A 57,671-nucleotide genomic window follows, 5' to 3' on the forward strand; every position below is an offset into this window, starting at 1 on the left:
TAAGGCAGGCGATCCTGTTTTCTTTCAATTCTCATCGAATCATGCCATGGTCACTGCCTTTTGGGCATGTGTATTAGGCGGATTTGTTCCAACGCTTGTGTCGGCTGCCCCAACCTATCGGGAGATGAATGCTGCAGTGAAGAAGCTTCATCACGCTTGGAAGCTGCTCGAGCATCCGCTCATCCTAACAGATGACTCACTGATCGAGGAGGTGCAAGGGTTAGCCTTCCTGTGGCATACAGACCAATTACGTGTCGCAGCAGTTGAGCCGATGCTGACATTAGAAAGAGATACAGCCGCTCACCCTGCCGCGCCGGATGATTCCGTCTTCTTTATCTTAACGTCTGGAAGTACAGGGATGCCAAAGTGTGTAGAGCATTCCCATAGAAGTGTGCTGGCGAACGTCAAAGGAACAGTGGCAGCGAATCAATTTACACAAGAGGATGTCTCGTTAGACTGGATGCCTTTAGATCATATTGGTGGCATCGTGATGTTCCACCTTGTCAATGTGTACACAGGCTGCGAGCAGATTCGGGCAAGAACAGATGACTTTATCGCTCAGCCGCTGCGGTGGCTTGACTGGATGGACCGCTACCGTGCAACGAAGACATGGGCACCTAACTTTGCATTTGCGATGATCAATGATTATGAGAAAGAGATTTCATCAGGGTCTTGGGATCTGTCGGCGATGACCTGCATGATCAATGGGGCAGAGGCGGTCGTTCCAAAAACCATCCACCGATTTCTACACCTGCTTGCTCCGCACGGCTTAAAGGGAGATGTGATCAGACCGGCTTTCGGCATGTCTGAAATCTCATCAGCGGTTGTGTTTTCCTTTGCGATTGAGCGTGGAGATGAAAACAGCGGGGTTCTGACCTTTGAGGAAACGTCGCTGACAGAGCAGCTAAGACCAGCAGAAGCACGTGAGACGGGAACCGTCAGCTTTACTGAGTTGGGCAAACCGATTCCAGGTATCACGATACGCATCGTCAATCATCAGCATGAGCTTCTTCCAGAAGATCATATTGGCCGTGTGCAAATAAAAGGTCCAACCACCATGAAGGGTTATTACCGGAATGACGAAGCGAATCAAGAAGTATTTCAAGCGGATGGCTGGTTTCACACGGGTGATTTAGGTTTCCTGCACGAAGGAAGGCTGACACTAACCGGTAGAGAAAAAGACATGATTATCATCAACGGGAAAAACTATCACAACTATGAAATTGAAGCCATAGCAGAAGAAGTACCGGGAGTAGAAACGAGCTTTGTGGCTGCTTGTTCTGTCCGAATGGAGGCTTCTGCATCCGATGAACTGATTCTCTTTTTTACACCGAAGCTGTATGAGCCAGCTTATATTATGAGGGCAAGTCAACACATTAAATCCCATATTGCAACAAAAATGGGCTTGTCTGCATCTCGCATCATTCCTGTCCAGAAGCATGCATTTCCCAAAACAAGCTCTGGAAAAATAGAAAGGGCACAGCTCAAGACAAGATGGCAAGAAGGCGAATTTGATGAAATGATCATGGAAATGGACATGAGACTTGAAAATGAACATACCTTGCCTGATTGGAGTTATCAAAAGAAGTGGATACCTGCTCCACTTGATGTAGCTGACAAGCAGATCATAGGGGACGTTGTGATCTTTGCAGATCCATTAGGACTGGCAGATCAATTGAAATCTTTTGCAAACAGTGAACAAACATACATTACGGTTGAACCGGGTCAAGCGTTCAAACAACTCACACACACTCACTTCATCATCCACCCGAATCGGCCGTCTGACTACGAACAACTCTTTGAGACGCTCCGTTCGTATGGCGTTTCGGTGAAACACATCATTCACCTTTGGAACTATACAAACCAAGAAGACAAGCTTTATGTGGACAAGGCAAAACAAGCGCAGAAAACGGGCAGCATGAGTGCATTATTTTTAACAAAAGCCATTTCCGTCTATGAGGAGCAGGTGGCCATCACTTTTGTCTCAGCCCATGCGATGAATGTGCCGGAGGATCAAATCCACGATGTAGAAAAAGCAACGACAGTAGGACTGATGACAGCAATTCAGCATGAATGGCCGCTTATCAAGGTGCAATGTCTTGATTTTTCTCTAGCAGAATCGGTATCTAGTCATTCCCATGCAATGGCGATAATGGCAGAACTCACACATGACCAAGATCGTCATGTTGCTGCGTATCGTCAAGGCGTTCGTTATATTCCCTTTTTAGCACCTCTTCATTTGGAAAAGGAACAGAAAAGGAAAGAGCCGCCATTTGAATCATCTGGGCTTTATGTCATAACAGGCGGGCTAGGCGGAATTGGACGTTTAGTCAGTGAACACCTACTGACATCTTATCAAGCACATCTCGTATTGCTTGGAAGGAAAGAAAGAGAGGCACTTTCTAGTGACCAGCAAGAGACATTGGCTTTCCTAGAGAAGCAGGCAAAAGTGCATGGCGGCAATGTTCTGTATGAGAAAGCAGACATCACGGCTGAAAAAGAGGTGGAAGCGATCATCTCTAGACATGAGGTCGCTGGAAATCGAAGGCTGGATGGCATCATTCATTTCGCAGGTATCATTCAAGAAGAACTGCTTGCTGATATGACATCTGTGTCTCTGAATGACATGTACGAAGCGAAGGTATATGGAACGATTGCGCTTCATGAAGCTGCCTCCAAACGCAGGAATGTTTTATTTCTTTCCAGCTCGTCAGCCCGAACGCTAAAGGGCGGTATGACTGTCGGCGCCTATTGCGCTGCCAATGAGTTCGTGGAACAATTTGCTCATTATCAGAAGCTGACATCTACAGTGAAGCCATATTGCTTTAGTTTCAGCATGTGGGACGAGATTGGAATGAGTGAAGGCTCCATGATAAAAGGCATTTTAAAAGAAAGAGGTTATCTCCCAATTTCAAAGCAGGCAGGCTTCCAAACGATGCTCGCATGTCTGATGACAGATGCTCCGCTCATTTATACGGGATTGGATCGATCGAAGAAAGAGATTCACGAGATGGTCCATGCGGATGCGGAGATGCAAACAGAGCAGACCTTTTACGTCTTTTTCAAAACTGATCAAACAAAGGCGGTTGAAGAGCGGCTTTATCAATCGATTCATACATGTTTACAGTCCCGTCTATCTGGTGAATATGCCGTGCATTTGTTTCCTGAGGAATATTGGAAAGAAACAGAAGATGGATCGCCAGACGAGGCATATTTTCATGAATTAATAGAGGAAAGCGGAATGGATGCAGACAACAGAGCACCTCACACAGAAACGGAGAAACTGCTCGCACACATTTGGTCAGAGCTGCTCGGTGTCTCAGATGTCAACTGCGGCGATCATTTCTTTTTACTAGGAGGTCATTCGCTGAAGGCGACGCAAATGCTGTCTGCGGTTAGACAAAAAACAGGGTTTGACGTACCGCTTGCTGTGTTGTTTGAACATACGAGACTCGGAGAATTAGCAGACTGGATCGATTCAAATGCCAAAGCAGATGAAGTGATTCCGATGAGAAAAATGGAGAAGGGTCAGGAAATTCCGATGTCTTATGCCCAGCAAAGACAGTGGTTCCTCTATCAATTAGAGCCGGATCTGCCATTTTACAATAATACGATTTCTTTTCGGATGAACGGGCCTTTAGATATCAAGGTGCTTCAGGAAAGTCTACATCATATGGTGGAAAGACATGAATCGCTCAGAACGTCCTTTACGATGAGCGGGGATGAACCGATACAGGTCATTCATGAACAGATGGCCCTTCCAGAGCTTGAGGTGATGGACCTTTCAGGCATAGCGTCACAGGAAGAGAAAGAACAAAAAGCGGCTGAATGGGCGAAAGAAGAGGCATCCACACCTTTTCAATTAGAACACGAAGCGCTCTTTCGAGTAAAGCTGATTCGACTTTCACCCGCAGAGCATATCTTGCTTATGTCCATTCACCACATCGTGTCAGATGGCTGGTCGATCGGCATTGTTGCAAGAGAATTATCCGAGTGGTATACAGCGGCGATCGAAGGGCGGGAGCCTCACTTGCCGGCACTGCCAATTCAATATGCGGATTACGCACTGTGGCAGAAGGAGTATTTGACAGGAGAACCACTAGGTAAGCAGCTTGCCTATTGGAAGGAGCAATTTGCGGCACCTGTTGAAGATTTGGTATTGCCGTATGATCATCCGCGGCCGGCCGTTCAATCCTACAAAGGGAAGACGAAAACATATCAGCTGTCGAAGTCACTGTCTAAAAAGATTGCGGCGCTATCCAAGAAAACAGACAGCACACTGTATATGACCTTGCTGTCGGCTTTCTCTACTCTATTACATCGATTGTCTTCACAGGACGAGTTTGTCATTGGCTCGGTCATTGCTGGGAGAAATCGAACGGAAATGGAGCATTTAATCGGCTTTTTCGTGAATACATTGGCGCTTCGGATCGACCATAGCGGGAATCCAGCCTTTACGGAATTATTAGAGCGAGTGAAGGAGACAACCGTCGGTGCTTATGCACATCAGGATGTGCCGTTTGAGATGGTGGTCGATGAATTGAATATTGTGCGTGATGCCAGTAAGCAGCCGCTGTTTCAGGTCATGTTTGTTCTGCAAAACCTACCGCTTGAAGCTTCTCCAATGGGAGAGGCGACGTCGGTTTTAGCCATTGAAGATAATGATACAGCGAAATTTGATCTCTCCCTGTTTGTGTTTGAAGGAGCTGAAGGTCTTCAGTTAAAACTTGAGTATCATGCGGATTTGTTTTCTGATGACACAATGGAGCGATTCCTCGCATACTACGAGCACCTGCTTGAAGGAATTTGTGAAAATCCAGCGCAGCCGATCAGACAAGTGAATTTCCTGCCAGAGAAAGAAAAGCATCAATTGCTCTATGAATGGAGCGGAAAGACTGATCAACCAAAAGGTCCGCTACTCATGACGGAACGATTTGAAGCGCAAGTGAAAAAGACACCTCATGCAGTGGCGCTTGAGTTTCAAGGAGATGAGTGGACGTACCAGGAGTTACACGAGAAAGTCAATCGTCTAGCAGGCTATTTGCAGCAGCGAGGCGTGACGCCGCATGAACCAGTTGGACTGCTCATCGACAGATCGCCTGAAATGATTCTTGGGGTGCTGGCCATTGTGAAAGCAGGCGGGGCTTATGTGCCAATTGATCCTGAATATCCAGATGCCCGCATTGATTATATGCTGAGAGATACAGGTATTCAGCTTTTACTGACAAAAAATGAATGGCTGAAAAAAGTATCCATCCATCAAACGGAACTCATTTGTCTTGATCAAGGGTATGAAGAATTTTTACCAGAAGCAGAAGTCATGCCCGCTGCACTAAGACCTGATGGACTTGCTTATATCAACTACACATCGGGGTCAACTGGACAGCCAAAAGGAGTACTGATCCCGCATCAAGCGGTCGTCCGGCTTGTGTGTGAAACAGACTATGTCACCCTTAATGAACAAACGCGCATTTTACAAATCGCCAGCTTCTCTTTTGATGCTTTTACGTATGAAATATGGGGTGCCCTTTTAAACGGGGGAAGGCTCATACTGACGGATCGAAATACCATTTTATCAATGGATACATTAGCGGAAGCACTAAAAACTTATCAGATTACAACAGGGTTCCTGACTGTGCCGCTGTTCAACCGTTTAACAGAAGAACATCCAGAAGCTTTATCTGGACTTCATGCATTATTGGTCGGCGGAGATGCCTTATCAGCCGCTCATATCCGAAAAGCACTACCGTATTTGCCTGAAGGGCTTTTAAATGGTTATGGACCAACAGAGAATACAACATTCTCCTGTGTGCATCACATTCGGGCACTGGAAGAAGATCAGGCGACGGTCCCGATTGGACAGCCTATTGCTTATTCACAAGCTTATGTATTAGATGACCAAATGCAGCCAGTTCCGCAAGGCGTCATCGGCGAAATTTATGTTGGCGGCACAGGGCTAGCACTTGGTTACCTTGGAGATGAAGAAAAAACAGCATCATCATTTATCCCGCATCCTTTCCAAGAAGGAGCGCGTTTATATAAAACAGGCGATATGGGCCGCTGGCTGTCAAATGGCATCATTGACTGTCTTGGAAGAATCGATCATCAAGTGAAAATTCGTGGACACCGCGTGGAATGTGGAGAAATTGAAGCCGCTATGCTGACATTTGATGACATCAAAGAATGTGCCGTTATCCCGTATCAGCATGAGAGTGGTCATAAGCGATTGATCGGTTATTTTGTCCAAAAAGGCGGCATGACCACGCAAGACATTCGCCATAACTTAAAAGACATTCTGCCAGATTATATGGTACCAAGCCTATTAATAGAGCTGGATGAATTACCGCTCACGCCAAATGGCAAGGTAGACCAAAAGCGTCTTCCGCCGCCAGAGTGGAGACAAGAAGAAGTAGAAACAGCCATTGACAAAGCAGCTACTGAGGAAGAACGTGTGTTAGAAAAAGTGTGGTCTCAGCTGCTAGGCGTTCCTTCTATTGGCGTCCATGATAACTACTTTGAGCTTGGCGGAGATTCCATTATTGTCATACAAATGGTGGCACGCTTAGCACAGGAAGGCTACGTCATCCAGCCGAGAGATGTATTTGAAAAACAGACCATCTCACAACTCGCACAAGTGATGAGAAAGGCAGAGGTCTCTACGGTCTATGATCAATCACCTGTGACAGGAGAGGTTCGTCTTCTCCCGATTCAATCTTGGTTCTTTGAGCAATCGATGACCAATCAAGATTATTGGAATCTATCGGCGCATATTGAAATGAAGCGATCTGTTCCACATGAACAGTTAACACAGGTTCTTTCAAAACTGGTCGATCATCACGATATGCTGAGAGCTATCTATACAAAAGAGGCAGATGGCACATGGATTCAAACCATTCGTGAGCCTGGTGTCACACCATGTGTCACATTCTTTGATGTGACGGATGTATCTCAGGAGGAAGCACGGGAACAAATCCGCTTGGAGACAAGTGCCTGTCAAGGAACATTGTCATTAGAGCGCGGAGAAGTGATCAAAGCGATTCTTTTTCATACAGGTGAAGACACGTCTGAGCTCTTTATTGCTGCACACCATCTCGTCATGGATGGCATATCATGGCGCATGATACAAGAAGATGTACTAAATGGATTGAAACAGCTTGCTACGGGGCAGGACATCATATTTGCGAAAAAAACCGCCTCCTATAAGCAGTGGGCAGATGCCTTATATGAATATGCACAAACAGATCAATTACAAGCGCAGGCCTCTTTTTGGCAAAAAATCAAGGATCAAGAGGAAGAAGGTTCTCCTTTCCAACTGCCTGCGCTTTCTAATATAGAAGAACATGCAGAGATCCTGTCGGTTCAGCTCACAAAGGAACAAACAGATATGTTACTTAGACAGGCCTCACAAGCATACCGAACAGAGATTAACGATTTACTGTTATCAGGCCTCACGCAAGCCATTGGAAAGCCAATGCTCATCACGTTAGAAGGGCATGGACGCGAGGATTTATTTGAACAGATGGATTTGTCACGGACAGTCGGCTGGTTTACAAGCTCTTATCCTATTTTTATTCCTTTTATACAAACCGATGTTGCAAGACAAATCAAAGACGTCAAAGAAACCTTACGAGCTGTGCCGCAAAAGGGAATCGGCTATGGTTTGCTTCAATACATGACAGAACCTCGTTTACTCAAAACGGTAACGCCGCAGATGAGCTTTAATTACCTCGGTCAGTTAGATCAGGCAGATGGCGAAGCCAAGCTTTATATAGCAGACGAACGAAATGGACATGTTCACGATCCGAAAGCAGAAAGACAGCATTTGATCGATGTGTATGGATATGTTACAGATGGTCAGTTGCAGATGAACTTTATGATCAATCGTGAACTGCTGCAAGATCAAGAGGTGCGGTTGTTACCTGAACGTTTTAAAGAAAAAATGGAGATCATCTTGGCGCATTGTGTTGAAACGAGCGGCGGCTTTACACCATCTGATTTTCCGATGGTTCAGCTTACGCAAAAGCAAATAGATGAACTTCCAGACAATGTAGTCGATGTGTATCCGCTGTCTCCAATGCAGCAAGGAATGCTGTTTCATGCACTGCTAGATCAAGCCTCACAAGCTTATTTTGGTCAGGTGCATATGACGCTCCAAGGCTTAACAAACGGTGATGCCTATGAACAAGCTTGGAACCTTCTTGTAGAACGTCATTCGATTTTGAGAACAAAATTCGCTTGGGAAGGGCTGAAGGAGCCTGTTCAGTTCATTCAATCAGAAGGAAGCATCCACCTCACTCAGCACGATGTGCGCCACCTGAGTGATGCGGAGCAAGAAGAGACAATCGAACACTTTTTAGTATCTGATCGTTCAAAGGATTTCAATTTAGACCATATAGATGAACCGCTGATTCGGATTGCTTTATTCCGTTGTGATGAGGAAAGATGCACGTTTGTCTTTAGTTTTCATCACATTTTAATCGATGGCTGGAGTTTGTTCAGTTTTATTCAGGAATCTTTTGCGCTGTATCGCTCTCTTGTGGATGAACGAGAGATCAGTCTTTCTACAGTCCGTCCATATAAAGATTTTATCGAATGGCTGCAAAAGCAGGATCAAGAGAAGGCGCAAGAATTCTGGCAGCGTTATATGTCAGGCGTAGAGGAAGCGACACCGCTTCCAGGAGACGGCGAAGAACATGCTTCAGACCAAGAAGCAAGCATGGCGCAGTCCAGCGTCAAACTGACGCCAGAGATGCAGCAGAGACTGGAGAAGATGACTGGCAAGCAGAAGGTCACGATGAGCACACTGATTCAATCAGCGTGGGGACTGCTCTTGCACCTTCATTCGGGCGCAGAGGATGTCATATTTGGGGTGACCGTATCTGGCCGGCCAGCCGACTTACCAGAAGTGGAAAGCATGACAGGGCTCTTTATTAACACATTGCCGCTTCGTCTACCGATCCATTCGGACTGGACGATTGCGCGTTTGCTCGCCCATACACAGGAAACCGTTTTTCAGATGAGAGAATACGAGTATACCGTATTGCCAGATATTCAGCAGATGACGGAAATTCCAAATGGAGAGGCATTGTTTCACAGCATTGTCGTGTTTGAAAACTATCCGATTGAATCCATTGAGCCGTATGGCGTACGCATTTTAGACATCGCCAGTCATGAAGAAACAAATTATGACTTAACCCTTGTCGCAGTGCCGGGAGATACGCTGGAGCTTCGGATCACATACAACTTAAATCAATATACAGAAAAGCAAATACAAACGCTGATGCAGCAGCTGATTCACACACTTGAAGCCATGACAGAACAAGTGGATACGCCGCTATCTTCCTTCACCATTGTGACAAGTGAGGAAAAAGAGCGGATGATCAGTGATTGGGCGAAAAACGCACATGTCAGCGTGCTATACCCAGACCAAGAAGAAGTTTATGCAGGCGTACATGATCCTGCCTATGAAACGGAAATATATGTCCTGAATGAAGAACATCAGCTCATGCCGATTGGATTTCCTGGAGATATTTTTATCGGCGCCAAAGAGATCAAAGCACTTTTTGGAGAGCTAGCCGATTGGATGGAGGCGCATAAAATTCCGCATCCATTCAAACATCAAACAGGCGAATATCTTTATCCGACAGGGGATGTCGGCGTTTGGACGGAAGAAAGCAAGATTCAGATTTTGGATTGGATGTAGGAGGAGAAGAAGAATGCTAGTTAGTAGACGAAAAGGAAATGCAGCAAATCATATTGTCAGGATCAATGGAAAACGAATCGATCTCAAAGCATTAGAGAAAGTCTTCATGCTTCACTTTCCACTAAAGGAATGTGCGCTCATCCCGAAGAAAAATCAAGAAGGAGGCCTATCGCTTGTGCTGTTTGCACAGGCGAAGGACCCTTCCCTGACAAGAGAGGATATGATGAAAGGCCCGCTTCATCCTGATGAAGTGCCAGCCGCACTCGTCCTCGTCCCTTCCTTGCCGCGAAAAGAAAATGGAGCGGTCGATACCGAGGCGCTGCTTGCCATTGACGTACTAGATGAAGAGGAACGAAGAAAGATAGAAGAGCGCACGAAAGCCATAGATGGAGTAGAGGAAGCAGCCGTTTTGATAGAGAGTCAGACAGAAAAACAAACACCCTATCATTTAGATGACCTCTTCCCAGATAGACAGCGTACAAATGGAAACGAATCGTTTTCAAAAGATGAAGTCAGCCAAACCATACAATCCTCCGTACAAGAAAAACCACCAGCCCTTGTTTATGGAGGTGATGTGATCAGAAAACCAGGTACACCAGTCACATTGACAGAGGTACTGATCCGAGCCGCCTTTATGTCACCAAATCGCGGAGTCACGTATCTCAAAGAAGGCGGTCATGAGGTGATCCAGACTTACCCGGAATTACTCACAGGAGCGGAACGTGTCCTATCTGGATTAAGGGCAGCCGGACTTTCAAACGGCGATCAAGTGCTGCTTCAATTGAAAGACCATCAAGATTTTATCACGGTATTCTGGGGCTGTATTCTCGGTGGAATCATTCCAACCCCAGTCTCTGTACCGCCTGTGTATGATGAAATGAATCAAGGTGTGAACAAGCTCAAGGGCGTGTTTCAGCTGCAAAATGAACCATTCATTATTACAAACGAAGCGAGTGCTGAGGACATTGCAGGGCTACGTAAAACGTTTGAATCAAAAGCGATTCCGATTTTAACAATCGAAACATTACTTGCCTGTGACCCAGATGAACAGCATTATGAGCCAGAGCCAGATGAGCCTGTGCTTCAGCTGCTGTCCTCAGGCAGTACGGGTGTGCCAAAGTGTATCCGGCACAACCATCAAAGCATTTTATCTAGAATCATTTCCTTTGAGCAGGCAAATGGTTTCACGCATGAGGATGTATCAATGAACTGGATGCCGCTTGATCATGTAGGGGGCATTGTCATGTTTCATGTCCATGATGTCTACCTCGGCTGCCAGCAAATTAGTCCATCCATTGATCAATTTATCGAACGGCCGATGGTGTGGCTGGATTGGGTAGAAAGATACGGTGTCACAAGGACATGGGCGCCAAACTTTGCCTTTGCGATGATGAATGAATATGAAGACGACATTCGCAAAGGGAGCTGGGATCTCTCCACCTTGACCTATATCATGAACGCCGCCGAAGCAGTTGTTCCTAAAGTGACGCAGCGTTTCATGCACATCATGGGTGAGCACGGATTAAGCCGCCATACGATGGTGCCGGCTTATGGCATGTCAGAAACATCATCAGCCATTGTCCAGTCAAAAGAATTCATGCGTCATGATGATCAGGGTGGACAACTGACCATTGATCAGACCACATTAACAAGTGAGATTCAATATGTGACGCACGATCATCCGCACAAGATGACTTTTACAGAAGTCGGTGCACCAATCCCTTCTGTATGGATTCGGATTGTAGACGAGCATCACCAAGTGTTGCCAGAAGATCAAGTCGGCCGCTTGCAGGTGAAGAGTCCAACGATTATGATGGGCTACTATCAAAATGAGGCAGCCAATGAAGAAGTATTTGCGGAAAACGGCTGGTTTCATACAGGAGATTTAGGATTTATTCATGAAGGGCGCCTAGTCCTCACAGGACGGGAAAAGGATATCATCGTCATCAACGGAGCGAACTATTTGAATTACGAAATTGAAGCCGTTGTGGAAGAAGTTGAGGGGGTTGAAGTCACCTTTGCCGCTGCGTACGGCATTTACAATCCCGAATCAAGTAATGACACACTCGCTGTCTTTTTTGTCACGCAGAAGGATTCGATAGAGGATCAAATCACAATGATTCAGCAGATTAGAGAGAGCATCATTCGCAAAATGGGAATCGAACCTGACCATATCATTCCGGTGAAAAAAGACCAATTTCCGAAAACAGAAAGCGGAAAAATCCAACGTGCCCAACTAGGTGCGGCACTGAAAGATGGGGTATTTCATGACATTGAACGTGCACTTGATCTTGCTTCGGAAAATGAACAAACCCTCCCAGATTGGTTCTTTAAACGTATTTGGGTAAAAGAGAATATCGGTCCATCTCAGCCAGTCTCCACTGATCATGTACTCGTATTTGAGGATGAAAAAGGGCTTTATCAATCGCTTTATACACAATTTGAACAAATGAACCTGCCTTATGTTTCTGTGAAAAAGGGTTATGAATTTTTACGCCTGTCAAAAGGGATGTATCAGATGAACCCTCGAATCAAGGGGGATTACGTCAGGCTTGTGGCGGCGCTTGAAGCCGATGAATTAAAAATTGACCGTATGCTCCACTTGTGGAATGTATCAGACAAGGAGATGATTGCGAGCCCTGCGCAGTTCAAAGAACTGAATGCAAGCACTAGCCAATCCATTTTGTATTTGTATCAAGCATTGAGACAAGAAAATAAAGAGCCGATGCGTCTCGTTGTTGTCACAAAAGGTGGTCAATTGGTAAAACCGCAAGATGAGCTTCATGTGGAGAAAACGTCTCTTGCCGGATTATTAAAAACCATCCCGCAAGAATGGGAAGGGGCAGAAGTGTCTCACCTTGATATTGAAGCGGAGAATGTGGAACAGGATGCCAAGCATATTACGGACGAACTAGGTGCGATTCATTTGAAAGCAGAAGTGTCTTACCGGCATGGCCAGCGTCTCGTACCAAAGCTGGAAAAAGTGAATATGATGACGGCACCTCAGACAGAAGGGTTTTTAGAATATGAAAGCTTGTACTTGCTGACTGGCGGGCTTGGCGGTATTGGATTTGAACTGTCTAAGCAAATGCTCCAATTTGGCTTGAAGCTCGTGTTAATTGGACGGACATCCCTTGAAGAAGACAGAGAAAAAGAGGCGTCATTCTCACAACTTAAAGATCTGGGAGACGTCCTTTATGTACAAGCCGATGTGACGAATTTATGTGACGTCGAGCGGGCGATTTATGAAGCAGAAAAGCATTTCGGACAGTCAATCCGAGGAGCGCTTCATTTAGCCGGTGCTGGCAATGTATCTGAGCACTTTCAGCATGTGGATACGTACACACTGGCTCATACAACAGAAGAAGATTTCGTCAAAGAACTTTCAGGGAAGGCAGATGGTGCTTGGGTGCTGCAGGAAGCTTTCAAGCATGACCCGTCAGTTCCACTCGTCTTTTTTGGATCAGTAAATGGCTTTTTTGGCGGCACCACATTTGGCGCATATTCTGCGGCGAACAGCTTTTTAGATGGACTCGCACATGCCCTTACTTATCATGAGGGAAGAAGAGCGATTTCGTTGAATTTCAGCATGTGGGATAATCTTGGTTTGTCTAAGGGACATACTGGGGCCGCGCTAACCGTTCGCAAGGGCTTTCAATTGATTGGAAAAAAACAAGGACTCCATTCATTATGTCTAGGTGTTCGGCTGAATGAAGCGCATCTATTTATCGGCCTAGATGGGGCGAATCAAGAAATCGCTGAACATCTTCAACCAGCACCAATCCCGCATTTTGAAAAGAAACTGTACTATACGGTGCAATCAGGCAAAGAAGTGGATGCTGACAAGATCACAGACATCATAGAGGGGAAATGGGACATCAGGCAAGTGGAAGATATACCGAAAAAACAAGATGGCTCTATTGATCATGAAGCCCTCAAACAGTTCCATTACAAACACGCACAGCCGTTTGAAAAGCAATTGCCAGAAACGAAGACAGAGCAGGTGCTTGCGGCCGTATGGGAGGATATTTTAGAAGTCGATCGTGTGTACAAAGAGGATCAATTCTTTGACCTTGGTGGACATTCATTAAAGGCCACTCAAACGATTTCTCGTATTAATCATGAGTTTTCAATAAAGGCACCGCTAAAAATATTATTTGAAAGCAAGAATCTGGCACACTTGGCACAAATGGTCGATGACATCAATGGAGCACCAGCCATTCAGGAAGTCGGCATTCCAAAGCTGGAAAAACGAACAAGCTATGAGCTGTCACACGCTCAAAAGCGAATTTGGTTCTTATCTACATTAGAAAAGAGCCATCATTACAATATATTAGGTGCTTGGAAGCTGATGGGCCAATTACACATCCAAACGTTAACAAAGGCGATCGGTCTCTTAACAAAACGTCATGAAGCACTGCGCGCAACATTTCAAACCATTGGCGGCAAGCCGGTTCAAGTCATCCGTGAAGACCTTCCGCCATCAGTAACCGTTGCGAATTTCTCATTATTTAATGAAAAAACAAGAGCGAGAAGATTGGAACAACTGATTCAGCAAGAGGCGAACCGCATCTATGACTTAGAACGGGGGCCGCTTGCACAATGGACAATTGTTGATATGGGGAAAGAGGAATATTACTTGCTTTGTGCGCAGCATCATATCATTTCCGATGCATGGTCGCTCAGCCTGCTTATTCAAGAATTAGAAGTCGTGTATGGTGCGCTATTATCAGAGAAAACGCCTGAGCTACCTGCACTTGAGATTGAATGGACCGATTATGTTCATTGGGAGAATGAGCAATTAAATAACCACCATGAGGCTCAGAGCTATTGGCTAGAAACGTTACAAGGAGAGTTGCCGGTATTAGAGCTCCCGTTTGACCGTCCTCGTCCGCCGGTTCAAACATTTAATGGGGCTACAGAGCAAATCGTGATAGATGAACCGCTTGTTCGGCGTTTACATGCCTTGTCGAGGCAGCAGGGGACAACACTATTTATGACGATGTTGTCAGCCTATTATGTCCTGCTTCACAAGTTGTCTGGACAAACAGATGTCATTGTTGGATCGCCGATCGCTGGCCGTGATGTCGAACAATCAGAGAAGCTCGTCGGCATGTTTGTCAATACATTGGCGCTGAGACAGGACGTTTCAAAAGCCGATACCTTTGCCGATTTACTGGCAAAGGTGAAAGAAATGACGTTAAAAGCCTTTGAACATCAGCATTATCCATTCGACAAGCTTGTGGATGACCTTTCAATGGATAGAGACCTAAGTCGTTCACCGATCTTCCAAGTCGCCATGGGGTATGTCACTGATTCGCTGGATATCAACCTAAAAGGACTGACATCGGAACAAGTGATGGTCCATCATACCGTCTCTAAATTTGATCTCACCTTGCATGTATTTGAGCAGGAGGACAAGCTGTCTATCCATGTGGAATATAATACGGATTTATTTGAGCAAGAAACGATCCACCGTATGATGAATTATTATCTCAATTTGTTAGATGGCATGACGGCTCAGCCTGAACGGACATTTGCTGACTTTTGCGTCATGGACAAAACAGAACAGGATGCCATGATCATAGGGAAAAATCAAACTGACACGCCTTATCCAAAGCGTACGCTGCAAGAATTATTTGAAGAACAAGTGCAGCGTGACCCGCACCGGATTGCTGTATCCTATATGGAAGAGCATATGACGTATCAAGATTTAGACGAGAAGTCGACAAAACTGGCTGCCTATTTACAGTCAAAAGGCGTTGGACCAGGTTCACTTGTCCCGATGCTGTTTGATCGTTCGTTTGACATGATGGTCTCAGTTCTAGGGATCGTCAAGTCGGGTGCTGCTTATGTACCGATGTCACCTGAGTATCCAGATGCCCGCATTGGTCTGATCGTTCGCGATACACAAAGCGATATCATCTTAACCCAGTCGCATCTGATCAATCGTTTAGACGATCTGAGCGGCACAAAGATTGAAATGGACAAGCCGTTACCAGAAACAGGCGCAGTGTATCAAAGGGAAAAATCGATTGTAGGAGAAGACCAGCTTGCCTATGTTAACTACACTTCAGGCTCAACAGGCACACCAAAAGGCGTGATGCTTCCTCATGCAGGAGTGGTCCGCTTAGTGAAAGAAACAAACTATATTGAGCTTGGTTCAGAAGATAAAATGCTTCAGCTGTCTAACTATGCATTTGATGCCTTTACCTTTGAATTATGGGGAATGCTGCTCAATGGCGGTCAGCTGGTTCTGATCCCGAAATATGCTGCTCTGAATATGGACGAATTAACTCGTTTAATCAAAATGCATCAAGTCACAGCCAACTGTTTGCCAACTGCATTATTCAACCGGCTGATTGAGCATGATCCAAAAAGTGTGGCTGGATACCGTACATTACTCGTTGGCGGAGAAGCCATGTCTAGTGAGCATGCACGAAAGGCATTGCCACATATGAAGGGTGTGCTGATCAATGCTTACGGTCCAACAGAAAACACAACATTAGCGACCACTTATCAAGTCACACACGTACCCGAGGATGCAAGATCAGTGCCAATCGGTGTGCCAGTCGCCAACTCAACGGTTGTCATACTAGATGATCATCTCAATCCAGTACCTACAGGCGTCAAAGGAGAAATCTATATCGGCGGAACAGGGCTGGCAAAAGGATATCTGCATGACCCAGAGCGTACGCAGGAGCGGTTTATTGACAATCCATTCCCGGCATTAAAAGGGGACAAACTGTATCGTTCCGGTGACCTAGGGAAATGGCGGTCTGATGGCAGTATTGAATACCTTGGCCGAAAAGACAACTTGGTCAAAATTAGAGGCTACCGAATTGAATGTGGAGAAATTGAGACAGCCCTGCTCAAACACCCACAAGTAAAAGAATGTACCGTCATTGCTAAAACGTACGGCAGCTCAAACCGGCTGGCAGCCTACCTTGTCACAGATGGGGGAGAGCCTGTTCCCGGATGGAAAGCATTTTTACAGGAAAGCCTGCCAGGCTATATGATTCCAAGTTACTTTATCGTACTTGACGCAATTCCTGTCACAACAAATGGGAAGGTCGATCAAAAAGCATTGCCGGAGCCGACAGACGCAGTCTCTTCCTCGCATGAAGACGATCAACCGGCAACAGAAACACAGCAGCTGATTGTGACAGCTTTCAGTGAAGTGCTTGGTGTCAAACGAGTAGGAATTCATGATTCATTCTTTGATTTAGGTGGAGATTCCATTATGAGTATTCAAGCCGTTGCCAAATTAAAAGAAAAAGGTGTCCGTGTTGATCCGAAATGGATTTTCATGCACCCAGCGCCAGCGCAGTTAGCGGCATATTTGGACACAGTGCCAGAAACAGGCGAGTCTGTCGAAAGAGCGCCGAAAGACTATGTGATCGAGTTGAAAAAAGGGGATCCGGCTGAACCGAGAATTTTCTTTGCACCGCCTGCTGGTGGAACGGTGATGGGTTATATCGATGTGGCCAAGCTCATGACACATGAAGGAGCTGTTTACGCCTTGCAGTCTCCAGGCTTGTATGAGGATGAAGAACCACAATTCCTTCATTATACAGAGCTTGTCACCATTTTTATTGAAGCCATTGAGACATTCTATCGACCAGGCATTGATTATTTGGCAGGGCATTCCATGGGCGGACATCTTGCTTACGGAATGAATCAGAGACTCTGTCATGCAGGAAAAGCGCCAAAAGGATTGATCATTTTAGATACGGTTCCGGTATTAAGAGATGAGGCAGATCAAGCGCTTCATGCCGATATGAACGAAGAAGAAGTGAAAATGCTGGCCCTCGTCCTAGGTATGGGGAACCTCGTCGGCATCAAACCAGAAGCATTACAAGGGCTCAGCTTCCAAGAAGTGAAGCAGAAAATCCTTAAAGAAGCAGAAAAGGATGAAGTCGTTCATCAATTTATGAATGATCACTATTTAGATAAATACTTGCAAATGCAGACTCATAATACCATCATGTCACAAGCCATTGAATTAGAAAAAGACCCATTCTCTGTGCCGTTTTATATTATACAAAGCAGCGATCACGCCACAGATTTCCAGAAGAAATTTGCCGATTGGGAAGCTTACACGAGAGAAACGTGCTCGTATTATCAAATAAAAGGCGACCATGTGACCATGATGAAAAGACCGCAGGCAGATCAACTTGCGCAGATTCTTGAAACGATCGTAAAGGGGTAAGGACGTATGAACCAATTATTTAAAACCTTTGAAAAAAAATCAGATCTCATTCAGCTTATTTGTTTTCCTTTTGCAGGCGGATATTCCGCCTCTTACCGTCCGCTCTTTGAACAGCTGAAGGACACGGCCGAAGTGACAGCAGCAGAACCTCCGGGTCATGGAACGAACCTCATGCCGCTTGAAACAAGCATTGACCGGCTGGCTGAATTGTATAAAGAAGGACTGACAGGCAAATTAAACCGTCCATTTATTTTGTTCGGACATTCCATGGGCGGACTTGTGGTGTACAGGCTGACTCAGTTGCTAGAAAGGGAAGGCATCGATCCGGCAGCAGTTGTCATTTCTGCCATTCAGCCGCCGCAAACAAAAAGACAAATATTGACCCATTTATCGAATGAAGCATTTGTTCAGCATATTGCTGAAATGGGCGGGATTCCAAAAGAATTGTTAGAGAACAAGCCAATGATGGATTACTTTACACCATCCTTACGTGCCGACTATCAAGCATTAGAATCCTTCCAGCACACAGACAAAACAATCATTGAATCACCCGTTTATTTATTGAACGGAAAGCAAGATAAGAAATGTATTGAAGACGCAGACGGCTGGCTAACATGGGCAAACGCCATCGAACGCACTGATTTCGAAGGAGGCCACATGTATATCAACACACACCTCGAGCAGTTCGCAGAACATATGAGGCATGTCATTGAGCAGACAACAAAAAGGCAATTCATCAGCCAATAAAAGAAAACAACGGCCCCGTCAAACGAGGGCCGTTGTTTTCTATAGCTGAATATCATTTTAAACGCAGAGAAACTGCTATTTAGGATAACGTTTCAAAGAATCTTTTTTCAAGCTGACCTTCATCAAATATTTCTTCGGAAGTTTTTTTTTCTGAATGAACGATTTGTCCTTCATTTATAAAAAGGATCTCGTCACATAAGTTAGCGGCAAATTGCAGGATGTGTGTAGAAAGAATGATCGTTTTATTTTGAGCCTTAAATTCTCTTAGATGTCTTTTCATAAGTGTCATATTTGCTGGGTCTAGACCGGTAAATGGTTCATCTAATAAGATAATAGATGGATTGTGTAAGGTGGTTAATATAAAAGAAATTCTCTGCCTCATCCCTCGGGATAGAGAAGAAGAGCGAATATGGGCTTGTTTTTCAAGCCCATATTTTTCTAATAAATGTTGAATCTGTTTTTTATTTAACGGTTGTTCAACTAACATGGATTGATATTTAATCAATTCGAAGCATGTTAAGTTTTCAAAAAGTGTTGGATCATCTTCCATGTAACCGACAGTTGAAAAACCATTTGCTATATCCTTTTGTATGATCAATTCACCTTTATCTGGTGTGATCAACCCTGCGATTATTTCAAGAATGGTTGTTTTTCCAGCACCATTTTTGCCTAATAATCCAACAATTGAGCCTTTATGAAAATGTAATTCATGAATTGATATTTTGAAGTTGGACTCTGTATATTCCTTGATTAGATCATGAATTGAAAGCATACAATCCCTCACTCGAATAATGTTTTAACTGATTTGCAGTTTTTGTTAATCGTTTTATCCCAAAATAAAAACATGATGACGATGATGATCACTGTACAAACAATCATGATCGTATTTGCCGCAATAAAAGAGGCTAGGTTATATGAGGACATAACGGATAAGCCTAAAATGAAACTGAAGCAAAGGTTTAATGTTAATTTGCTCAGTGTGCTAGGAACTTGATACACATACTCCCATTTAAAATAAGGAAATAGAACAGTAGAACCAACTGTGCATACGCCTATTAAAACGCTACTAACTAACAAAGTAAATATCACATAAAAGGGGTGATCTACATTTATTGTAAAAGTAGAAAAGATAGCATATACAATACAAAAAAACATATGTAATAAAACGGATAATATCAACTTAGAGTTTATTTTGTTCTTTATAAAGTGAGGTAACCTATGTTTTAAAGGAATAATGGGACCATCAACATCAAAAGAGACATAAGATTGAAGGGCGTTAGAAATAAAAATCATAGGGAATATCACACTAAAGATAAACAAAAAATCATTTTCTATATTCAGTGTTTCGATTTGGTTTGTATGAACACCATACAGAATGAGAGTAAATAGACCACCAGATATTGAGAATATAAATAGTAAAACCGACCATTGTATTGGAGGGTTTCTCAAAAGAAGGATGATTTCAAAAAATAAAATATGATCGAAAGATCTTGATGTTGTGTTTTGATGATGTCTATTCTTCTCCTCTGAATGGAAGATAGGCGTATATCTAAGGTTCTTTTTCCAATTGATTAACAAAATAAGACTAGTAAGAAAGATCAAAGCAGCAAGCGTAAGCACCAATTGGTTAGAAAAAGGAATAGAAAATAATTCGAATTTAAAAACAAAAAACATCCAAGAAGCAATGATCCCAGTGGTGATGTATGGAATCATGGGTGTGATTGAAAAGAATCTAGGTCTAGTAAGAAGTAATAATAATTTCAATCTAAGTAAATATCCGAATAATAACGAGCTAATGCCTAAGGCTCCAAGAATAAAAGAATGATACAAAGCATGTGTGTTTAAAATCATGCAGAAAGAACCTAAAAAAAAGCATATAAAACCAATCATGACACCGAAAAATTTACTCATATCTTTCCCAAAAATATATTGATCCATATTCAATTTCAGGATGGCCATCTGTTTTTTATCTGAAGAAAATAAGATTCGCATAAGACTTTTATCAAGGTGAATCGTTGTTAAAAAAATGAAAAATGAGATGTAGATGATTGATACGTTTTTGATAAAAAACGCAAGCAGTCCACCTAGGAAGAGTGGTGCTAGTATGTAGTTCATAGCAAATAACACATATAAATAAGGTCTGTTACGTTGATAGCCTCTTAACTCGTTGAGGATCAATATCTTTGTAAATACTATAAATATATGCACTCATAACACGTCCATTTTAGTTTGTATAATAAGGAAAGGTTCTCTCTCCTTATTATACAAAAAAATACAAGACAATAAATGGTTTTGTTGTTAGTTTTGTCTAGTTCTTCTGTGTTGAATTCCCCTTCCTCACCACATTCCCGCCAATTACTCCGCCAATGACGAGCACAGCTCCGATGAGGTGAACCATATCAATCGTTTCATGTAAAATAAGCACGCCAGCGGCAATGGTAATGAAAGCAGAAAGATTGTTAAAGATACTCACCTTTGCTGCTTCAAGGTGGGAAAGAGCATAGTTTGATAAATACGCTGTGAGCAGTGATGAGAGAATGCCTAAAAAGAGCATAGACCATACAAAGGATGGCTGCGTAAACGGACTGAAAAACTGCGGTAGTGTAGCATGTACCGAGTGCCGAATGAGAGCAGCAGCATTAAAGAAGACAAATCCAAAGAATGTCATCACGAAAGTCAGTTCAATGACATGGAATCGCTGTGTCATCACCCTGGCAAATACGCTATAGGCACTGGATGATAAGGCTGAAAGTAAGATCAGCACATAACCAATGAGATGAGAATGTTTCACATCAATTCCCTTCACCACAAAGAGGAGCATCACCCCGGACACAGAAAGAATGGTAAACAGCACCTGAATCGAGGTAGGACGTTCCTTTAAACACCATGCTGCAAGCACCATTGTCAAAATAGGGATGGTCGCCTGAATAATGCCGGCCTCTGATGAAGAGGTGAACATCAGCCCCCACACTTGAAATGCAAAAAACAACACAGGATAAAGCAAGGAAAATGGCACAATGTAAATGAGATCACGCCATTGAATGGAAAAACGGTACTTTTTTCGTAAAAATGGAAATAGCAAAAGAGCCGCTGCGAAAGAAACAGTAAATCGGTGTGCCAATACATCAATCGGATTCGCTGATGCTAAGGCTACTTTGACAAACAAGAATGAAAAACCAATAATACAGGCGTATGCGATCGAAGCAGCATACGCTTTTTGTTTTGACATATCCATCAGAATTCTCCTTACACGAGCATGCATGCTTCAGTTGAATTGACCGGTTCTGTCTTTTTATCGTAAACGGATCAAGTAAAGTGTACAATAAGAGTTATTGATATCTGTACCGGTACAAGGAGGGTAGTACTGTGAGGAAATATGATCAGCTTGTGTTGAATATAAAAAACAAAATCGAGAGCGGTGAATACAATGCTGGAATGAAAATCCCATCCATTCGTCACTTAGCGGCTCAATATGCTGTGAGCAAAAGCACTGTCATAAAAGCACTAGACACATTAGAGCGTGAACACTTGCTGTACTCTGTAGAAAGAAGTGGCTATTTTGTCGTGAAAACCAATCAGTCAGCCGTTAAGAAGGGCGGCACATGGATTGATTTTGCTTCCTCTGCGCCTGATCCCATTGTATTTCCATATGTCGATTTTCAGCACTGCATCAATCAAGCGATTGATCTGTATCAAAATGATTTATTTATCTATGGCACCACCAATGGATTACCATCTTTACTGCCAATCATTTCAAAGCGTTTAACGGATTATCAAGTGTTTGCCTCTCCAGAACAGATCGTTATGACTTCTGGTATTCAGCTGGCTTTATCGATTTTAAGCACCATCCCGTTTCCAAATGGAAAACAGACCATATTGGTCGAACAGCCAGGCTATCACCTATTCCTCCAATACTTAGAGAAAAACCAGCTGCCTGTCCGGGGAATCCAGCGGACGGAAAACGGACTCGATCTTCAGGAATTGGAGCGTATCTTCCGAGAGGAGGATATTCGCTTTTTCTATACGATGCCAAGGTTTCAAAACCCGCTTGGAACGAGTCTGTCGAAACAAGAAAAAATAGCGATTGCAGCCCTTGCCGAAGCATATGATGTCTACATCGTTGAAGACGATTATTTGGCTGATTTAGAATTCGATACAAAAAGAGACCCGATCTATTCATATGATCAGGCGGGGAAGGTCATTTATTTAAAAAGCTTCTCAAAAATCATTTTTCCGGGGCTTAGAACAGGTGCTGTCGTCTTACCAAACGAGCTGATTGGCCCCTTTAGTGAACATAAACGGCTTATTGATATCGACAGCTCGATGCTCTCGCAGGCTGCTTTAGAAATTTATTTGAAAAGCGGGATGTTTGAGCGTCATAGAGAAAGGATGCAGGCGACCTATAGAGCTCGATCCAAACAACTTGTGGCCTGTTTGAAAAATGATCAAGGCGCTTATGCGCTGGGAGAAGAGGAGCCAGCTACCCATACCCACGTTCGTGTCGACCGGTCCATTCCGATGAATCAGCTCATTCAGCAGCTAAAAAAGGCTTCTGTGATGGTTCAGCCGATCGACCGCCATTTTATTTCTACTTATCAAAAGGAGCCTATACTTCAACTGAACATTTGGCATGTAAAAGAAGAGGAAATCGCACGAGGCGTCGATTTGCTAAAGTCATCACTTCAACAAATCACACGTTATTAAGGCGAGACAGCATGTTCTCACAAGTGAGTATCTCGACGTGCTCAGCCGCAGCGGGTTTTCTTGTACAAACCGCCATTTGGTAGGCAGGATCAAGTGAATATGTTTGGACAACGCAAGGGGCTTCGTGATCAGGTAATCTCAAAGTAGCCTGTCCATCCTTTGACAAGCGAGCGGTAAAGGATGAGAGACCATAGGATATTCCCTTCCCTGTCAGCTTGATAAAAGCCTCCTTCATGGACCATAAATGAAAGAAATAGGCTTCCTGCTGTTCTGCCGGTTGTGAGAGTAAATCTTGATATTCGTCAGCTGAAAAAAATCGTTTGGCAATGGCTAAATCAATCGGTTTAATCTCTTCAATATCAATGCCAACAGGCGCATCATCTACTGCGCCCACGACCCAATCACCAGAGTGAGAAAGATTAAAATGAAAAGAAGGAATTTGCCGGACAACAGGCTTTCCATTCCCTTCTGTTTCAAAAATGATCTGTTCCATAGGCAGTGCGTACATCTCATGAATGATGTGACGAATCAGTACCTCACCTAAAAGCGTTCTTCTTGCATCGATCAAAAAACGAAAGCGCTCAGCGGCGGCGCGTTTTTCAAATGACACAAAAGGCTTCAGCTGTTCTATTTGTTTTCGTGCATTTTTATCATCTAAAGGTTGTAATTGAATAGCGAAAATCTTCATAACGGACCTCAATTTTTTACATTTATTGTACCATTGGATGAACCCATGCAAAAGAGAAACAGACATCCTGTTCAATGAAAGCACAAAATGACAGGAAGGTGCGGGCGGTTCTCGATATAGTGGAAAAGGAAGGAGAGGGAAAAATGATTCACTTGATCATGGATAGTATCAATTATATGGAAGAGAGGCTGGATCAGCCTTTGCAGATCGAAGAAGTGGCAAAGGCCGCCTGTATGTCTAAATTTCATTATCAGCGGCTATTCCATATGCTGACGGGAATTGCAGTAGCAGAATATATTCGCAAAAGACGATTAACCCTTGCGGCAGAAGAATTCATGACCAAGCAAGTGAAAGTCATTGATGCGGCGGTGAAGTATGGCTATGAAACCCCAGAGTCGTTTGCGAAAGCCTTCAAGCGGCATCACGGATATACACCGGCAGCAGTGAAAACAGGCGAGTATACAGTGAAAGCCTACCCCCGTCTCTCCTTCGAACTTCAAATAAAAGGAGTCGAACCGATGCATTATCGAATTGTGGAAAAGGATTCATTTTCAATCATGGGCAGAAGACTAAAGACAACAACAAAGAATAGCCAAAACAAACAGGATATTCCCGCCTTTTGGAAGCGTGTCAATCAAGAAGGATGGATCGATTCACTGGCTCATGCAGCTGGAGAACTCGGATATATCGGTGTATGTGCGCATTTTGATGAAACGCTTGAAACATTTGACTATATCATTGGGATTGAGCAAGGTGAGGAAGAACCAGATTCGACCATGACAGTCGAGCAGATTCCGGCCAGTACGTGGGCTGTATTTCAGGCAAAGGGGCCTGTCGAAACCGCTGTGCATTCAACATGGACACGTATTTTCACAGAATGGTTTCCTGCCTCAGGATATGAGCATGCTGGGGGAATGGAGATGGAAACGTATCCTTTAGATGGAGAGATACATTCTCCAGATCATGTAACATTGATTTGGATTCCAATCCGTAAACAATCATAAAAAAGGCAGCGTATCTCGCTGCTTTTTATCCTTGTTTGAGGACGTGAACACCGTTTGGATCGGTCGTATTCATCCTATGAGAATCCATCATCTTCACTTCAAGTAAAGAGAGACGTTCTCCCTTTTTCCAATGAATAGGTTGTATCAAACCGTCCAGCAACTGATCGACCGCAGGTGTATGAGTCAAATCAGGTACTGCGATCGTCATCTCGGCAATTGCTTCTTCTCCAGTTTCAATCACGTCTGTCCGCCGTTGCAATTCAAGCCTTAAGCGCATTGGTGTAGAAAGAAACGTTCTTCGCTCCCCGGTCTGGATTGCCCATTTTCTCTTTTGCGCTTGTACCAGCAGCTGATCATATTCATCATCAGTCACTAGAAAGCCGATGTGATCAAAAAGGACTTTTTTACTATAACCAAATGTGATATTGATCTGTCCCTTTCTCATCTCAATGATTCGGAAAGAGGGCTTCTTCTCTCTAAAATCATCCCATGTCTGCGGAGGAGGAAAAGAACCTTCCTTTGCGAAACGACCCTTTACTTCAAAGCCTAATGAGGTGTACGCCTTCTCCGTCTCCTCAACAAATGGTGTCCAGTAATGATAATGGAAAAGCTGCATCAGGGGATCATCTCCTGTTTTAAGAATATTGCGTCTATTTAGTTTAGCACAAAACAAGCCATTCTTTTAGTAGAATGGCTTGTTCTTATCGGGTAAGGGTTTGAACAGGTTTCTCCGCTGTTTTTGTAATGAGCAGCTGCAAGAGCCGTGTCGATTGTGGCAATGAAAAACGAAGGACGAGTCCAGTAAAGATGGCCGTCAGAATCGTTCCAATGCCAATCGGGCCGCCGAGCATCCATGCAAATAGAAGCACGGTTAACTCAATACCATTTCGAACCCACTGTACGTTCAGCCCCGTTTTTGCTGAGATGAGCAGCATTAATGAATCTCTTGGCCCAGCGCCAAGATTAGCTGAGACATAAATGCCAACGCCATACCCAGACACAATCACGCCCGTAATAAACACATATAAAGCAGGTAAATACCCATGTGGTGCAGGTAATACTGCATTAAAGAAATCAATAAACACGCCAATCAGCACCATATTGAGAAGGGCGCCGATCTTTGGAAAAGATTTCGTGAAAACAGATGTCAGTGTCACAATGAGTGCACCAATAATGATCGACCATTGTCCAATGGTTAAACCAAAATGCTGAAACAGTCCATAATGAAAAGCGTCCCACGGCCCAATGCCAAGGATCTTTCCCTTCACTGTCAGCGATAGTCCAAAAGCAAGTACAATCAATCCAACAAAATAAAAAAACCAACGTAAAAGATGTTCCCGCTTCAAAAGCTTTCCCTTCTTTCTTAAACACTCGATTTCAATCGTAACATACTCGCATGCCCCTTTAAATGGCTTTGCTCAATTGTAATCGTTTACTTAAAAAAAGAGTTTTCTCCGTAAAAAAAGCGAAAAACATCAAATCCTGAAGCAAGACTTTTGAATTGTTTTTTTTAACAAAGCTAACCAATAATTAACAATTTTTATGAAAATAAGAAAAAAATTCAATATAAATTGACAAAAATCCAACCTTTATCCAATTAAAGAATATTTCAAATAAAATAGAATAGATTGTATGTAAATTGCGTCGTTAGGCCTGTTTTTATTGATAGATAAAATATTTGATACACGATAAAAAAACTTGTTTTATTGGAAAAAACATAGATGGATCAAATGTCGAAAGTTGTATATGTCCAAATGACTATTTTTGTCGAAAATAGTCATTTGGTCCTGTTGAGGCTGTTGGAATCTTACTGATATTATTTACCAAAGTGTGGGAGGTGAACTGGTACATACCATTATGATCTGAAGCATGGAAAAGGGGATGTCAAAAAATGAACATATTAAAAAGAACGAGTCAATTATTTCTAATATTGGTGCTGATTGCTGGAAATTTATTAACAGTTTCGCCACCTGTTACGAAAGCCGCTGGGACGGTGGTCGTCAATAACGCAGATTCCTACATGATTGGAAATGGGAAGTTAGTTCTTTATCAGCTTGATGGGCAAAATCCAACAAACGTAAAGGCTAGTGTACAGGTGAAGGGAATTAATTCGACTGTAGTGAACGGTGTTGCTGTGAATGATCAAGAAAACACTGTGTATGCAACTACGACAGCAAGTGGAGAGCCAGTTCTTTATAAAATAAATGCGACCACTGGACAAGCAGAGCGTGTAGGTGTTTTAGGCGGAAGAGCGCCTAATGCCGTTGTTTATAACGGTAAATATATTCATTCGTATGCGGTTGATGGAGAACCCTACCTTGCAACGTACGACTTAGCAACTGGTCAAAAAACGGCCAAGAAAATTGTCGGTTATGACGTTGGTCCTGGCATTGGCGGAGACATTGGCGGAGACCTTGTCGTCGATAAGGATGGCTATCTTTGGTTCGCATCTAATACCAGTGGGTCCATTGCGCAAATGAATCCTGAAACAGCTGAAGTCATTCGAGTGATTCCAATCACAAATGCAGATGGTAAACCGATTGAGGGAGGAGTACGAGGAATTAGCTTTTTGCCAAATGGACAAATGCTATTACAATCAGGAAAAGATGACTCTATTGGTCATTCTACTCTTTTTACACTTGATGCGAAAACATTAAGTACAACATATATGGGCACTGTAGGTGATTCATTATCTTACGACTTAGCTTCAAGGGTGAAGCCTGAATTCGATCCATATCCCCCTAACCTTGAATCAGAAAAATCGGTTGCTTTACAGAAAAAAGCAGAAGGCAACACAGATGAAAAGAATCCAGAAGTAGGCGACACTTTGCTTTATACAATTAGAGCAAAAAATACGGTGCAATACGGCGTTCTTAAGAATCTGACCATATCAGATAATCTTCCGAGTAGTTTAACCTATGTTTCTGGATCTCTTAAGGTAGACGGTACAAGCGTAACTGATGCCAAAGATCAAGACAAAGGTGATTATACAAACGGCACTGTGACAGGTCAAATAGGTGATGTGAAAGACACTGATTGGCACACCGTGACATTTGAAGCGAAAGTAGCAAAAGGTCAAGCTGGCAAGGATATTCAAAATACAGCGAATGTCGAAGGGGATAATACACCACCAGACAAACCAACAACAAATATAGAAATTTATCCTCGTGATCCAAAGCTTGAATCAGAAAAATCAGCGGTCTTACAGAAAAAAGCAGATGGTAATACAGATGAGAAGCATCCAGAAGTAGGCGACACATTGCTGTATACCATTCAAGCCCGTAACGCTGTTGAAGATAGCGTGATTGAAGATCTTGTGATTTCTGATAAGTTACCTCAAGGGTTATCATATGTACCAAATTCACTTCAGGTAGATGGAAATCCAGTCACAGATGTAAAAGATGACGACAACGGTGATATGACAGACGGAACTGTCACTGGAACGTTCGGTGAAGTGAAAGATGTGAAATGGCATACCGTGACGTTTGAAGTCACAGTTGAAAAAGGTCAGGCAGGCAAAGACATTCAAAATACAGCCAATGTCACAACCGGCAATACACCGCCAGACAAGCCGACAACGAATATAGAAATCTATCCTCGTGACCCGAAGCTGACTTCTGAAAAATCAGCCGTCTTGCAGAAAAAAGCAGATGGCAATACAGATGAGAAGCATCCAGAGGTCGGTGATACCCTTCTTTATACGATTAAAACAAAGAATACGATAGAAGACAGTCTCGTTGAAAATTTAGTGATCTCAGACGAACTGCCGGAAGGATTAGCGTATGTGCCGAATTCCCTTGAGGTAGACGGACAAGCGGTCACAGATGAGAAAGATCAAGATAATGGTGATGTCACAAACAGAACCGTCTCAGGACAATTCGGTGACATTAAAGATACAGACTGGCATACAGTGACCTTTGAGGTCACGGTTGAAAAAGGACAATCTGGTAAAGATATTCAAAATACAGCCAGTGTCACAGGTGACAACACACCTCCAGACGATCCGACAACAAAAACAGAAATCTATCCTCGTGATCCTAAGCTCGATTCAGAAAAAACAGCTGTTTTACAGAAAAAAGCAGAAGGTAACAAAGATGAGAAGCATCCAGAAGTGGGAGATACCCTGCTTTATACAATTAAAACAAAGAACACGATAGAAGACAGCCTTGTGGAAAATCTAGTGATCTCAGATCAATTACCAAAAGGGCTGACGTATGTCGCTGGGTCTCTTGAAATTGATGGAGAATCTGTCACAGATGTGAAAGACGACGATAGCGGAGACTACACAGATGGAAAGGTCACAGGTTATTTTGGTAATGTGAAGGACACAGACTGGCATACCGTGACGTTTGAAGTCACAGTTGAAAAGGGACAGGCTGGTCAAGACATTCAAAACACTGCCGAAGTAACAGGTGAAAACACACCACCAGATGATCCAACAACGAAAACAGAAATTTATCCTCGTGAACCAAAACTAGCATCAGAAAAGACAGCGAGCATTCAGAAAAAAGCAGAAGGGAACACAGATGAAAAAACACCACAGGTAGGAGATACCCTTCTTTATACGATCAAAACAAAGAATCTTGAAGAGGACAGCATCGTCGAAAATCTCGTGATTTCAGATCAACTACCAAAAGGTCTTGAATACGTCGAAGGGTCATTAAAAGTAGATGACCAAGCCGTCACAGATGCAAAAGATGACGATAACGGAGATTACACAAAAGGCGCAGTCACCGGACAATTTGGCGATATCAAAGACACGGACTGGCATACTGTGACGTTTGAGGCGAAAGTAGCCAAAGGACAAGCAGGTAAAACCATTCAAAATACAGCAAAAGTAACAGGCGAAAACACGCCGCCAGATGAGCCGACAACCGAAACAAACATTGATCCAAGAGATCCAAAGCTTGAATCAGAAAAAACATCTGAGATCTCTCAAAAAGCAGAAGGCAATACAAATGAAAAACAAGTTCAGGTAGGCGACACCCTTCTTTACACCATCAAAACAAAAAATAGTGTAGAAGACAGTATCATCAAAGATTTAGTCATCGCAGATCAACTGCCAGAAGGTCTTGAATATGTCGAAGGATCATTAAAAGTAGATGACCAAGCCGTCACAGATGCAAAAGATGACGACAACGGAGACTACACAGAAGGCACAGTCACCGGTCAATTTGGTGATATCAAAGACACAGACTGGCATACTGTTACTTTCGAAGCGAAGGTTGCTAAAGGCCAAGCGGATAAAACCATTCAAAACACAGCAAAAGTAACAGGCGAAAACACGCCGCCAGATGAGCCGACAACCGAAACAAACATTGATCCAAGAGATCCAAAGCTTGAATCAGAAAAAACATCTGAGATTGCTCAAAAAGCAGAAGGCAATACAAATGAAAAAGAAGTACAAGTAGGCGACACTCTCCTTTACACCATCAAAACAAAAAATAGTGTAGAAGACAGTATCATCAAAGATCTAGTCATTGCAGATCAACTGCCAAAAGGTCTTGAATATGTCGAAGGGTCATTAAAAGTAGATGGACAAGCTGTCACAGATGCAAAAGATGACGACAACGGAGACTACACAAAAGGCAAAGTGACCGGTCAATTTGGCGATATCAAAGACACAGACTGGCATACGGTTACTTTTGAAGCGAAGGTTGCTAAAGGCCAATCAGGTAAAAGCATTCAAAACACAGCGAAAGTAACAGGCGAAAACACACCACCAGATGAGCCGACAACGGAAACAAACATTGATCCAAGAGATCCAAAGCTTGAATCAGAAAAAACATCTGAGATCTCTCAAAAAGCAAAAGGCAATAAAGATGAAAAACAAGTTCAAGTAGGCGACACCCTTCTTTACACCATCAAAACAAAAAATAGTGTAGAAGACAGTATCATCAAAGATCTAGTCATCGCAGATCAACTGCCAGAAGGTCTTGAATACGTCGAAGGATCATTAAAAGTAGATGACCAAGCCGTCACAGATGCAAAAGATGACGACAACGGAGACTACACAAAAGGCACAGTGACCGGAGAATTTGGTGATATCAATGACACGGACTGGCATACGGTGACTTTTGAAGCGAAGGTCGCGAAAGGATCTGAAGGTAAGACCATTCAAAATATCGCAGTTGTGAAGGGTGATAATGTTGACGAACCAGACAAACCTGAAAACTCAACAACGGTAGTACCGCCGCATGTGCCAGAGGTGCCAGCAAATCCAGAGCAGCCTTCTCATTCAGAACCGGATACACCTGGTCATCATCTTCCGAACACTGCAACAGAGATGTACAATCTTTTACTAGCAGGATTTGCACTTGTACTAATAGGTGCATCCCTTATTGTATGGAAAAGAAGAAAAAGAAACGGATAATCGTCCATGTTTCAAAAAATCATCTCAGCTCTATTGATTACAGCAGGTATTTGTCTTGTGATTGTAGGATATATGAAAATCGTTGATGGACAAAGACAAGTAGATCAATCATTCCAGTCTGCGCAAGCAGCCATCCAGCAAAAGGGGAAAATGGATTCCTCTTTTGTGCCGGAGGCTGGTGAAACCATTGGGCTCTTGCACATTCCAAAGTTAAAAGCTGAGTTACCAATTGTAGAAGGAACAGCGGCGGAGGATTTGGCAAAGGGAGTTGGTCATTATCACGAGAGCTATTTTCCTAACGAACAGGGACAAATCGTTTTATCTGGGCATCGTGATACTGTGTTTAGACGAACAGGAGAACTTGTGAAAGGGGATCAACTTGTCATAGAGCTTTCATACGGTCGGTTTACCTATGAAATTGAGAAAACAAAGATTGTGAAAAAAGATGATCAAAGTATTATTACACTACAACAGGAAAAGGAAGAACTTGTCCTCACCACATGTTATCCTTTTTCTTTCATTGGTCCTGCGCCAAACAGATATATTATATATGGGAAGCGTGTTTAGCCACTGGATCAGCCTGCAGCTCATTCTTTCATTAACCGATTAGAGCGCTTAATCCCTTGATAAACAGGGAATCGTCTATATCATATCTAGAGATGCAGGGGGGGTCAATTTGTTAAATAAAGAAGATGTAAAGTATATAGATAACGTTGGGAGAATTGTCCTGCCGACAGATATAAGAAAGCGGTTGAAAATTCACCCACAAGATTTTATTGAAATTTATCAAGAAGAAAGTCACATTGTGATAAAGCCTTATTGGCGGGATAAACCTTGTATCGTTACAGGGCAAGTCACCTGTTCCAATAAGGCGCTGTCAGGCGGTGTAGTTGTCAGTCCAGAGGGAGCGAGATTGCTCCTTCAAGACTTATTGGCGCTTCGCCTGCAAAAAGAGATATAAAAAAAGGCTGTTCTCATCAAGTGAGAACAGCCTTTTTGATCATACTGGATTTAAAATCCGGTTTAAGAATTGTTTTGTTCGTTCTTCCTTTGGTCGTTTGAAGATTTCTTCAGGAGGACCTTGTTCGACGATGACTCCGCCATCAATAAAAATCACTTCGTCCGCCACTTCTTGGGCAAACTTGATTTCATGTGTGACAACCGCCATCGTCCAGCCTTCTTTCGCTAGATCCTTCATGACCTTTAAGACTTCTCCGACAAGCTCAGGATCAAGCGCAGAGGTTGGTTCATCAAAAAGCATAAGCTCTGGCTGAATGGCAAGTGCACGGGCAATGCCGACACGCTGCTTTTGACCGCCTGACAGCTGGAAGGGATACAAATCTTTTTTATCCTCAAGTCCTACCTTTTGCAGGAGCTGAATCGCTTCTTTTCGCACCGCTTCTTTCGGACGGCGCTGGACTTGGACTGGACCTTCCATCACATTCTCAAGAACAGTGCGATGTGGGAACAGATGATAATCTTGAAACACCATGCCTGACTTCCGGCGAAGCTTGAGCAAATCAGCTTGTTTATTTTTTTTAGAAAAATCAATCGAGAAATCATCGAAGGTAAAGGAGCCGGCATTTGGAATTTCAAGTGCATTTAAACAGCGAAGCATCGTTGTTTTTCCTGAACCTGATGGACCAAGAATCGCCACAACCTGCCCTTTGTTGATCGTAAAATCAATCGACTTTAAAATCTCATTTTCACCAAAGGATTTGTTTAAGCCTTTGACTGTTAGCATGTCGTTCCCTCCTTACCTTGCGACATATCGATCAAGTCGTTTTTCAATTTGGTGTTGAACGAGCGATAGAATGAAGCAGAATACCCAATAAATCAGGGCTGCTTCCATATAAATAAATAAAATTTGATCCAAGTTCGCCGCAGCAATTTCTTGTGATTTACGGAACATCTCTGCCACGAGGATTTGGGAGGCAAGCGATGTATCTTTCACCAAACTAATGAATGAATTAGACAGCGGCGGAATCGATACACGCACTGCCTGCGGTAAAATCACGCGGACGAGCGTTTTGCGATGGGTCATCCCAATCGAATACCCCGCTTCCCATTGTCCTTTTGGAACAGATAGGACGGATGCACGAATAATTTCCGAAGCATACGCACCTACGTTTAAAGAAAAAGCGATGATAGCACTTGGATATGGATCAAGTGTGATATTAAATGTCGGAAAGAAATAGAAGATAATAAACAATTGCACAAAAAGCGGCGTTCCGCGAACAGCCGACACATAGATAGAAAAAATCCATCTGAGCGCTTTGATTTTAGACATTCTAGCAAGAGCTGTCACAAGCGCGATAAAAAGACCAATGATAAAGGCAATGATGGCGAGGGGAATTGTATAATAAATTCCCTGCATCACCATTGGCCAAAAAGATTGCTGAAGAAGATCCCACGGAATGACGACTCCGAGGATATTATTTTGTAACATCTTCACCAAACCATTTCTTAGAAATCTTAGCGAGTGTACCATCTTTCTTCATTTCTTTTAGTGCGCCATTCACTTTGTCAACGACTTCGCCGCTGCCTTTTCTGAAGGCAAAATACGTTTCTTGTGGATCTCCTGTTTCAAATGCAACTTTTAGGTTTTTGTTACCGCTTGTTTTCAAGTAATTCAAGACAGCCAATTTATCATTGAATGTCAAATCAGCACGCCCTTGCTGAATCAATTGAATGGATTGTGCAAGACCTTCAACCCCTTCAATTTTAGCGCCAGCATCTGTAGCTAATTTGTTATAGTTACTTGTTAATGATTGTGCTGCTTTTTTGCCTTTCACATCAGAAAGTTTCTTGATGTCATTGTTATCTGATTTTGTCACAACAATGGCTTGAGATGTTGTGTATTTATCAGAGAAATCATATTGATTTTCACGTCCAGTTTTACCAACTTGGTTCGCTACCACATCAAAACGTTTAGAATTCAGACCAGCAAACATGCTGTCCCATTGTGTTTCTTTGAATTCTGGTTTTAAGTCAAGACGTTTTGCGACTTCTGTGATGACCTCGACATCATAGCCAGTTAATTTATCTGTCTTTTTGTCATGGAAGGTGAAAGGAGCATATGTACCTTCTGTACCGATGGTTAATACGCCTTTATCCTGAATGGACTTCCAAAGGTCACCTGATTCCTTAGACCCAGATTGTTTATTTGCGCTGTCGTTTGCAGCTGATCCACATGCTGTGATCAATGCAACACAAGCGCCTAAAATAATGGCAAAGAACATTTTTTTCATTTTATTCCCCACTTTTCTTGTTGGTATTTACAACATATGATCTTACAGAGAAGCAACCTAAAAGTAAAGCATTTGAAACTAGCTTGAGCGAATCTCACCAACTTTATGCCCTGAACCCAATTCTTTCAAACCTCCATTCTCTACAATGTCTATTTGCTCTTAGTTGTGCGAACATTACTAAAATAAAGACTTTGTAACAGTGACGATAGAAGGAAGCATATTTATTATAAAAGATGTATAATTAGTAGGTTGTTTTGAAAATGGAATAATCACATGGAGACATGTTTTGATAACAGAACATCTTAGAAGAAGGAGGGCATCATTGTGGATGTTGGACAAAATCAGCCCGAACAATTGAAAAGGGCGATGACCTCCCGCCATTTATTTATGATTTCTCTTGGCGGTGTCATTGGGACAGGCTTTTTCCTTGGAACAGGCTATACGATTGGACAAGCAGGGCCAGTTGGAGCTGTTCTTTCCTATATAGTGGGCGGATTGATTATGTATTTAACCATGCTGTGTCTTGGAGAGCTATCAGTCGCGCTTCCTGTGTCGGGGTCTTTTCATACGTATGCGACGAAATTTGTGAGTCCTGCAGCAGGATTTGCTGTTGGCTGGATTTATTGGCTTGGCTGGGCAGCCACCGTGGCGCTGGAATTTTTATCAGCAGGGCAGCTGATGAGACGCTGGCTTCCACAAGTGGATGTGTGGATTTGGTGTCTCATATTTGGGCTGTGTTTGTTCTTATTAAATGCCAGGTCAGCGAAAGCGTTCGGGGAGTCGGAGTTTTTCTTTTCAACCATTAAGATTGTTGCCATCTTACTATTTATTGGCGTAGGCGGAGCGGCGATGTTTGGTTTTATTCAAACGACGAGCGGGGAACCAGCTCCTTACTTTAGTCATTTTGTGAGTGACGGTCTGTTTCCGAATGGCTTGCTGGCCGTTGTCGTCACGATGATCACGGTGAATTTTTCGTTTCAAGGGACGGAGCTGATCGGGATTGCGGCAGGAGAAAGTGAAAATCCTGAGAAAACCGTTCCCCGTTCGATCCATCAGACCGTATGGCGCACCCTTGTCTTTTTCGTTTTATCTATTTTTGTCTTAGCGGGTATGGTGCCTTGGAAAGAAGCGAGTGTGCTGCAAAGCCCATTTGTCACTGTGTTTGAGAGAACGGGCATTCCTTATGCGGCAGATATCATGAACTTTGTCATTATCATTGCTTTATTATCTGTGGCGAACTCTGGCCTATATGCCTCTACGAGAATGCTGTACTCTTTGTCGAAGGAAGGAATGGCAGGGAAGGCGTTTAGACGAGTCAATCAGCGGGGCATCCCGATGAATGCCTTACTGCTCACTTTCCTGTTTACAGGTATTTCGTTATTATCAGGATTCTTTGCAGAGAAAACCGTTTTTGCTTGGATCGTGTCAATTGCGGGCATGAGTGCCCAAACCGGCTGGATTACGATTACATTATCACAGCTGCTTTTCCGCAGAAGATATTTGAAAGCAGGCGGAAAGCTGGAAAACCTAAAATTTAAAACCCCTCTTTATCCGGTACTGCCGATCATTGCGATCACGCTGAACTCGATTGTGCTAATCAGTCTTGCCTTTGATGCCGAGCAGCGGATTGGGCTGTATGTCGGCGTACCGCTCATGATCATTGGATATGTTGTCTATCACCGCTATGTGAAAAAGCATCAGGTGAAAAGTGAACCGCTCCAGTTGCAAATCCACGGAGATGATGAGATTCGGTTTTAATTCAAAAAAAGAAGCCTTCCCATTTGGGAGGCTTCTTTTTCAATTTAATGCACGCCTTTCATCGCTTTCTTAATCACCGGTGTAAGCAGAAGCATAACGCCACATAAAACGATAGCGAGCATGCCGATGATCCCGAAATAGACGGTTTCTGGCACTTTATCAAACAGCTTGACCACTTGCGCATTGATGGCCTGTGCCATTGCATTGGAAAGGAACCAAAGGCTCATCGTTTGCGCTGAGAAGGCAGCAGGTGCCAGTTTTGTTGTCGCTGACAGCCCAACTGGTGATAAGCAAAGCTCTCCGATGACGACAAGGAAGAAGCTTAAAACGAGCCATAGTGGGCTTACAAGTGTATGTGGTCCAGACATGTAAGCAGGAATGATCATGATGATAAAGGATAATCCTGCGAACAGAAGACCAAGTGAAAATTTAATCGGGGTAGACGGCTGTTTCTTACCGAGTCTGACCCATAACCAAGCAAATACTGGTGACAGGAGCACAATAAAGATCGGGTTCAATGATTGGAACCAAGAAGAGGCTAATGTCATGCCAAGGAAATTCAAGTTTGTTCGCTGATCTGCATATGTGGCTAAAATATTTGAGCCTTGTTCTTGAATGGCCCAGAACATCACCGCAGCTAGGAACAATGGAATATAAGCGAGGACCCTCGACTGCTCCACTGCACTCGTTTTTTTACTAAAATACATCACAATAAAATAAACAATTGGAATCAGCACACCAAGGACACTGACAAACCAAGTGAATAGATTAATCGTGAGCGCTCCTGTTTGAATGCCGATGACAGCAAAAACAGCAAGTACAATCACGATCAATGTACCGAAAATTTTGAAGTTCTTGCGTTCAGCAGCTGATAGTGGATTTGTGACATAAGTGCCGGCAAGTCCAAGATTCGGCTTTTTCGTGATGACAAACGTAATCAGTCCAACAAGCATACCAACGGCAGCGAGTGAGAAACCAAGGTGGAAATTCACTTTTTGACCGAGTGTTCCGACAATTAATGGGGCGATAAAACCACCCATGTTGATCCCCATATAGAAAATACTGAATCCAGAATCCCTGCGAGGGTCTGTTTTTGTATACAGGTCACCGACTATGTTTGACACGTTCGGCTTTAGGAGGCCTGTCCCAATAATAATCAGCCCCATACTAATAAAGAGCGCTGTTGCTCCGCTAGGTAGTGCCAAAATGACATGACCAAGCATAATGAATACCCCGCCATAAAAGACTGTACTGGACGAACCAAATACCCGGTCGGCGAGCCATCCGCCAATAATGCCTGACATATAGACAAGGGCACCGTAGACAGACATGATCGAATTAGCGGTTGTTTGGTCGAAACCGAGACCGCCTTTTGTCACCTCTGTGTACATATAATAAATAAGCAGTGCACGCATGCCATAATAAGAAAAACGCTCCCAAAATTCAGTGAAAAACAGTGTGTAAAGTCCTTTAGGATGTCCAAAAAACCCTTTTTGAGGAACACTTTTAACAATTTTATCGTGGTCAATTGTAGACATGGCATAGATCCTTTCTTAAAAAAAGAGATATGAGAAAAATGATATTCTTGTATAGTTCTTGTGTCAATATAAAACTATTCTAAAACAGGAAAATGTTAGTTCAATAGGCGTAAAGACTCAAAAAGATGAAAAATTCGCTCAAGTGAAAATCATCGGAAAGTTATTCCAGAAGAATTTATATAAAATTTGAAATATCGTACAAGCAAACCTTTCCCACATGCATAGGATGACAAGAGGACATGTGTAAAAAGGAGGGGTTTTCATTGGGGGATGTAAATGAATCTGATCTGAAGAAACCCATTGTCAATGTATTAGACTTTGGCGTGATTGCTGACGGGAAAACGGACTGTACAGCGAAACTGAACGAATGCCTGGAATGGACAAAAGCACAGGGCTACTCCCACGTCTGGCTGCCGAGTGGAACGTATCTAATAGATGCGGTGTACAGGGGGGATCAATTTTTTCCTTTTCGTCATGCCGGCATTCGAGTGCCAAGTCATATTTGTATTGAGATGGCATCAGATGCCGTTATCAAAGTGAAACCAAATGATTCGTGGGGATATGCAGCCTTTTATATAGGAGAGGTAGAGCATGTGACCATTCGGGGCGGGCGGATTGAAGGCGACCGTGATGAGCATGTGTACAAGGCACTCCCGCCAGAAAGAAAAACACATGAATGGGGCTTCGGGGTGTGTATTGAAGGTGCTTCCCATGTGAATATCGATCGTGTTCAAATCAACAATTGTACGGGAGACGGTATCATTGTCAGTCCGCACGGTTTATTGACCCATATCGAATCGTACTCGCCTGCTTCGTCAATTCATATTTCTGGCTGCACCATCACTGACTCAAGGCGAAACAATATTTCTATTACAGGCTGTGATGGTGTCATTGTGGAAGACTGTTTGCTTGAAAGGGCAGGGGTAAACGGGGTCGAGCCAAAAATGGGCATTGATATTGAAGGATACGGAGAAAATGCGACCAACTTGGAGGAACCGCTGAATATTCAAATTCGAAACAACATAGTCAGAGGCGGCGCAGCCAGCTCTATCTATAATTTCAACGGCTATGGTGTGATCATTGAAGGCAATCAAACGGACAGCAGTATCTCCTATGGCTTCGCCACTGAAATGATCATTGCGAATAATTTGATTCGTGCAGTGAGAGGGGGCGTGACAAAAGCAGGGATTACGAGCTTAGGTGTGCCGCTTGATCAATCGGAAAACAATGTGATCATTATTGGCAATATGATTGAAGGGTTTGAAAAGGGTATTGATGTGAGGGGAGACAGCGTGCACATCACAGGTAATAAAATCAGTCTTTTTGAAGATGCGGCTGTGTCTGTCTATATGGCCAATCGTATTTTAATAGAAGGAAACCATATTGAGTCAGGGACAAACACACGGCTTAGAAGTACATCGCTGCGTATTTATCAATCAGACAGCATTGTCTTTTCAAACAATACCGTCTACTCTGTCATCGATGCGGCGATGGTCAGAGGAACGAATATCTTAATTCAGCATAATCAATTCAAGGAATTCAGCCGAGGGATATGGGTGCAGGAGGGAGAAGCGGGGATCAACGGCAATCACTTTATTCAAGAAGGACATTCACAGCTCGCATCTTCGTATACAATCAGCGTGACAGGAAATGCAAAGGCTTTCATATGGCAGAATCGTTTTAAGCACTATCAAAACTATGCCGTCTACAGCAATACGACCGCTCCTTTAGAGATTAAAGACAATTCCTTTGAAGAAACGTCCTTATATGTGGTGATGTATATTAAAAATGGCTCACCCCAAATTGGTGATAACCGCTTTTATTTAAATCGTTCAATCGGACAGCCGACAGCCGTTTTTCTTGATGAGGTTGTCTCAGCACGTGTGCTGCGGAATAACATCATTAATCTCTCTCCTCAAAAAGCGATTGCCGTCCGCACCATATCTTCCACTCATTCGGTGATTGCCCATAACGTACTAGAGCGCAGTCAATTGATGACGCACTCCACGGACCGGCTCATCGGAAATATTGAAATTGATCCACCGTAACCGCCTGTAAATCCCTTTTTTTGGAGGTTCAGAAGGCGGTTGACAATCATGTAAAAAGGGCATATAGTAATAATTATTTTTCATTTTTCACAACATTTGCCCTTTTTTTATGGATAAAACCGATTAATTCAATCAGAAAAATGTATCTTGTAAAATAATAACTTGATACAAGGAAGATATAGAAAGGATGAAGAACAAGTGTCACAGTCGAAACGGAAGCTCAAGCTAGGCGTATTCATCGCGGGAACTGGACATCATGTCGCCTCTTGGAGACATCCGAAAGCAGTACCAGACGCAGCCATGAATCTTGATTACTTTAAACAATTAGCGAAAAAGGCCGAGGAAGGGAAGCTGGATTTGCTCTTTTTAGCCGACAGCTTATCAATTAATCATACATCTCATCCAAATGTATTAACGAGATTTGAACCGCTCACCCTGCTTTCTTCGATTGCAGAGTCTACCTCAACAATTGGTTTAGCAGCAACAGCATCAACTACATACAGTGAGCCATTCCATATTGCGAGACAGTTTGCCTCACTTGATCATTTATCAGGCGGACGAGCAGCATGGAATGTGGTCACATCTTCTATTGAAGAAACAGCGAAAAATTTTAGCGGAGAAGAGCATTTAGCACACCACAAACGATACGAACGAGCTGAAGAATTCGTCGATGTCGTCAAAGGTCTGTGGGATTCTTGGGAAGAGGACGCACTTGTAAGAAACCAAGAAACGGGAGAATTCTTTGAGCCTAGTAAGCTTCATGAGCTGCAGCACAAAGGTGAATTCTTCTCCGTTCGGGGTCCGCTTAATGTATCACGCACCCCTCAAGGACAGCCAGTGATCATTCAAGCAGGGTCTTCTGAAGATGGTCAAAAGCTTGCGGCTAAAACGGCTGAGCTTATTTTTACGGCACAAAACGATCTCGACAAAGCGAAGGAATTTTACCAAAGCTTGAAGGGAAAAGTAGAGGCTGCTGGACGAGCTAGAGAGGATGTCAGCATCATGCCGGGCATCTTCCCAATCATTGCCGATACTGTCGAAGAAGCAAAAGCGAAGTATCAAGAATTACAAGAGCTGATTGTTCCAGAGATCGGCCTTAGCATTTTACAAAACTACTTAGGGGGTATTGATCTTTCGCAGTATCCACTAGACGGACCGCTTCCAGAGATTGATCCAAGCGCGTCAAATGCTGTGAAAAGCCGCTTTGACCTTGTGATGAATATGGCGAGAAAGGACAACCTGACCATTCGCCAGCTCTACCAATCTGTTGCAGGGTCCCGTGGGCACCATATCTTCATTGGAACACCAGAGCAGCTAGCAGATGTGATGGAGACATGGCTCGTTGAGGAAGCAGCCGACGGTTTTAACGTGATGCCGCCATTATTGCCAGAAGGACTTGATGCCTTCGTAGACTGCGTCGTTCCGATCCTTCAGGAAAGAGGCCTGTTCAAAACAGAATACACAGGACAAACTTTACGAGAAAATCTCGGATTAAAACAGCCAAAAAATCGCTACACGACATAAAGGTGAGGTGACTAACGTTGGGATATACGTTTCGTCTGGCAACTGAGGATGATATAGAAGCGCTGCTTGAACTGACAACAAGAGCCTATGAACCGATTCGTGAGCTCGGCATCCAGTTCCAAGCAGCACATGCAGATATCGCCCTCGTTCAGAAAAATGTACAAAAGAACCTTTGCTATGTAATGGAAGAAAACGGAGAGCTTCTCTCCACCTTATCACTCCGTATGCCTTGGGGAGAACAGCCAGGACCATTCGGCGTTCCGCATATTTGGTGGTTTGCTTCAGAACCAGCGGCAAAAAAAGGCACAGGCTCAGCCTTGCTTGAGTGGGTTGAAACGGAAGTGCTAAGGGACACACTAAAGGTACCGTTTGTCTCTCTTGGGACAGCTGATAAGCATCCGTGGCTCATGGACATGTATGAGCGTAAAGGCTATGTCAGAGCAGGTGAAAAGGATCTAGGCAAAGGCCATATCACCATTTATTTTAAAAAACAATTACGATCAGATATTACACAACCATAAGAGGAAAGAAGGGTGTACGAACATGAAAAACAAAAAGTGGCTAGTTGTTTTATTTGCGGCAATGCTTGCGGTGTTAGCGGCATGCGGCGGGGGTAATCAGAGTGAAGGCAAAGATGAGAAAGTGCTTAAAGTGGGTGCTACAGGCCAAAGCTATCCATTTGCTTATAAAGAAAACGGCAAACTAGTAGGATTTGATGTCGAAGTCACAGAAGCCATTGCGAAAAAGCTAGGCTACAAACTAGACTGGCAGCTGAGTGAATTCAGCGGACTGATGGGCCAGCTGACATCTGGTAAGCTGGATACCGTATCAAACCAAGTTGCGATTACAGATGAGCGTAAACAAACGTTCAACTTTACAGATACGTATGCATACGCAGGAACACAAATCATTGTCAAGAAGGACAACAAGGACATTAAAGGACTTGACGACTTAAAAGGAAAAACGGTGGCGGCTGTTCTTGGCTCAAACCATGCCAAAAACCTAGAGAGCAAAGACCCAGACAAGAAAATCAACATCAAAACATATGAAACACAAGACGGTGTCTTAAATGAAGTCGCAAATGGCCGTGTAGATGCTTACGTCAACGGACGCAGTGTCTTGTTAGCTCAAATTGAAAAAACAGGACTTCCACTCAAAATCGTCGGCAACCCAATCGTATATGAAGAAGTCGGCTACCCATTTGCCAAAGATGAAAAGCACGACAAGCTAAGAGAAGAATTCAATAAAGCGATCAAAGAATTAAGAGAAGACGGAACACTGAAGAAATTGTCTGAGAAATATTTCAAAGACGATGTCACAGTTCCAATTAAAAAATAACAACAGCGGCGGTGAAAAGCAGACATGAATCACATTGATTGGCAGTATATGGTGACGGTTTTTCCAACCTTGATTCAATACTTGCCGATAACGATCTTCATGGCGATTGTCTCCATGGTATTTGCCATTATCATTGGTGTGGTATTCGCGCTTATAACGAAAAACCGGATACCTGTCTTATACCAATTTGCCAAGCTGTATATTTCTTTTTTCAGAGCGGTTCCAACTTTGGTTCAGCTCTTTCTCATTTATTTTGGTCTTCCGCAGCTATTCCCTGCGATGACCTCAATGGATGCCTTAACAGCGGTCATTATCGGTTTAAGTATTAAAAACTCAGCGTACTTAGCAGAAATTTTTAGAGCGGCTCTTAATTCAGTGGATGAAGGGCAGCTTGAGGCCTGTTTATCTGTCGGCATGACAAGATGGCAGTCTTACGTCAGAATTATTTTCCCACAGGCCGTCAGAAATGCCATTCCAGCGACGGGGAATACCTTTATTGGACTTTTAAAAGAAACATCGCTTGCCTTTACCATTGGGGTGGCAGAAATGTTTGCGCAAGGGAAAATGATTGCATCGGCCAACTATAAGTACTTTGAAACGTATTTAGCGGTTGGCATTGTGTATTGGGTGCTCACCATCATTTATAGTTTCCTACAAGACCTATTTGAACGAAAAATCAGCAAACCTTACCGGAATTAAGGAGGTGTGGACATGATCAAGCTCACCAATTTGAAAAAATCATTCGGCGACCTTGTCGTCTTAGACGGAATTAATCTTGACGTGCAAAAAGGGCAGGTTGTGGCCATTATCGGACCTTCTGGCTCCGGTAAATCAACATTGCTGCGCTGTCTAAATCTATTAGAAACGCCAGATGAAGGTACGATTGAAATTGGCGATGCGAAGCTGAATGCGTCTAAATATACACGTAAAGAAGCCCATCACCTGCGTCAGCAAACGGCCATGGTGTTTCAAAACTATAATTTATTCAAAAACAAAACAGCCCTGCAAAACATTACAGAGTCACTGCTTGTGACGAAAAAAATGACAAAACAGCAGGCAAATGAAATCGGTATGAAGCTATTGAAACAAGTAGGGCTAGAACAAAAAGCTGACAGCTACCCGGTCACACTATCCGGCGGCCAGCAGCAGCGAATCGGGATTGCCCGAGCCTTAGCGGTTGATCCACATGCGATTCTGCTAGATGAACCAACGTCAGCACTCGATCCAGAACTTGTCTCAGGTGTGCTTCAAGTCATTAAATCCATTGCCATTCAAGAAACAACGATGATCATCGTGACACATGAAATGGCGTTTGCAAGAGAAGTAGCAGATCATGTGATTTTTATGGCAGATGGTCATATCATTGAGCAGGGAACGCCAACCGAACTATTTGACGAAACGCAGAATGAACGAACAAAACGATTTATCCAAAAAGAAGCAGCGGCTGAAGAAGCATAAGCTGCTTTTTACTCTTTAGAGGGGTGAGTATCAGTGAAATCATTAGGAAATGAATCTTTAAACAAACGTTTAATTAACATACGCCGAGCGCTTCATGAGCATCCAGAGCTAGCATTTGAAGAGTATGAAACGACAAAAAAACTACGAGGCTGGTTACAAGTGGAAGGGATCACAGTGCTCGATTTTCCAGATCTTCAAACAGGAGTCGTTTGTGAAATCAAAGGAGAACAAGAGGGACCAACGATTGCTCTGAGAGCCGATATTGACGCACTTCCGATTGAAGAAGCATCTGGCGAACCATTTTCTTCAAAGATACAAGGGAAAATGCACGCATGCGGCCATGATTTCCATACCGCTTCGATTTTTGGTGCGGCCGTCCTATTAAACGAACGGAAACATGAGCTCAAGGGAACAGTACGCATTTTGTTCCAGCCGGCTGAGGAAGTGGCGCAAGGAGCGAAACACGTCATAGAGGCGGGCGTCTTAAATGGAGTGGATGCGATATTTGGTATGCACAATAAACCTAACCTGCCAGTTGGCACCATCGGGATAAGAGAAAAAGCGTTAATGGCGAGTGTCGATCGGTTTGAAATCGACATTCAAGGAACGGGTGGTCATGCTGGAATTCCAAATCACACAATTGATCCGATTGCCATCAGCGGTCAGATCACAAGCGCCCTACAGCAAATTGTCAGCCGCCGCATTAGTTCTTTGCATCATGCGGTTGTCAGCATCACACGTATTCAAGGCGGCACATCATGGAATGTGATACCTGATCGCGTCGAGATGGAAGGGACCGTTCGGACGTTTGAGCCTGAAGTGAGAGCGATGATTCCAGAACTCATGAAACAGATCGTGAGCGGTATCGCAGAAGGATTTGGCGCAAAGGCAGAAGTGAAATGGCATCCGTATTTGCCTTCTGTGATGAATGACGAGCGTTTGACAAAGGTTGTGGAAGAAACGGCAGGAGCGCTTGATCTCGCAGTAGTAGAGGCAGAGCAGTCACCAGGCGGAGAAGACTTTGCCCTTTACCAAGAGCACATTCCAGGCTTTTTCGTCTGGATGGGGACGAGCGGTACCGAGGAATGGCATCACCCTGCCTTTACGTTAAATGAAGACGCACTCCCTGTTGCCGCTGCCTTCTTTGCCGAGCTTGCGGTTCGGGCATTGGAGTCAAGATCATGGAACTAACGAAACAGCTCGCAGAGGCAGTGCTCTCTGCTGATCCGCTGCAAGATCAACAGGCCGTTCAAATGGCTCGAAACGGTCTGTTAGACGCTGCGGCAGCAGCGCTTGCTGCAAAAGAGGATGAAGGGATTCAGAAGCTCATGGCGTTGGTGGAACAAGAAGGCGGTGCTGCTCAAATTCCCGTCATTGGACAAGGGAAGAAGGTCAGCCGTCAATCCGCAGCCATGCTAAATGGCTACCTGATTCACGCCCTTGATTATGATGATGTGCATTCTGATGTGAGAGGACACCCAAGTGCGGTCATCATCCCGGCCTTGCTTTCCCAGCTGACCAACGGGGAGGCGTACGGTGATCGATTTCTAGCAGCCTACATTACTGGCGTCGAAGTGATGGCAAGGCTAGGTGAATCCATCGGCAAGTCGCATTATGAGCGGGGCTGGCATAATACCGGAACTCTCGGAGCCATTGCAGCAGTCTGTGCGATTGGTTATTTGAAACAAGTTTCACAGAAAGAGCTGGCGAAAGCGATCGGCTTTGCAGGTGCGCAATCAGCTGGAATGCGAAAGCAGTTTGGGACTGATATGAAACCATTACAAGCTGGCCTCGCCGCTAAAACAGCCGTATGGTCCATGGATTTAGCTTGTTCAGGTTTTGGCGGGAGTGAATCGCTTCTGGATGGAGAGCTGGGCTTCTTTTCTCTCTATGGGGATCAGAAACTAGCGGAAAGACGTTTGCTAGAAGACTATGGCACTGCGTGGCGTATCGTGTCGCCAGGTCTATGGTTTAAAGTGTATCCGTTCTGTTCAGCGGCGCATCATGCAGCTGATGCGATCGAGTCATTGGTACAAGAACACTCTTCCTTACAGGGGAAGATCGAACAGGTCGACGTCATGTTTCCGCCTGGCGGAGATGCCGCACTCACGGAGCGGACACCTTTGACGGGAGAAGAGGGACGATTTAGTGTCGAGTATGTCATCGCACTAGCGGTGTTTGGACAACCTTTATCACTGGATGCTTTTACGAAAAAAGCCATTTCACCAGAGCTGCGGACATGGATGAAGCGGGTAAATAGAGTATATGATCAAATGATAGAACCCCATCCAGACGCAGTGCCAAAAGGACGATTTACGATTGTAAAGCTCACCTTATCTGACGGAACCACCATCAGCAAACGAGTCGATATCCCTCGGGGAGCACCAGGCTGTGCGTTATCGACAGAAGACATCATACAAAAGTTAAGCAGCGTCACCAGCACATCACAGGCAAAGCAGCTTTTACAGGCGGTTGAAGAGGGGAATGACGCTGCTTATCTGAAATTGCTCGTGTGATATGAAAAAAGCTCATCTTTGGAGATGAGCTTTTTAAATGTCCTTATTCTTATAAGAGTGAATACACTCTATGACGTCAAAGAAGATATTCTCTTCGTCAGGTGAACAATTGATCTACAACAATCACATTTAAAAACGACCCTATTCTATGACAGAGGCAAAACGAGTTTTATCTTTTAGGTGTATTTTTAAAGGTATCAAATCGCAAATCGACGAATTTAGTAGTACGTTTAAAGATTTAAATCATTTAAATGAAGGGAGTATGAAATGTTAACGATTCGTCGTATCTATCAAAAAAATTATCCTAAAGGAAAACAAGTATATTATCAATATACATCTGAAAAATACTATGAAATTCATATGGAAACCAGTCACAATGGTTGGAACATCTCCCTTACAGAAGAAGTATTTGAAGCTCCAGTTAAAAAAAATCTAAAAGAGGAGATTTTCGATCCATATAAAGAGGGTTCAGAGGTTTACGTGTCAGAGATGAATGGTGAAGAAACTGGAATTATAGTCATTCAACACATGAAATGGAATAATACATTACTCATTCATGATTTATATGTGGATAAACAATTTAAAAGAAAAGGTATTGGCAGCACTTTCATTAAAATGGCAAAAAAACGCGCTCGTGAATTGAGAGTTAGAATGATTGTATTAGAAACCCAATCATCCAATTTTCCAGCTATCCAGTTTTATTTGAAAAATGGCTTTCAACTGATTGGATTAAATGTCAACTCTTATTCAAATGAAGATATAAAGAAAAAGGAAATTCGCATCGAAATGGGGTGCCTTATAGAAAATCACAATTAGCTTCGTTAGGGCACACCGCCCTCGATATGCATGTCCAGTTCCAAACGGTTTTTTATATAGACCATTTATAACGATCAGGAAGCGTGTCATTTCATTCTTTTACTACATGGGAGACTTCTCCCTCTGAAAGAACGTAAATGACACTGTCCTCATCTTAGACTATCCTCTATAATTCCTTCATTTTTCCATTCTACGATATTAAAAAAGAACAATGTGATTCTCCAAAATGTCAACTCCATCAAAAAGTATGAATAAAAGATGACCAAAGCATGATAAGTTCATGAAATCGTATCAATCCAATTGAGATTTGAGAAGGAACATGTAAAATAAAGCTACATAAAGAAAAACAAAGGCAACAGCGGAGGCTGATGATGAAAATATTAATGATTGAAGATAACCAGAGTGTTTGTACAATGACGGATATGTTTTTTCAACGAGAAGGATTTCAAGCGGAATTTGTCCATGATGGATTAGAAGGATTGAATCGATTTAAGCAAGAGGAGGATTGGGATCTGCTCATCTTAGATGTCATGCTTCCTTCAATGGATGGTCTGACCATTTGTCAAAAAGTACGCCAGATTAGTGATGTTCCGATTATTATGCTGACAGCAAAGGAAACGGAATCTGATCAGGTGCTGGGCTTCGATCTTGGGGCAGATGATTATGTGACAAAACCCTTTAGTCCGCTCACCTTAATGGCAAGAATCAAAGCAGTGAAACGACGTTTTGCTCAAACAACATCTACTCAAGAAGGAGCGAAAGAGGATGAACGGCTAGAGACCGAACATTTTCAGTTAGATAAAAAAACGAGAGAAGTGTTTCTAGAGGGGAAACGGATCGAAAATTTAACGCCAAAGGAATACGATCTGCTGTGCTTTTTTATACAGCATCCTCGGCAAGTATTTTCACGAGAACAATTGCTTGAGCAAATTTGGGGATACCAATTTTATGGTGATGAACGAACAGTTGATGTTCATATTAAACGATTGCGCCAAAAAATCGGAGACGGACCTAAGCCCTTTCTGTATACGGTATGGGGCGTAGGGTATAAGTTCGATGAAGATTAAATATTTTTACCAGTTGCTGATTAGTCACCTTGGGTTATTGCTCATCGCCATCATTATTATCAGCACCCTCATGTCTCATTTTGTAAAAGATATTGCCTATCAAAATAGGGTAGACGAAATGAGTTCGTATGGGAATGAAATTTTGGAGAATTTTAAACAACTGTCGAAAGCCGAGATGAACTTCCGTTTGCGTCCATTTGAAGACATTCTTTCGACAAGACAAATCCGTTTTTTCGTCTTTGATGAAAAAGGGACTGTGCTGTCTCAGCAGCAAGAGATGCCACCGCATGAAGCGTTACTCACAAAAGATTTGTGGGCCAAGCTTGCAAAAGGAGAAGAAATCATTGTCAAGCGAAGTGATTCGCGCCGGCTTGATCAAGAAGCATCACTTGTGGCACTTCCTGTCATGGAAGACGGAAAGCTGAAGGGCGGGGTGGTGCTCATAGCTCCTATTCAAGGAGCAGAAGAGCTGATTGCTCAAATGAACCGGTATTTATATATCATCGTGTTTGTGGCATTGACGATTACCTTTATTCTCAGCCTGTTTCTGTCGAAGTTCCATGTGAATCGTATCAAAAAACTGAGAGAGGCAACTGAGAAAATTGCGCATGGTGACTACAACATTCATCTTGAAAACAAACACCTTGATGAAATTGGCACACTAGGTGAGGATTTTAATATGATGGCCAATCGTCTTCAACGGTCAAGAGAGGAAATTGACCGGCTTGAAAAACGGAGACGCCAATTCATTGCGGATGTGTCTCACGAATTGAAAACACCGCTGACGACCATTCGAGGATTGGTCGAATGGCTGAATACTGCGGATGTGCCGGCAGAAGAGAAAGAGAAATGCTATGCGCTCATCACTGATGAGACAAAACGAATGCTGCGTCTCGTCAATGAAAATATGGATTATGAGAAAATCAGGTCGAATCAAATCACCCTTCAAAAATTTCACTATCCACTCATTGATACGTTTGAAGTGATTAAGGAGCAGCTGAGCCGAATGGCTGAAGAGAAAAACAATCAGCTCATGGTAGAGGTTCACCCTGAACAAAAGGTATACGCAGATTATGACCGGCTCATTCAAATCCTCGTCAACATCACAAAGAACGCCATTCAATTTACAGAAGGCGGCCGTATTTCTTTGAGAGGGAAAGAAGAGAATGGGGAAACGATCATTGAAGTAGAAGACACGGGAATCGGCATTGCACCCGAAGAAGTCAAACACATTTGGGAACGTTTTTATAAAGCGGATATTTCGAGAACGAATACACCATATGGAGAATACGGACTTGGCCTGTCGATTGTCAAGCAGCTTGTGGACTTGCACGAAGGACATATCGATTTAAAAAGCGAAAAACATAAGGGAACAACATTTATCATTCGTTTACCGCTACCACAGGAAAAGGGCTAAACTCGGTTTAGCCTCAGCGTGTAGACAAACCCTCGCATTCGGTGTCAGTCCTGCGTGCCGGTGCTCACGAATGTGAAATTCGCTCCGCGCCGGTACTCGTCTTTCCTAGACTGCAAAGGTTTTCTATCACGCTGAAAAGAAGAAAAAGGGCTAAACTCGGTTTAGTCCTTTTTGGTGTATCATCACTTATTCTGTTTTGGAGAACGTTAAGCCGATATGAGCAAGTGCCTGCGGTAAATCCTTACGAATGGTGATGTCTTTAAATGAAATATTCGATTGAATCGCACTCAGCGCAAGGTCTTGCTTTATTCCTGTTAAAACAGCTGAAATGCCTAACAGTCTTAACGTTTGCGCATAGCTGACCAAGTATTGAATGCTTTGTTCATTGAGTCGTTTTGTCCCTGAAACATCAATGACCAAATGAGAGAGCGACAGCCTGTAGCTTTCCTGTAAAATGGTTTCTAAAATATGCTGCGCACGTGTCTCTTCGATATCACCAAGAAGAGGGAGCACGGCGACACCGTCAACAACAGGTACGATCGGTACAGATAATTGCTGAATCTGCCGGTTGGCCTGGTCGAGTTCTAAGACGTAACTCAACAAAGATGCCATCGTTTCAAACATATGAACATGCTCTTCTGTAAATTGCTGCGGCCTTAGATCAAGTCCACAAATTGTTCCATAGTTCGTACCATCAGTAAAATTGATGGGAACCCCAATAAATGAGCCGCCTTGCAGCTGTTTCGTGACGTCTAAGTTTTTTGAACGCTCGTCCAAGCGGATATCAGGGATCAACAGCGTATCGCGATGATCGACCGCCAGCTTGCAAAATGTCTTCTCGTAAGGATTTTCTTCCCCTTCTTCAAGAAGCTGCTCGTCATGATTTAGCACCTTCACAATCTGATTGGTGTTTTGATCATTTTTAGCAATAAACAGTGTATTCATATGAATGAATTGACTCATCATGTTTAAAATACTTGTAGAAGCATCATGAAAATTGCGAAACTGTTTTAATAGTTGTTGACGAGGCATGGATTAGGACTCCTTGTAGCTCCGATCAATGGCCGGAACAATAGTTGATTTGTCTCTATCATACAAAATCAAACGAGAAATAGATATACTTTAATGCGCAAATCGTGTGAGATCAAAAAGACTGCCGATCCGGAGATCTGACAGTCTGCTGATTAAATGGAGACAGGCACCGTGGACATAGAGAAAAATTCCTCATATAAGGCTTGAACGGCTTCTTTTTCTTGAGCCGCTTTGACGCCAAACATCATGCTCACCTCTGAAGAGCCTTGGTTGATCATTTCAATATTCACTTTGGCTTTTGACAGCGCTTTTGCCGCTCTTGCTGTTGTACCAACATTATGACGCATCGCTTCTCCTACGACCATAATAAGCGAGAGGTTCCGCTCTAAAACCACCTCATCTGCATCAAGCACAAGCTTTAATCGGTCTAAAAGCTCTTGTTCAATCTGTTGCTCCTCCAGCTGATCCTGCCTTAAAATAATGGTCATATCATCAATGCCAGAAGGCACGTGTTCATACGTAAGTCCATATTCCTCTAACGTTTGCAACACCTTACGTCCAAAGCCCACTTCTCGGTTCATCAAATACTTAGAGATATAAATACTGCAAAATCCATTGTCTGACGCGATTCCCACAACAGGGCCATTCGTATGATCCCGTTGATTTACAATTTTTGTGCCTTTGGCCGTTGGATTATTGGTGTTCTTAATCTGAACAGGAATGCCTGCCCGAAAGGCTGGAATAAGTGCCTCATCATGAAATACAGAAAAACCCGCATAGGACAATTCACGCATTTCACGATACGTCAGCTCTGTGATTTCTTTTGGTTCATGAACGATCGTTGGATTGACGGCGTAGACTGCATCCACATCCGTAAAGTTTTCATACACATCTGCCTTCAGTCCATTTGCCAAAATGGAACCGGTAATGTCTGATCCACTACGGGAAAAAGTGACGATATCACCCGCTAGACTAAAACCGAAAAAGCCAGGGAACACAATAATGCCAGAGCGTTCTCTTAATTTGTACAAATGATCATACGATTCTGGAAGGACTTGCGCTTGACCAGGCTCGTCGCTGACAAATAGACCGGCTTCTTTTGGATTCACATAGTGCGCTTCGACGCCTTGATGCTGAAAGTAGGCTGCAATCAGCTTTGCATTATTATCTTCACCGCTTGCTTTAATCGCATCAAGATACCGCTCAGGATGAGAAGAATCAGCCTGTAATAACGTGTTTACATCTTGCCGGATGGTGTCAATAATGTCTTGACCTAATCCCAGCTCATCCGCAATCGAGGCATATCGCTCGATGACAGCTTCTTGTAAATCGTGTGCTTCACCTAAACGTAAATATTGTTCACCGCAGCTAATTAATAGATCGGTGACCTTCGTATCCGTTGAATGCCGTTTTCCTGGTGCGGAAACAACGACTGCTTTTCGAGCTGGATCTGCTGTGACAATGTCAAATACCTTTTGCAGCTGCTTGCCAGAAGCAAGAGAACTGCCACCAAATTTAACGACCTTCAATGCATACATCTCCTATAGTAAAAATTTTCTCACAAATTGAATAGTTTCTATTATCAACTCTTTTCTTCAAATTATCAAGGTTTTTCTTCTCCGAATGAACAAATGTATTTTTGGGGAGGACGTTATGTGTGAATAGATGAAAAAAGAGCCGGCGATATGCCGAGCTCTTTGTCTTTATGAAGAAGAGGACGAAGAAGATAGCTCCTGCTTCATCACTTTGTTTTCACGTTTTTCTTTTAAGAAGAATGAAAGGACGAGTCCAATGACCGCAATAGCACCAGACACGATAAATGACGTATTCATGCCATGAACGGCTGATTTCATTGGATCGGATAATGCTGCATTGGCAGCAGAGCTGCTCATAATGGAGACAAGCACAGCCGTCCCGATAGAGCCGCCCATTTGTCTCATCGTATTATTCATTGCTGTCCCGTGCGGAATCAAATGCGGTGGTAACGAGTTAATACCGGCTGTTGTCAGCGGCATCATGATCATCCCAACCCCGATTAAGCGAAGCGTGTAGGCCACTGTAATGAGGGTAATCGATGAATCAAGGCTCAGCATCATAAATGGCAGGGAAGTGACAGCTAATATCGTAAACCCGCCTAGAGCCAGCCCTTTACCGCCTACTTTGTCAAAAATTCGTCCGATAATCGGTGATAGGAATCCCATAAAGAGAGCCCCTGGCAATAAGATCAGCCCTGTATCAAGGGCAGATAACCCTCTGACATTCTGCGTATAGAGCGGCAGAATCGTCTCTGTTCCAATCAGTAAAGCAAAGACGAGCATACCGAGGAAGGTCGTTAAGCTAAAGATCGCAAACTTAAAGACGCCAAACTCAAGCATCGGTCTTTTCAAATTCGACTGACGCAGGATAAAGAAGAACAAGCTCACAGTGCCGACAATGAGTGAAATCAGAACGGTCGCACTCGTCCAGCCATACGTTCCGACACTTGAAAATCCGTACAGCAGTCCGCCAAATCCGAAGGAAGACAGGATCACCGATAAAACATCGATACGAGTGTCTCTTTGCTGTGTGACATTTTTCATTAAGAAGAAAGCAAGAATGAGATCAATAATACCGATTGGAAGAACAATATAGAATAAGAACTTCCAGCTAAAGGAATCGACAATCCAGCCGCCAAGTGTTGGTCCAAGCGCCGGTGCGAATGAAATCACTAGTCCGACCATACCCATGGCTTGCCCGCGTTTTTCTTTTGGGAAAATGGTTAAAAAGATCGTTTGCATGAGCGGCATCAAAATTCCTGCGCCGGCTGCCTGCACGATACGTGCTGCAAGTAGCACCGGGAAATTCGTGGCGAACGAAGCAAGAATGGTACCTGCTGTAAAAATGCTAAGAGCCGTTAAGACTAAGGAACGGCTTGAAAATTTCTCAATTAAAAAGGCCGTAATTGGGATGAGAATCCCGTTTGTCAGCATAAAGGCTGTGGTCAGCCATTGGCCTTTACTGACATCGATATTGAATTCCTCCATGATATGCGGGATCGCTGGAATGAGAAGCGTTTGGTTTAAGATCGCAACGAACGCCCCAACGAGGAAAATCCCAACAATCACAGACCGATTATACGATGTTGTTGATTGGTTCATATTATCCCTTCTTTATCTATAAAATAATGCTTTTCAGCTGTGACACGTTTTGAGATAAAACGCTGTGTTTGCCTAAATAATCAAGCAATGAGCTGATTAAAAAGGTTCTCGGTTGGTCCTTTGACAGTTCTTGACTCAGCAGTTCAAACGCAGAGAGGAGATCGTCCTTTTCTTCTCCGTTTGATAGTGTGTGAAGCTCTTGTTTTATTTTTGTTAAGTACGAGATGACAAGCTTTTCTTCATCATATTCTTCCTGTGTGGAAAGCAAATAAGAGTCCATCAGCTGATCTGTTAGCACAGGCTCAATGGAGCAAGGCTTTATTGATACACGATCCATCACACCGATGATCATTTCGGCGGCATTTTCTAATTGGATGTTCTTGTGCTCGATCGCCAACATCAAGATGAATTCTCTCATTAATCCGTTGAGGACAATCACAAGATCCCACACATAAGGCGCAACAGATTCACCATATGTGCTTAAAATGATGTCTCTGTGCCGCTGCATGATAATGGAGCGTGTCTCACGTAAATGCTTAATGACGATGGGCGAATGCTGTGAAAAAGCTTCAAAGGACAGCATATTCAAAAATTTATGATTCTCTTTAAACTCTTCAAGCTCAAGCTTAATCTTTTTTGTGAATTTTTCCTTTTTGGACAGCGTCGTTTCGGAATGAATGATCTGAGAAATCTCTCTCATTTTGCGCTGATTGTATTTAATCAGCTCCAATAGAAGAGCTTCCTTTGAATCAAACAGTTTATAAATAGACGCTTTTGATATTTTACAGGCATCAGCAATTGACTGCATGGAGACACTCATATAGCCTTTTTGAGAAAATAATTTCTTCGACACCCGCAAAATCTCTTCTTGCTTTTCGTTCATCTTCATAAGTCCTTTCCGAATCGGCAAAACCATATGGTCACAATGGAAACCGAGTGGTCACTTTTGCTATGATAACAAAACCAATGGCACATGACAAGAAAATGAACTTAAAAAATACCTGCCCCAATGACAGGTATTTATCCTTCCGCATGTCCAGCATATATGTGGATCTGTCCGTTAAGTTCGGCGATTAAAAGGTCTTCTCGCTCCTTGACAGAGTAAATAGGTGTTCCTTTTTTCAACCGAGAAGCTGTTCCATGTTCAAAATGTGTGGTAGCTGTTTTCTGAATGACACCTACTTGCTGATGTTTTGTTACATTTAATGATTTTGTCCAATCTATGTTTGTTTCATAGATCGTTTCTTCCCATTGAAATAAATCTGCCTGTGGATCGAGAGCTAATAACTCTTCTGCACTAGGTGGTTTTGACTCAAATTGCTGAACAGATTGGCAGGCGCATAAGCTCGTTGCCAATAAGAGCATGAATAAGCAAGTCCATATTGTACGTGTCAAATAAGGTTCTTCCCTTCAAAATAGTGTCTATGAGTCATAGTCGTTTCCAAAGGTTGTCGCGTTACAATGTCATAGGCGAGTAACGAGATTGTATGTTAGAACAAAATACGATACATTTATCGTATGAATAATCCAAATCATCCAACCCAAGAAAACATGAGACTCATTTCTGTGCTGCAAGCATTGGCTGACCCTGTTCGGCTGGAGATTGTCCGCTGCTTAGCAGAAGCGGGTGAAAGAACATGCGGTACGTATGATATGAACATTGCCAAATCCACGCTGTCGCATCACTTTAAAGTACTAAGAGAAGCAGGCATCGTGAAAGTGAGAATTGACGGGAAGCACCGTTACTACTCTCTCAGAAAGGACGACATTGATACCGCTTTTCCAGGCCTCTTGTCATCCGTATTAGCTGTAGACAAGGAGCGGTGGTAAGAGAATTTTGCATCAATAAATGACAAATCCCCAAGGCATTGTAACCTTGGGGATTTGTGATGCGTCTCGTGTAAAACGGAATTAGGCCATTGAATGATCCATAGACAGATGGATAATCTCATAAGTGTGAATTTGCTTCTCTATATTCACTGGCAATGAGTCTAGAAAAGAATATTTGACGCATTTCCATTTATCGGGGTTATATACGATGACTTCACCCTTATTGTCGTTAAAATGGGAAAAGAGATGGGCGATATCTAGGTTTTCCAGGCAATCAGTAGGATGAATTGTCACATACTCTTCAAGAACGAATGTGCTACGATGAAAATCATCTGTTAAATGAACGGAATACGTGATGCCAATATTGATTTGTTTCCAGCCAAAAGAACGTAAAATCTGATCAAATGACCCCTTAAACACAAAATCCGTCATGCCCTCAGATTGTTTCCAAATATACAATGGGCAATAGCCATTGTGTAAACTCCTATGTTTGTCTTTTTCAGTGATCAAATAAGCTTTAAATAATAAATCCTGATATCCATCTGTTTTCCATCCATTGTTCAGTACTCTTTTTCTAATGATATTCATATCATAATCCGCAGGCAGATCCACATGATATTGCATGGCATGCATAGAAACACTCCCTTTCAATAGCCATCATAATCGACTTCAAACCAGTTGAATAATACATATTTGTGTTATTGTTATCACAAAAAGTGATAGGTGATCATGATGAATATAAATGATTTGATTATTTTTATAGAGGTGTATCAAAAAGAATCGATTAATCAAGCGGCTAAAGCTTTAGGGTATGCGCAATCCAATATTTCTCAAAGAATCAAAGTGCTTGAAACTTTATATGATGCAACATTTTTTATCCGGCATCATCATGGAATCAGTTCAACAGGACAGGGGGATTTATTTTATCAGTACGCTCAAAAAATCGTAAAAGAAACGAAGGCCATTCAACAAAAATTGACTTCAAAGAAAAAGACCGTTTTATGCTCTGAACTTCTATTTAACTTTTTATACGAGCAACGAGTTTTAGAGGATATTCAAGCCGCTGATTTTATCATTGCTTCATCAAATACGATCAACAAAAAGTTAACAGAGGATGTGTATGATCAAATTATTTCTTTTAATCAAATGGAAAAAGCGGAATATCAATTAAAAGAGGTAAAGAGCTTGGCATTGAACGTGTATGGAAAATCTAAAGAAATATACGATGATGATATCTCATTGGTCGTGAATCGTGATCAGCTTTGCCCATTAAGACATGAGGCCAGACGTATGCTGGGTGATCGAACCCTATTTGAGTTAGATTCGTTTGAAGGAATGATCAAAATCGTTGAACAGGGAGATGGTATTGCGTTACTGCCAACCAACTTAAAAAGCCTTCAAACACTCGTGAAATTGCTAGAAAAAAATATTCACATCAACTATTACGTTTATGAAAGAATGTGATCGTAACACTCCTCTATGGGTTTAGTCCCGTCAAAGGAGCGCCACG

The 57,671-nt window shown here is 43.1% G+C and carries 38 protein-coding genes (1 of these 38 cut by a window edge); 22 read left to right on the top strand and 16 right to left on the bottom strand.

The features are described from left to right. The 3 genes in view from MHH31_RS02005 to MHH31_RS02015 are tightly spaced (at most 13 nt apart) and all read left to right on the top strand, a layout consistent with a single transcriptional unit that may run on beyond the window. Positions 1-9,703: the 3' portion of an amino acid adenylation domain-containing protein gene (locus MHH31_RS02005; RefSeq protein WP_342495207.1), read on the top strand. Its footprint begins 440 nt before the window's first position; 9,703 of the gene's 10,143 nt are visible here — the last part of the coding sequence; its start codon lies beyond the left edge, outside the window; it ends in the stop codon at positions 9,701-9,703. Between the two features lie 13 nt (positions 9,704-9,716). Next, positions 9,717-17,915, top strand: a complete 8,199-nt coding sequence (locus MHH31_RS02010; RefSeq protein ID WP_342495208.1) for an amino acid adenylation domain-containing protein — start codon at positions 9,717-9,719, stop codon at positions 17,913-17,915. Positions 17,916-17,921: 6 nt separating this feature from the next. Continuing rightward, on the top strand, positions 17,922-18,662 hold the full coding sequence (locus MHH31_RS02015; protein ID WP_160758155.1) for an alpha/beta fold hydrolase: 741 nt from the start codon (positions 17,922-17,924) through the stop codon (positions 18,660-18,662). A gap of 79 nt (positions 18,663-18,741) precedes the next feature. On the opposite strand, the gene MHH31_RS02020 is transcribed toward MHH31_RS02015, so the two are convergent. The 3 genes from MHH31_RS02020 to MHH31_RS02030 form a co-directional block, all read right to left on the bottom strand. Continuing rightward, entirely contained in the window at positions 18,742-19,434 is a 693-nt protein-coding gene (locus tag MHH31_RS02020) for an ABC transporter ATP-binding protein (RefSeq protein ID WP_251211026.1), read from the bottom strand. Between the two features lie 8 nt (positions 19,435-19,442). Next, entirely contained in the window at positions 19,443-20,777 is a 1,335-nt protein-coding gene (locus MHH31_RS02025; protein WP_342495209.1) for a hypothetical protein, read from the bottom strand. Between the two features lie 193 nt (positions 20,778-20,970). Continuing rightward, complete coding sequence (locus MHH31_RS02030; RefSeq protein ID WP_342495210.1) at positions 20,971-21,897, bottom strand: DMT family transporter; 927 nt, start codon at positions 21,895-21,897, stop codon at positions 20,971-20,973. Between the two features lie 131 nt (positions 21,898-22,028). Here MHH31_RS02030 and MHH31_RS02035 point away from each other — a divergent pair, with 131 nt between their 5' ends. After that, the gene (locus tag MHH31_RS02035) at positions 22,029-23,366 is read left to right on the top strand and encodes a PLP-dependent aminotransferase family protein (RefSeq protein WP_342495211.1); all 1,338 of its coding nucleotides are present in this window, start codon (positions 22,029-22,031) and stop codon (positions 23,364-23,366) included. Here MHH31_RS02035 and MHH31_RS02040 read toward each other — a convergent pair. Next, positions 23,353-24,054, bottom strand: a complete 702-nt coding sequence (locus MHH31_RS02040) for a 4'-phosphopantetheinyl transferase superfamily protein (RefSeq protein ID WP_342495212.1) — start codon at positions 24,052-24,054, stop codon at positions 23,353-23,355. The two genes, MHH31_RS02035 and MHH31_RS02040, sit on opposite strands and share 14 nt — an antisense overlap. A 143-nt stretch (positions 24,055-24,197) precedes the next feature. Between MHH31_RS02040 and MHH31_RS02045 the strand changes: the two genes are divergently transcribed. Beyond that, positions 24,198-25,058, top strand: coding sequence for an effector binding domain-containing protein (locus MHH31_RS02045; protein ID WP_342495213.1), 861 nt, complete (start codon positions 24,198-24,200; stop codon positions 25,056-25,058). Positions 25,059-25,083: 25 nt separating this feature from the next. On the opposite strand, the gene MHH31_RS02050 is transcribed toward MHH31_RS02045, so the two are convergent. After that, positions 25,084-25,674 (bottom strand): hypothetical protein, encoded by a 591-nt coding sequence (locus MHH31_RS02050; protein WP_268418403.1) that lies wholly within the window; start codon positions 25,672-25,674, stop codon positions 25,084-25,086. An 85-nt stretch (positions 25,675-25,759) separates the two neighbouring features. Next, the gene (locus tag MHH31_RS02055; protein WP_007498187.1) at positions 25,760-26,404 is read right to left on the bottom strand and encodes a YitT family protein; all 645 of its coding nucleotides are present in this window, start codon (positions 26,402-26,404) and stop codon (positions 25,760-25,762) included. Between the two features lie 545 nt (positions 26,405-26,949). Between MHH31_RS02055 and MHH31_RS02060 the strand changes: the two genes are divergently transcribed. The 3 genes from MHH31_RS02060 (at position 26,950) to MHH31_RS02070 (ending at position 32,392) form a co-directional block, all read left to right on the top strand. Then, positions 26,950-31,431, top strand: coding sequence for an isopeptide-forming domain-containing fimbrial protein (locus tag MHH31_RS02060; protein ID WP_342495214.1), 4,482 nt, complete (start codon positions 26,950-26,952; stop codon positions 31,429-31,431). Between the two features lie 6 nt (positions 31,432-31,437). Beyond that, entirely contained in the window at positions 31,438-31,998 is a 561-nt protein-coding gene (locus tag MHH31_RS02065) for a class D sortase (protein WP_341014896.1), read from the top strand. 109 nt (positions 31,999-32,107) lie between these two features. Further along, positions 32,108-32,392, top strand: a complete 285-nt coding sequence (locus MHH31_RS02070) for an AbrB/MazE/SpoVT family DNA-binding domain-containing protein (protein WP_039166253.1) — start codon at positions 32,108-32,110, stop codon at positions 32,390-32,392. 39 nt (positions 32,393-32,431) lie between these two features. Here the strand turns inward: MHH31_RS02070 and MHH31_RS02075 are convergent, their stop codons facing one another. The 3 genes from MHH31_RS02075 to tcyA are packed head-to-tail and all read right to left on the bottom strand — an operon-like array spanning position 32,432 to position 34,682. Beyond that, positions 32,432-33,175, bottom strand: a complete 744-nt coding sequence (locus MHH31_RS02075) for an amino acid ABC transporter ATP-binding protein (protein ID WP_007498183.1) — start codon at positions 33,173-33,175, stop codon at positions 32,432-32,434. A gap of 12 nt (positions 33,176-33,187) precedes the next feature. Continuing rightward, on the bottom strand, positions 33,188-33,880 hold the full coding sequence (locus MHH31_RS02080; RefSeq protein WP_008347286.1) for an amino acid ABC transporter permease: 693 nt from the start codon (positions 33,878-33,880) through the stop codon (positions 33,188-33,190). After that, a complete protein-coding gene (tcyA, locus tag MHH31_RS02085) occupies positions 33,867-34,682 on the bottom strand; it encodes a cystine ABC transporter substrate-binding lipoprotein TcyA (protein ID WP_007498178.1) in 816 nt (271 codons plus the stop codon). The genes MHH31_RS02080 and tcyA overlap by 14 nt, the downstream gene beginning before the upstream one ends. A 366-nt stretch (positions 34,683-35,048) precedes the next feature. Between tcyA and MHH31_RS02090 the strand changes: the two genes are divergently transcribed. Further along, complete coding sequence (locus MHH31_RS02090) at positions 35,049-36,440, top strand: amino acid permease (RefSeq protein ID WP_046527513.1); 1,392 nt, start codon at positions 35,049-35,051, stop codon at positions 36,438-36,440. A gap of 44 nt (positions 36,441-36,484) precedes the next feature. Here the strand turns inward: MHH31_RS02090 and MHH31_RS02095 are convergent, their stop codons facing one another. After that, positions 36,485-37,978 carry a peptide MFS transporter gene (locus MHH31_RS02095; protein ID WP_008347279.1) on the bottom strand — a complete coding sequence of 498 codons (1,494 nt, stop codon included), beginning with the start codon at positions 37,976-37,978 and terminating at the stop codon, positions 36,485-36,487. A gap of 263 nt (positions 37,979-38,241) precedes the next feature. Here MHH31_RS02095 and MHH31_RS02100 point away from each other — a divergent pair, with 263 nt between their 5' ends. The 11 genes from MHH31_RS02100 (at position 38,242) to MHH31_RS02150 (ending at position 50,162) form a co-directional block, all read left to right on the top strand. Further along, a complete protein-coding gene (locus tag MHH31_RS02100; RefSeq protein ID WP_178896822.1) occupies positions 38,242-40,026 on the top strand; it encodes a right-handed parallel beta-helix repeat-containing protein in 1,785 nt (594 codons plus the stop codon). A gap of 198 nt (positions 40,027-40,224) precedes the next feature. After that, the gene (locus MHH31_RS02105; protein WP_342495215.1) at positions 40,225-41,550 is read left to right on the top strand and encodes an LLM class flavin-dependent oxidoreductase; all 1,326 of its coding nucleotides are present in this window, start codon (positions 40,225-40,227) and stop codon (positions 41,548-41,550) included. Between the two features lie 17 nt (positions 41,551-41,567). Further along, the gene (locus tag MHH31_RS02110) at positions 41,568-42,071 is read left to right on the top strand and encodes a GNAT family N-acetyltransferase (protein ID WP_025206740.1); all 504 of its coding nucleotides are present in this window, start codon (positions 41,568-41,570) and stop codon (positions 42,069-42,071) included. 22 nt (positions 42,072-42,093) lie between these two features. Then, positions 42,094-42,888 carry an amino acid ABC transporter substrate-binding protein gene (locus tag MHH31_RS02115; protein WP_008347268.1) on the top strand — a complete coding sequence of 265 codons (795 nt, stop codon included), beginning with the start codon at positions 42,094-42,096 and terminating at the stop codon, positions 42,886-42,888. 24 nt (positions 42,889-42,912) lie between these two features. After that, positions 42,913-43,587, top strand: a complete 675-nt coding sequence (locus tag MHH31_RS02120) for an amino acid ABC transporter permease (protein ID WP_007498163.1) — start codon at positions 42,913-42,915, stop codon at positions 43,585-43,587. 12 nt (positions 43,588-43,599) lie between these two features. Then, entirely contained in the window at positions 43,600-44,346 is a 747-nt protein-coding gene (locus MHH31_RS02125) for an amino acid ABC transporter ATP-binding protein (RefSeq protein ID WP_024720189.1), read from the top strand. Positions 44,347-44,379: 33 nt separating this feature from the next. After that, on the top strand, positions 44,380-45,537 hold the full coding sequence (locus MHH31_RS02130) for an amidohydrolase (protein ID WP_342495216.1): 1,158 nt from the start codon (positions 44,380-44,382) through the stop codon (positions 45,535-45,537). Continuing rightward, on the top strand, positions 45,528-46,862 hold the full coding sequence (locus MHH31_RS02135; RefSeq protein WP_342495217.1) for an MmgE/PrpD family protein: 1,335 nt from the start codon (positions 45,528-45,530) through the stop codon (positions 46,860-46,862). Before MHH31_RS02130 ends, MHH31_RS02135 begins: the two co-directional genes overlap by 10 nt. 267 nt (positions 46,863-47,129) lie before the next feature. Continuing rightward, complete coding sequence (locus MHH31_RS02140) at positions 47,130-47,678, top strand: GNAT family N-acetyltransferase (RefSeq protein WP_096881002.1); 549 nt, start codon at positions 47,130-47,132, stop codon at positions 47,676-47,678. Positions 47,679-48,049: 371 nt separating this feature from the next. Then, entirely contained in the window at positions 48,050-48,745 is a 696-nt protein-coding gene (locus MHH31_RS02145; protein WP_024720193.1) for a response regulator transcription factor, read from the top strand. Continuing rightward, positions 48,735-50,162, top strand: coding sequence for a HAMP domain-containing sensor histidine kinase (locus tag MHH31_RS02150; RefSeq protein WP_076822664.1), 1,428 nt, complete (start codon positions 48,735-48,737; stop codon positions 50,160-50,162). The genes MHH31_RS02145 and MHH31_RS02150 overlap by 11 nt, the downstream gene beginning before the upstream one ends. A gap of 186 nt (positions 50,163-50,348) precedes the next feature. Here the strand turns inward: MHH31_RS02150 and MHH31_RS02155 are convergent, their stop codons facing one another. The 5 genes from MHH31_RS02155 to MHH31_RS02175 all read right to left on the bottom strand — a co-directional run bounded on the left by MHH31_RS02155 (position 50,349) and on the right by MHH31_RS02175 (position 55,726). Beyond that, positions 50,349-51,194, bottom strand: coding sequence for a GAF domain-containing protein (locus tag MHH31_RS02155; protein ID WP_342495218.1), 846 nt, complete (start codon positions 51,192-51,194; stop codon positions 50,349-50,351). A gap of 152 nt (positions 51,195-51,346) precedes the next feature. Next, positions 51,347-52,723: an aspartate kinase gene (locus MHH31_RS02160; protein ID WP_017358521.1), complete on the bottom strand. Its 1,377-nt coding sequence runs from the start codon at positions 52,721-52,723 to the stop codon at positions 51,347-51,349. 174 nt (positions 52,724-52,897) lie between these two features. Beyond that, on the bottom strand, positions 52,898-54,331 hold the full coding sequence (locus MHH31_RS02165; protein WP_342495219.1) for an MDR family MFS transporter: 1,434 nt from the start codon (positions 54,329-54,331) through the stop codon (positions 52,898-52,900). A 16-nt stretch (positions 54,332-54,347) separates the two neighbouring features. Next, entirely contained in the window at positions 54,348-55,214 is an 867-nt protein-coding gene (locus MHH31_RS02170; RefSeq protein WP_008347242.1) for a TetR/AcrR family transcriptional regulator, read from the bottom strand. Between the two features lie 137 nt (positions 55,215-55,351). Beyond that, positions 55,352-55,726 carry a hypothetical protein gene (locus tag MHH31_RS02175; protein WP_047946162.1) on the bottom strand — a complete coding sequence of 125 codons (375 nt, stop codon included), beginning with the start codon at positions 55,724-55,726 and terminating at the stop codon, positions 55,352-55,354. Positions 55,727-55,849: 123 nt separating this feature from the next. Between MHH31_RS02175 and MHH31_RS02180 the strand changes: the two genes are divergently transcribed. Continuing rightward, complete coding sequence (locus MHH31_RS02180; RefSeq protein ID WP_041508257.1) at positions 55,850-56,161, top strand: metalloregulator ArsR/SmtB family transcription factor; 312 nt, start codon at positions 55,850-55,852, stop codon at positions 56,159-56,161. 81 nt (positions 56,162-56,242) lie between these two features. On the opposite strand, the gene MHH31_RS02185 is transcribed toward MHH31_RS02180, so the two are convergent. Next, positions 56,243-56,794, bottom strand: coding sequence for a DUF4865 family protein (locus MHH31_RS02185; RefSeq protein WP_212361743.1), 552 nt, complete (start codon positions 56,792-56,794; stop codon positions 56,243-56,245). Between the two features lie 99 nt (positions 56,795-56,893). On the opposite strand from MHH31_RS02185, the gene MHH31_RS02190 reads away from it, so the two are divergent. Continuing rightward, positions 56,894-57,625 (top strand): LysR family transcriptional regulator, encoded by a 732-nt coding sequence (locus tag MHH31_RS02190; RefSeq protein ID WP_342495220.1) that lies wholly within the window; start codon positions 56,894-56,896, stop codon positions 57,623-57,625. Positions 57,626-57,671: the final 46 nt, after the last annotated feature.

This window comes from Bacillus sp. FSL K6-1033 (assembly GCF_038630765.1).
GTDB classification, from domain to species: Bacteria; Bacillota; Bacilli; order Bacillales; family Bacillaceae; genus Bacillus; species Bacillus altitudinis.

Coding starts and splice junctions, on each gene's coding strand:
- MHH31_RS02010 (WP_342495208.1), top strand. CDS start 9,717: ATGCTAGTTAGTAGACGAAAAGGAAATGCAGCAAATCATATTGTCAGG.
- MHH31_RS02015 (WP_160758155.1), top strand. CDS start 17,922: ATGAACCAATTATTTAAAACCTTTGAAAAAAAATCAGATCTCATTCAG.
- MHH31_RS02020 (WP_251211026.1), bottom strand. CDS start 19,434: ATGCTTTCAATTCATGATCTAATCAAGGAATATACAGAGTCCAACTTC.
- MHH31_RS02025 (WP_342495209.1), bottom strand. CDS start 20,777: ATGAACTACATACTAGCACCACTCTTCCTAGGTGGACTGCTTGCGTTT.
- MHH31_RS02030 (WP_342495210.1), bottom strand. CDS start 21,897: ATGGATATGTCAAAACAAAAAGCGTATGCTGCTTCGATCGCATACGCC.
- MHH31_RS02040 (WP_342495212.1), bottom strand. CDS start 24,054: ATGAAGATTTTCGCTATTCAATTACAACCTTTAGATGATAAAAATGCA.
- MHH31_RS02045 (WP_342495213.1), top strand. CDS start 24,198: ATGATTCACTTGATCATGGATAGTATCAATTATATGGAAGAGAGGCTG.
- MHH31_RS02050 (WP_268418403.1), bottom strand. CDS start 25,674: ATGCAGCTTTTCCATTATCATTACTGGACACCATTTGTTGAGGAGACG.
- MHH31_RS02060 (WP_342495214.1), top strand. CDS start 26,950: ATGAACATATTAAAAAGAACGAGTCAATTATTTCTAATATTGGTGCTG.
- MHH31_RS02065 (WP_341014896.1), top strand. CDS start 31,438: ATGTTTCAAAAAATCATCTCAGCTCTATTGATTACAGCAGGTATTTGT.
- MHH31_RS02075 (WP_007498183.1), bottom strand. CDS start 33,175: ATGCTAACAGTCAAAGGCTTAAACAAATCCTTTGGTGAAAATGAGATT.
- MHH31_RS02080 (WP_008347286.1), bottom strand. CDS start 33,880: ATGTTACAAAATAATATCCTCGGAGTCGTCATTCCGTGGGATCTTCTT.
- tcyA (WP_007498178.1), bottom strand. CDS start 34,682: ATGAAAAAAATGTTCTTTGCCATTATTTTAGGCGCTTGTGTTGCATTG.
- MHH31_RS02090 (WP_046527513.1), top strand. CDS start 35,049: ATGACCTCCCGCCATTTATTTATGATTTCTCTTGGCGGTGTCATTGGG.
- MHH31_RS02095 (WP_008347279.1), bottom strand. CDS start 37,978: ATGTCTACAATTGACCACGATAAAATTGTTAAAAGTGTTCCTCAAAAA.
- MHH31_RS02115 (WP_008347268.1), top strand. CDS start 42,094: ATGAAAAACAAAAAGTGGCTAGTTGTTTTATTTGCGGCAATGCTTGCG.
- MHH31_RS02120 (WP_007498163.1), top strand. CDS start 42,913: ATGAATCACATTGATTGGCAGTATATGGTGACGGTTTTTCCAACCTTG.
- MHH31_RS02125 (WP_024720189.1), top strand. CDS start 43,600: ATGATCAAGCTCACCAATTTGAAAAAATCATTCGGCGACCTTGTCGTC.
- MHH31_RS02135 (WP_342495217.1), top strand. CDS start 45,528: ATGGAACTAACGAAACAGCTCGCAGAGGCAGTGCTCTCTGCTGATCCG.
- MHH31_RS02140 (WP_096881002.1), top strand. CDS start 47,130: ATGTTAACGATTCGTCGTATCTATCAAAAAAATTATCCTAAAGGAAAA.
- MHH31_RS02145 (WP_024720193.1), top strand. CDS start 48,050: ATGAAAATATTAATGATTGAAGATAACCAGAGTGTTTGTACAATGACG.
- MHH31_RS02150 (WP_076822664.1), top strand. CDS start 48,735: ATGAAGATTAAATATTTTTACCAGTTGCTGATTAGTCACCTTGGGTTA.
- MHH31_RS02155 (WP_342495218.1), bottom strand. CDS start 51,194: ATGCCTCGTCAACAACTATTAAAACAGTTTCGCAATTTTCATGATGCT.
- MHH31_RS02165 (WP_342495219.1), bottom strand. CDS start 54,331: ATGAACCAATCAACAACATCGTATAATCGGTCTGTGATTGTTGGGATT.
- MHH31_RS02170 (WP_008347242.1), bottom strand. CDS start 55,214: ATGAACGAAAAGCAAGAAGAGATTTTGCGGGTGTCGAAGAAATTATTT.
- MHH31_RS02180 (WP_041508257.1), top strand. CDS start 55,850: ATGAATAATCCAAATCATCCAACCCAAGAAAACATGAGACTCATTTCT.
- MHH31_RS02185 (WP_212361743.1), bottom strand. CDS start 56,794: ATGCATGCCATGCAATATCATGTGGATCTGCCTGCGGATTATGATATG.
- MHH31_RS02190 (WP_342495220.1), top strand. CDS start 56,894: ATGAATATAAATGATTTGATTATTTTTATAGAGGTGTATCAAAAAGAA.